Genomic DNA, 55,932 nt, shown 5'->3' on the forward strand with positions numbered 1-55,932 from the left:
TTGCACGGGTCGTATTTGCACTGCTGAAAGGGCAGAGTGAATACCAAGCGAAAACGGGTTGAGGGCTTCCCCTCAACCATAGAATCTCCCACAGTTGATCGCATTCCAATGTGGGAGCGGGCTTGCCCGCGAAGGCATCAGCGGCATCAACACATATCTATCAGGATTTCGATGCTTTCTCGTACAACGGCATCACCTTCGGAATCGCCGCCTGCAAGGCAGCAATCCGACTGGCCGACGCCGGGTGAGTGCTCAAGAACTCTGGCGGCGCGCCATTCGAGGCTTTGCTCATTTTGTTCCACAGGGTAATCGCCGCGTTCGGGTTGTACCCCGCGCGGGCAGCCAATTCGAGGCCGATCAAGTCTGCCTCGTTTTCATTGCCACGACTGTTGGGCAAGGTCATGCCATATTTCGCCACGGTGTCCGCCAGAGCCAGGCCGCCCTCGCCCAGGCCGAACAACGCACCAGCACCCTGCTTGGCCATTTCGATACCGTAAGCCTTGGACATCGCTTCACGGCCGTGCTCACGCAAGGCGTGAGCGATTTCATGGCCGATGATGGCGGCGATTTCGTCGTCGGTGAGATGCAGGGTGTCGATCAGCCCGGTGTAGAAAAAGATCTTGCCGCCAGGCCCGCAGGAGGCATTCAGCTCGTCGCTCTTGATCAGGTTCACTTCCCATTGCCACTGGGCCGAATCCGGACGGAACACCGGCGCCTGGGCAATCAGGCGACTGGAGATCGCCTGGACGCGCTTGGCATTGTTACTGGTTTTGTCCAGCACGCCTTTGCTGCTCGCCTCCCCGACGGTCTTTTGATAAGACTGGGCGTACATCTGGTTGACCTCAGAGGTCGACAACATGCTGAACATGTATTGCTTGCGCTCAACGCCCACAGCCCCACCGCTAGTGGTGTTGACCGACTGACAACCGGCGAGCAGCAGACCTGCGCTCAGTGCACACAAAACCAATGTCTTATTCATCAAGAAGCTCCCTGGAAACATGCCGCGTATCCTAGGTGGGGATTTGTATCGGCGCCAGATACAACGGACGTGTAGCACGTACATTTCAGACAAAGCCCTTATCACCGTAGGAAAAATCTCACATAACAGTGCCCACCACGGCCGCTCACGGCCAGCAGTGATTCATTTGCGACATCCAGCACTCCAAAACAGCCAATTCGTCATGCGTCGTTCATGACCTTCCAGCTTCCTGCCGATACAGCACCGCAGACGTCCTCTTGCGTGCGGAGCACCCATGAAATTCAAGTCGATCCAGTTTTCCGTTGCCGCCCTGGCCGGCGCCATTGTGCTCAGCGTCGTTGCAGCCCTGGTGCTGTATGCGCTGTTTTCCGGCGCCCGGACCCAAGACATGGTCCAGCAACGGACCCAGGCGCAGTTCGAACAAGTCATCGAACAACGCCTGACCTCGCTGGCGCAAACCCAGGTCAGCCAGATCCAGCGCGAACTCGAAGCACCGCTGCTGATCGCCGGTGGCCTGGTGCGGGTGAACGCGTTGATCGGTACCCCGGGCGCCGATGGTCAGCCACAGTTGAGCCTGAGCCGTGAGCAACTGATCAACTTGATCAAGGAAAACGTGGCCCGCAACCCGAAAATTCTCGGCACCTACATCGGCTGGGAAAAAAACGCACTCGACCACAACGATGCGGCCTACATAGACACTCCAATAGTCGGCATCGACGCCAGCAACGGGCGCTTCCTGCCGTGGTGGTTCCGCAACGAAGACGGCAGCCTGGGCCTGGACAAACTGGTGGACGTCGACGACCAGAAAACCCTGTCCACCGGCGTGCGCGCCAGCGAGTACTACCTGTGCTCCAAAGAAACCAAAAAATCCTGCGTGATCGATCCGGCGCCCTACAAGGTCGGCGACAAGATCGTCATGCTCGCCTCCTTCATTGAACCGATCATGCTCAACGGCGCGTTCCAGGGCATCGTCGGCGCCGACCTGTCGGTGAACTTCATCCAGGAAATGCTCCTGGGGGCGAATCAAAAACTGTACAGCGGCGCCGGTGAAATGGTCCTGATCGGCAGTAACGGCCGGATCGTCGCCTACACCAAAGACCCGAGCAAATTCGGCGAAAAGGTCAGCGACATTCTCGACAGCAAGCAGATTGCCAACATGGCCAACCTCAAGCGCGGCGAAGTCACTTACACCGTCGACAAGGCCCAGGGCCGGATCGAGTTGTACCTGCCCTTCGGCATCGGTCAGACCGACGCCCGCTGGACCTTGATGATGCAGCTGCCACTGAATGCGGTGATGGCGGACCTGCAAAAGCTTCAGGGTGATCTGGACGCACAGCGCAAATCCGACACCTTTGGCATGGCCATGGTCGGCCTGTTGATCGCAAGTATCGGTTTGCTGGTGATCTGGCTGGTGGGCCATGGCATTGCTCGCCCGCTCAAGCAAATGGTGGCGATGCTCGACGACATTGCTCAGGGCGAAGGCGACCTGACCCGTCGCCTGACCAGTGACCGCGCCGACGAATTGGGCTCGATCGCCAAAGGCTTCAACACTTTCCTCGCCAAGTTGCAGGCGATGATCACGCAAGTGGTGACGTCGGTGCAGAGCGTCAGTGATTCCTCGGAACACACCGCCGACATCGCCATCCGCACCAACATTGGTGTGCACAAACAAATGGCAGAAATCGATCAGGTCGCGACCGCCGTGCATGAAATGACCGCCACCGCCCAGGATGTCGCGCGCAATGCGACCCAGGCCGCGCAAGCCGCCAGCCATGCGGATCAGGCAGCGGCGCAAGGCATGCAAATCGTCCGGGATACGTCGAATTCAATTGGCGTTTTGGCGGTGGAAATCGGCAAGGCCGTCGGCGTGGTGCAGACCCTGGCCAAGGACAGCGAAAACATCAACGCGATCCTGACGGCCATTCGCGGCATCGCCGAGCAGACCAACCTGCTGGCCTTGAACGCGGCCATCGAAGCCGCCCGTGCCGGTGAGCAGGGTCGTGGGTTTGCAGTGGTGGCCGATGAGGTGCGCAACCTGGCGCAGAAAACCCAGAAGGCCACTGAAGAAATCCAGACCATGATCCAGCACCTGCAACAAGGCACCCGCGATGTGGTGCGGGTCATGGAAGACAGCCAGAACCGCACCGACGAAAGTGTGCAGCATGCGGCGAAAGCGGCCGAGGCGCTGGAAACCATTACTCAGGCGGTGTCGGTGATCAACGACATGAACACCCAGATCGCCAGCGCCGCCGAGGAACAGAGCGCGGTGGCGGACGACATCAACCGTAACGTGATCAACATCGGGCAAGTGGCCAATGAAGTGGCCGGCGGAGCGGATGAATCGAGCGCGGCCAGTGCGGATTTGACCAGGTTGGCGGAACAGCAGCGGCGGTTGATCAATCAGTTCAAGGTTTAGGGTTCAATGATCGTTCCCACGCTCTGCGTGGGAATGCAGCCATGGACGCTCCGCGTCCACTGTGACGCAGAGCGTCACGGGATTCATTCCCACGCGGAGCGTGGGAACGATCATTACGCACTCAACCCGGGGTCAAACACTCCGGCCCATTGAGCTTCGGATCGTTCACCAGGTTCGCCAGCACCCGCTCACGCAACGCCGCAGGTTCGCTGGCCAGCAACGCCTGCAAGGCATGCAACGGCGTTTCGGGGTTGAGCCAGGCTTCCTGCCCCGCCGCATCGAGAATCAGCGGTCGACGCTGACTCGCGGCCGGTTGGGTGATCACCGCCGTACTCAACCACACCTGTTCCTGCACCGGATACGCCTCCCAGATCGCCGCGAAGAACAGCGCCGAGCCCTCCCCCGGGGTCAGCCAGTACGGACGTTTGCGGGTGGTGCCGCGCCATTCATAGAAACCATTGGCCGGTAGCAGGCAACGACGCAAGCGCAAGGCTTCGCGAAACATCGGCTGTTCGGCAACGGTTTCGGCACGGGCATGGGCCGGGGTGCGGGACAGGTCGGTCAGCCACGGCGGCGTCAGTCCCCAGCGGGCTCGGGCCAACTCACGTTGCCCGTCTGCGCCAGCACGCAGCATCAACACCGAATCGTTGGGGGAGATATTCCACTGGGCCTGCTGATCGGCGGGGAATCCGGGCAGGGCCGCGAAGGCGGGGTTCCAGCGAAACAGGGCATAACGTCCACACATGGGGCAATACGACTCTTGATCAAACGAACGTCAGCCTAACAGACCAGCGTGCCGGGAAAACTCTCCGGCTCATCGCCGGACAGCGGCAGCGCGGCATTGTACGCGGTGATCAGCTCCCGGGCGTATTCGGCCTGATCGTTATCGACCGATAAGCCCAGCAGGCCGAACATCGGCAACTCCCCGGTGCCGCCGATCAAATCCCGGCCCACCAGATGCGCCTCGATACCCTCGCTGGCGAGCATGCCTTGAAGCAGTTCGCCTTCCATCAGGTTTTCCGGTTCGTAGATGCGCTGCATAGACCCTCACTCATTTTCGCTGTGAACTTCGAGCAACCATTCATGACCGTCAGTCTGCAAGACAAAAGTAATGGGACGGCAACACACAGGACAATCTTCGATATAGGTCTGATCGCCACCGGACAAATCCAGAACCGCCTCGGATTCTTCACCGCAATATGGGCATTCATAGCGCTCTGTTTCCAGCATCGCGGTCTCCCAAGTGACTTGTGCGTATAATCGCCGGTCTATTTGCAGGGCTATTTTCGTCTGGCTAACTTTTCAGACCGTGCCCCGTTGGTTTTCGATCAAAACCTTTACTTACCCTAGCCGTTTCTAACAAGAGAGCATGATGGGCGAATTCGATGCCATCCGACCTTACGACGACAGCGAAGTCCCGGCAGTGCTGAACCGGCTGCTCGGCGACAAGGCGTTTCTAGATATCCTCATCCACTTCCGCTTCCCGCGCTATGCCGGTGCCTTCGGCTGGATGCTCAAACCTCTTATAGCGCATCGGCTGCGCCGTGAGTTCGCCGACGTCAACTCGGTGGCCACCTTGCAGGACAAAGTCGAGTTTTACGTCGACCACACCATCGAGCGCGCCACGGACGGGGTGACCTACACCGGCGTGGAGCAATTCAAATCCGGCAGCGCCTACCTGTTCATCGCCAACCACCGTGACATCGTGATGGACCCGGCCTTCGTCAACTACGCCGTGTACCACGCCGGCCTGCCTACCCCGCGCATTGCCATTGGCGACAACCTGCTGCAAAAGCCGTTTGTCAGCGATTTGATGCGCCTGAACAAGAGCTTCATCGTGCACCGTTCGATCACCGGTCGCCGGGAAAAAATGGCGGCGTATCAGCTGTTGTCGGCGTACATCAACCACTCGATCCGCAACGACTGCGCCTCGATCTGGATCGCCCAGGCTGAAGGCCGGGCCAAGGACGGCGACGACCGCACCGAGTCGGCGATCCTCAAGATGTTCCACATGAGCCGCAAGGACGAGCCGTTCGGCGAAGTCATCCGCTCGCTGAACCTCACCCCGGTGTCGATCAGCTACGAATACGACCCGTGCGACCAGGCCAAGGCGCGCGAGCTGTACATCCGCGCCACCACCGGCAGCTACACCAAGGTGGCGGGCGAGGATGACGTGAGCATCGCCAAAGGCATCACCGGTTACAAAGGCCGGGTCCACGTGAACTTCGCCGCGCCGATCACCGAATTGTTCGAAGATACCAAGCAATTGGCGATCGAAATGGACAAGCAAATCCTCAGCGGTTATCGGTTGTTCCCGGTGCATTACCTGGCGTATGCGCAGTGGAAAGACGCTGACCCGCAACTACAGGTGCCGAAAGCGGCCGAGGTGTTTGCGGCGGACGAACTGGCCAAGGCTCAGGAAGAATGGCAGCGCCGGCTGGATGCCTGCCCTGAGGAGCATCGCCCGTTCCTGGTGCTGCAATATGCGACGCCGGTGCGCAATCAGTATCGGGTCAAGGCCGGGTTGCCGCTGTAAGGCAATGGCTGGAAATGACAACGGCGCCCTGTGGCGAGGGGGCTTGCCCCCGTTGGGCTGCGAAGCGGCCCCATTTCAGGTTCATGTACGGGGATGGGAGTGCTGCGCACTCCAACGGGGGCAAGCCCCCTCGCCACAGCAAGCTCCCTCGCCACAGGGTCTTGTGTCAGAACTTCAGACGCGAGTACTGATCCACGACACCAGCAACGCCATCCCAAGGCAGGCGAAACCGAAGCGGTAGAAGAAACGGTTCATGCGCAGGGTCGCCCAATCCAGTGTTGGCTCTTCGTTGGGACGACTTTGGCGCTGCGCCTCGATACTGGCCAGGGCGCGCTGTTCGCGGCGACGGGTGGCGTGCAGCAACCAGCTGCCCGGGAAGGCGAACAGCAAGGCCAGCAAATTGATCAATTTGGCGGGATGAGCAGTAAGAAGCGAAATCAATTGCAGCGACATCACAAACCTCAGGCAAACCGGTGTAGCAGACGCCGGACCGACGACCACGGCGCGGATTCTACCGAAACTGCCCCAACCTGCCCCGGCTTTCCGACAAATAACGAAACCATTTAGCCGATTACTGTCCTGTGTCATGGCACCGTCACCTGAATCCGCCAGTCTGTCGCCCCTCGAAACCGACACGGACTCCGTCATGCTCCACGCCGAAAACCAGGACCGCCTCTACCTCATTGCCCAAAGCGACGAACAACAAACCTTAGTCGGCAGCCTCGCCTTCAACGTTCAGGACCGGCATTGGCTGGTGTATTGCGCGCTGGGAGGGCATCAACATGCGGATTTGCCGGAAACGGATTTGCTGACGGGGGTGAGTGTTCTGGATTTTTATTCGGAGGTGGCTTGAGCGTCCTACAAACGCGGTGATTGAAACGGAAGATTCCGACAGGTTTTGAAGGTTGTCGCTCGGAAATGGGGTGGATAGGCTTTGGGGGTCGCTGCACATCAGCGACCGGGCGTCGCAGTCCGTTCAGTTCAGCTCATTTGGTGCATAATCGCCGGCCCAAACCGGAGCGCTTCGGTGCTAGTCGTTTGGTTTAATGGTGGCTGTGCGCGGGATACCTTCGGGTATGCCGGGTTTCCGAATGGCTCGGTCTGCGACCCCGCGTACAGCTGCCTCCTTCAATCGCGTCGCAGCGATCGTGGCAGCTAAACCTTTCATTCGGAGCGTCACCATGTTCAAAGCCACACCCAATCCTCCAGAAACCGACAACGTTTCCCCCTACGAATCCCTCGATTCAAAAAAACTCCACGATGCCGCTAACCGCGCCCTCGATCACTACCTCAACCCATCCGCCCTCAAATCACCCGTGGCCCGCAAGCCGAGCACGATGTACATGGTTGCGCCGGATATCAAAGACGAAGACCTGTTGGCCCACACCTGCGAATCGTTGGCCCAGGCCAGTGTGATGGCGAGTGATATTGCAGGCTATCTGGAAGGGCCGCACCGGCACACGGTGATGGCAATTCAACAGATCGTCATGCTGGCCGAGCTGGCGGTGAACCGGATGCTGGATAACGTTGCCATACCAAAACCTGCGCCACAGAGTTAATCCCCCTGTAGGAGCGAGGCTTGCCCGCGAAGACGGCCTGATATTCAACATTGATGTCGCCTGACACGCCGCCATCGCGAGCAGGCTCGCTCCCACAATTGAATCGTGTATATCTGCAAGGAATTGGTCGGCTGTCAGGCCGCCTTCGCGGGCAAGCCTCGCTCCTACAAAAAGCCAGCGGCGTACACCCGCCCCTCACCACTCAACAGGCCGAGCGTTAGCTCGCCTGCAGCTTTTGATCTGGCTTTTGATCTTGATCTGCCCGCCCCTTCGGGAGGCCTCGTTCCGGTGTTCATCTGGGGATTGGCGCGCAGCGCCGTTCGACGCAGTCGAACCCATCGCATGTAGGTCGTAGCGAAGCAGACCGTAGGGCGATGCCCCCAGATGGATACCGGAGCGAAGGAACGCCGAGCCTCAGCGAGGGGCCGGACGCTTGGGGCGAGACCTTTTGGGTACTTTTGGGGCGTTTGCCAAAAGTGCCTCGCCGTAAGGGCGAAACCATTAGCCGCCGTTACCGCAGCAACGGATATGTACACACCCCAACCAAAACATGGTCGGCCCAAAGGCCGCCATCGCAACCAAGACCGCAAAGGACACAAAGGACACAAAGGACACAAAAAAACCCGGCGCCATCACTGACACCGGGTTCTTTAAACAAGCCGCAAATCGTTACTCGGCAAGCACCTGACCAATCGTCGGATCCTTGAACAAGCGGGTCAACGCATCACTCAACACATCACTGACCAGCTTGGTATTGGTTTCCTGATTCGGCGCCATGCCAAAACGCTGATCCAGCGACGCACCGTAGCGACCGCTGTAACGACGGTTGGCATTCTGCACATCCGAACGGAACGTCGCGCCAATCGTTGCTTCAGTCACATACAGGCCTTCCTTGGGCGACTGATACTTCAGCTCGGCCAGGGTTACGGTCAATTGCGGTGCATTCAGCGCATTGGCAGTCGGGGTAAAGCCCAGCAAGCGCACGGCCGCTTCAGCCTGAGCCTGCAACTTCGGCAGAATCTGCGCGCCCTGCACGGTGATTGCACTGGTCTCCGGATACAGGCCACCACGAGTTCCCAAGGTTGGCGATGGACGACCATCCACCACACGCACCACCACCGGCTGACCACGGCCGACCGGCGCCAGCTGAGCCGTCAGCTTGGGTTCCGGGTTCAGTTGTTGCGGGCTGTGGGCGCAGCCGACGAGGGTCAAACTGGTCACAGTGATCAAACCGAACAACAGGCGTTGCAACATGCTCTTCTCTCCAGAATCAGGCACAAACAGGCCCGCAGTATAGCGGTGCGCCACTGCGGCGAACTAGCTTCGCACAACGATTACTGAAATCTCTGACAAACACGGCGCAGCGCGGTTCCTGTCACACATCTGTCACCGACCTTACACATGCACGTCATGGCTCACTGGCAACCTTCACAGCAGTCACCCCACAAGGTACTTTGCCATGCGTTTTCTCATCTCAATGTTCGCGCCACGTCCACTGCATCGCTGTTTTGCCCTGCTCGACCGCGATGGCCGCTGCCAGGCATTCAAACAGTGCAGCCTGCAGCCCATGGGCGATGGCTGGGTCGAAATCGAAGAAATCCGCCTCAACTGGCTGCACCATCCCCTGCCCGCCAGCGCCCGTGTCAGCCAGCGCCAGCCACGTGCGCGGGCACAACAACTGTTGACCACCTGACCGGACGCCTAATAAAAGTCATTAAACACGACCATTTCCCTGCGTTTCTTAGATACAATCTCCCCCCGATTATAAGGACGTCTCCTGATCGGGCCTCGCAGCATCGTCAATGCCTCGGTATTGACACCCCCGCACCGCCCACAGAGAGCCGCCCACACAGATCGAGTGAAGCTGGCGCGCTTGCTGTTCCCTAAGCAAAAACACCACTTTTCGCGAATCTGCAGAGCTGTCATTACGCTCGGTTACTGAGCTGTTTGCCCGTTTTGCTTGTCATGTATCCCATGGCGGCAATCCATCCGGGCACGGTGCCAGGCTGGGACAGCCCTTTTTTGAGGTTCACGTCTTCAAAAGAGCGTGAAAAAAACGGGTTTTCACAACTTCACAAGAGTGTGGCGAGCAAATGAATAGTTTTGCGTCTGAACATGCACCATTAGCGTCTACAACAGCCCAACGACACAGGACCGAGTATTCCTCGAACACCGGAGCCTGAAGCCTGTCCGCTACGGATTTGGTTGCACAAACGGATGTCTCGACCATAAGTCGAATTGCCAGCTGCGTGCCGAAATGAGTTCATGTGACTCTTGAAGCCAGGCCGCATGCATCCGTCGAAGTTGCAAAAAATTGCGAAGATTCGGACATGGCGATCCTGGCCATGGGTACCTGGGGCATCACTGACATCGCCCCGTCACTCCTGGCAGCTATGCCGACAATTTGGTGCTGCAGATTTTGGAGACGCGTTAAATGGCGCATAACGAAGCAGTCGACGTAGTACTGGTTGGGGCCGGCATCATGAGTGCCACCCTTGCTGTACTGCTCAAAGAGCTCGACCCCGCGATCAAGCTGGAAGTCGTCGAGCTGATGGATTCCGGTGCTGCGGAGAGTTCCAATCCGTGGAACAACGCCGGTACCGGTCACGCCGGGCTGTGTGAGCTGAACTACACGCCACAGGCCGCCGACGGCACCGTCGACATCAAGAAAGCCGTGCACATCAACACCCAGTTCGAGGTGTCGAAGCAGTTCTGGTCCTACCTGACCAAGAAAGGCACGTTCGGCTCGTGCAAGTCGTTCATCAGCCCGGTGCCGCACCTGAGCTTCGTGCAGGGCGACGACGGCGTCTCCTTCCTCAAGGAACGTTTCAAGACGCTGAGCAAACACCACGCCTTCTCGGACATGGAATACACCGAAGACAAGACCAAAATGGCCGAGTGGATGCCGTTGATGATGCCGGGCCGCGCGCCTGACGAAGTCCTCGCCGCCACCCGCGTGATGAACGGTACCGACGTCAACTTCGGCGCCCTGACCAATCAATTGCTCACGCACCTGACCAGCGCACCCGATGCCCAGGTCAAGTACTGCAAGCGCGTCACCGGCCTGAAGCGTAACAACGGCGGCTGGACCGTCAGCATCAAGGACGTCAATACCGGCAACAGCCGTGAAGTCGACGCCAAGTTCGTGTTCCTCGGCGCTGGCGGTGCGGCACTGCCGCTGTTGCAAGCCTCGGGCATCGAAGAAAGCAAAGGCTTCGGCGGCTTCCCGATCAGCGGCCAATGGCTGCGTTGCGACAACCCGGAAGTGGTCAAGCACCACCAGGCCAAGGTCTACAGCCAGGCCGCCGTCGGTTCGCCACCGATGTCCGTGCCGCACCTGGACACCCGAGTGGTCGATGGCAAGAAGTCCCTGCTGTTCGGGCCTTACGCCGGTTTCACCACCAAGTTCCTCAAGCATGGCTCGTTCATGGACCTGCCGATGTCAGTCCGCGCCGGCAACATCGGCCCGATGCTGGCCGTGGCCAAAAACAACATGGACCTGACCAAGTACCTGGTCAGCGAAGTGATGCAGTCGATGGAACAGCGCCTGGAATCCCTGCGTCGTTTCTACCCTGAAGCGAAAGCCGAAGACTGGCGCCTGGAAGTGGCCGGTCAACGGGTGCAGATCATCAAGAAAGACCCGAAGAAAGGCGGCGTTCTGCAGTTCGGTACCGAACTGGTCGCAGCCAAGGACGGTTCGCTTGCGGCCCTGCTCGGCGCGTCACCAGGCGCTTCGGTGACTGTTTCGATCATGCTTGAGCTGATCGAAAAATGCTTCCCGAACAAAGCGTCCGGTGAATGGGCTACCAAGCTGGCGGAAATCTTCCCGGCTCGGGAAAAAGTCCTGGAAACCGACGCTGCGCTGTATCGCAAGATCAATGCGCACAACAACGTCGCGCTGGAACTGGTTGAAGCCAGTAACGAGACCGAAAGCTACGCTTGATTCGGCCGCATAAAAAACGCCCCGTCCTCATTGAAGGCGGGGCGTTTTTTTATGTGCGATGAAACAAGCTTTGTGGCGAGGGAGCTTGCTCCCGCTTGAGTGCGCAGCGCTCACAAAATCTGCGCCGTTCGCAGAATTTTGGGGCCGCTCCGCAGCCCAGCGGGAGCAAGCTCCCTCGCCACAAATGCCGGTGTGTTGACGTTAACCGCGAGCCTTGTCGATCAACTCGATGTACTCGGCCGCGTTACGCTGATCCTTGATCAGGGCGACGAAGTCATTGCCGTGCTCATCCTTGCCATTCAGGTCATAGCCGGCTTCAACAAAGAACGTCAGAAAACGCTCGAAGTCATCGATGCGCAGGCCACGGTAGGCCTTGATCAGTTTGTGCAGCGACGGTGAAGTGGCGTCGACCGGCTCAAAATCGAGGAACAGCTTGATCTGTGCATCGCCGATCTCGTCACCAATCACTTGCTTCTTATCTTTACGCATTGCCGACTCCAGCTCGCAGACATTTCACGGGGCGGGCAGTTTACCCCTGCCCGGGCGTAAGGCTCAACGCGGACGAACGCTGCCAGTGTGCAGATCGGCCCAGATATGGCCGTTGGCGTAACTGAGGAACTGGCAATACACCGTGTCATTGCGCAACAAATCGATCACCACCCGGTATTGGGCGAGCGGGTAATAGAGGGTCAAGGTTTTGCTTTTTTCGTCATAGATAGGCTTTTTCAGGCTTTTGCTTTCGCCATCGAAGTTGACCAGCACCTGGCTGATGGTCGCGCCCTTGTTCAAGGATTTGCCCTTGAGGCGGATCAGCAATGGCGATGTGACCGGGATCGGCTGTTGGTTGGACTGGCGCTGGCTGCCGATCACCACCGAATACTCGGTGACCTGCAACAGTTGCTGCTGCTCGGGCTCGGCGTCGCGCAGGGTCAGGTCGTCCGGAGGCAAAAACTGTGCGTGCATCGGCGACGGGGCTGCGGCCAGGGGCAGGCTGAGGGTCAGCAACAGGGCGGCGCAGCTGCGGATCAAAAGGCTCATGACAGGCTCCGGGGGCGGGGCCGAGCACTCTAGCATGAGGATCTACCCGGCGAATAACCGATCCAGGTCAATACTCTGGAAGACAAGGCTGGGCATACTGAAAGAGCTTTCAGCCCCATTTCGACAGTGCACCCTCTGTTGTGGAGTACCCATGTCATTCTCCATGCCCCCGTTATTCGCCGCCTGGCGTCAGACTTGGCGCGCAGGTTATAGCCTCAGACATTTGCGCGGCGATATCAGCGCCGGGGTGACGGTCGGGATTATCGCCATCCCTCTGGCAATGGCCCTGGCGATTGCGGTGGGGGTAGCGCCCCAGCAAGGTCTGTATACGGTGCTGATCGCCGCGCCCCTGATCGCCCTGACGGGAGGCTCGCGCTTCAATGTCAGCGGGCCGACAGCCGCATTCGTGGTGATCCTGCTGCCGATCACCCAACAATATGGTCTGGGTGGCCTGCTGCTTTGCACCATGCTTGCCGGGGTAATCCTGATTGCCTTGGGGCTGATTCGGGCCGGACGGCTGATTCAGTACATCCCTTACCCAGTGACCTTGGGCTTTACCGCGGGGATCGGCATTGTCATCGCTACCCTTCAATTAAAGGATTTGCTGGGCCTGAGTACCACCGGGCATGCCGAACATTACATCGAGCAACTAGGTGCGCTGCTCCAGGCGTTACCCAGCGCCCGCCTGGGGGACGGGATCATCGGTGTTATGTGCCTGGCAGTCCTGATCGTCTGGCCGCGCTTTGTGCCGAGGATTCCGGGGCATCTGGTGGCGCTGGCCGTCGGCGCATTGCTAGGGGTGGCACTGGAAAGCGGCGGGTTACCGGTTGCGACGCTGGGGGAGCGCTTCAGCTATATCGTCGATGGCGTCAGCCATCCCGGCATACCGCCGTTTCTGCCGAGCTTCGACTGGCCGTGGAATCTGCCGGGGCCCTACGGCCAGCCGCTGCACCTGTCTTACGACCTGATCCGCCAATTAATGGCGCCAGCCTTTGCCATCGCCATGCTCGGCGCCATCGAATCATTGTTGTGCGCGGTGGTGGCCGACGGCATGACGGGCAGCAAACACGACCCTAACGCCGAACTTCTGGGTCAAGGCCTGGGCAATCTGGTCGCACCGCTGTTCGGCGGCATTACCGCCACCGCGGCAATCGCCCGCAGCGCCACCAACGTGCGCAGCGGAGCGTTTTCGCCATTGGCGGCGATTATCCACAGTGCGGTGGTGTTGCTGGCGATACTCGCCCTCGCGCCCCTGTTCAGCTACTTGCCGATGGCGGCGCTGGCGGCATTGCTGGTGATGGTGGCGTGGAACATGAGCGAAGCCCGGCACGTCGTACACACCTTGCGCATCGCACCGCGCAGCGATGTGCTGGTCTTGCTGACCTGCCTGAGCCTGACAGTGCTGTTCGACATGGTGCTGGCCGTCGCCGTTGGCCTGCTGCTGGCCGCCGGGTTGTTCATCAAACGCATGAGCGACCTCACGGACACCGCCGAACTGCCTCGCGAGTTCCATCAAGCCTTACAGGATATGCCGGAGCATGTTCGTTGCTATGCGATACGCGGACCGCTGTTTTTCGGTGCTGCGGAAAAAGCCCTGGGTGTACTGCGCAAATTCAGCCCGGAGGTCAAAGTGGTGATTGTCGAGATGAGTGCCGTGCCCATGCTGGACATGACGGCGTTGGCGGCCTTCGACAATATCCTCAGGGATTACCGCACCGACGGCATCGGCCTGATTCTGGTCGGAACCGCTCCACGGGTACGCCTGAAACTCAGGCGCGCGGGCATCCATCGGGAACAGCGACAGTTGGCCTACGTGAATAATCTGGAACAGGCTCGACGCAAAAGCGAACGCTGGCTCGCCGGACAGGGCTGAGCGCGCAGTTCAAGCAAGCTACGCACGCATCCCGATGTGAGGCCTTGCATTCAACTCAACGTGCCTGGCGGCCAATCGCCCCCAGACAGTCATCCTGTTTACATGCCTTTAACGGCAAAAATCCCGTTGGCGTTACGCCAGTAGCCTTTGTAGTCCATGCCGTAACCGAAGATGTAACGGTCGATGCACGGCAGGCCGACGAAATCGGCTTTCAGGTCCGGGCGAGCCTTGCGGTCGTGGTCCTTGTCGATCAGCACGGCGGTGTGCACTTTGCGGGCGCCAGCGTGTTTGCAGAAGTCGATGATCGCGCCCAGGGTGTGACCTTCATCGAGGATGTCGTCGATGATCAGCACGTCACGGTCAATGAACGAGACTTCCGGCTTGGCTTTCCAGAACAGGTCGCCGCCGCTGGTTTCGTTGCGATAACGGGTAGCGTGCAGGTAAGACGCTTCCAGCGGGAAGCTCAGATGGGTCAGCAGCTTGCCGGAAAAAATCAGCCCGCCGTTCATCACACAGAACACCACCGGATTGCTTTCAGCCAGCTGTTCGTTGATTTGCGCACCGACGCGGGCGATGGCCGCCTCGACTTCAGCTTCGGTGTACAGGCAGTCAGACTCTCGCATGATTTGACGGATATGCTCGAGATCAGCGGACATGGCGCTCTCCAAGGGGGTTTGAGGGGGGGTGGCGGATTCGGAAAAGCGGGCAAAGGTACGCATCAAGCGAGGCCAGATCAAGCGTTTGTGGACTAACGTTCTGTATGTCTATAGGACAACACCCTCGGATAGATTAATCTAGGCCGGTTTTTTTGCCCGCCGCCGGAGCCTTTCCCCATGCCCATCCTTGAGATCCGCCATCCGCTGATCCGTCATAAACTTGGCCTTATGCGCCGCGCCGACATTAGCACGAAGAATTTCCGTGAGCTCGCTCAGGAAGTCGGTGCCCTGCTGACCTATGAAGCCACCAAAGACCTGCCGCTGGAAAGCTATGACATCGAAGGCTGGTGCGGCACGGTGTCGGTCGAGAAAATCGCCGGCAAGAAGATTACCGTGGTGCCGATCCTGCGTGCCGGTATTGGCATGCTCGAAGGCGTGCTCAGCCTGATCCCGGGCGCCAAAGTCAGCGCCGTGGGCGTGGCCCGCAACGAGGAAACCCTCGAAGCCCACACCTACCTTGAGAAACTGGTACCGGAAATCGACGAGCGTCTGGCGATGATCATCGACCCGATGCTCGCCACTGGTGGCTCGATGGTCGCCACTATCGACCTGCTGAAAAAGGCCGGTTGCAAGGACATCCGCGCGATGGTCCTGGTGGCTGCCCCTGAAGGCATCGCCGCTGTAGGCAAAGCTCACCCGGACGTGATGATCTACACCGCCTCCATTGACGAAAAACTCAACGAACACGGTTACATCATCCCAGGCTTGGGCGATGCCGGTGACAAGATCTTCGGTACCAAGCAGAAGGACGCTTGAGCATGCAGCAAGAGTTCAACGATCCGCTCTGGCGCACGGTGCTGTCGGGTGCACAGATGCTGTTCGTGGCCTTTGGCGCGCTGGTGTTGATGCCGTTGATCACCGGCCTCGACCCGAACGTGGCGCTGTTCACCGCAGGCCTGGGGACGATTCTGTTCCAGATCGTCACCGGGCGTCAGGTGCCGGTGTTCCTGGCATCGAGCTTTGCCTTCATCACGCCGATCATTCTCGCCAAGGGCCAGTTTGGCCTGGCGGCGACCATGGGCGGGGTGATGGCGGCCGGTTTCGTCTACACCTTCCTCGGCCTTGCCGTGAAGATCAAAGGCACCGGGTTCATAGACCGTTTGCTGCCACCGGTGGTGATTGGCCCGGTAATCATCTCCATCGGCCTGGCCATGGCGCCGATCGCCGCCAACATGGCGATGGGCAAGGCTGGCGATGGCACTGAACTGATTCCTTACCAGACAGCGATGTTGATCTCGATGCCGGCGCTGCTGACCACCCTGATCGTCGCGGTGTTCGGCAAAGGCATTTTCCGCCTGGTGCCGATCATCTCCGGCGTATTGGTGGGTTTTGCCATGGCGTTCTATTTCGGCGTGGTCGACACCGCGAAGATTGCTGCTGCACCGTGGTTTGCGATTCCACAGTTCACGGCGCCGGAATTCAACTGGCAGGCGATTCTGTTCATCGTTCCGGTAGCCCTGGCCCCGGCCATTGAGCACATCGGCGGCGTGATTGCCGTGGGTAGCGTGACGGGGCGCGATTATTTGAAGAAGCCCGGCCTGCACCGCACATTGCTCGGCGATGGCATTGCCACCACCGCGGCCGGTCTGTTCGGCGGCCCGCCCAACACCACCTATGCCGAAGTGACGGGCGCGGTGATGCTGACCAAAAACTACAACCCGAAAATCATGACCTGGGCGGCAATCTTTGCGATCAGCCTGGCGTTCATCGGCAAGTTCGGCGCCCTGCTGCAAAGCATCCCGGTGCCGGTGATGGGCGGGATTCTCTGCCTGTTGTTCGGTTCGATTGCTGCGGTGGGGATGAACACCATGATTCGCCACAAAATCGACCTGGGCGAAGCACGCAATCTGGTGATTGTTTCGGTGACGCTGGTGTTCGGGATTGGCGGCGTACTGGTCGGCACCGGTACCGGCCCGGACGATTTCGGCCTCAAAGGTATCGCGCTGTGCGCGGTGGTGGCGATTGCGCTGAACCTGTTGCTGCCGGGCCATGACAGCTGGAAGCACAAGAAGGTGGAAGAGCCGTTGTTGTAACAGGCGACTCAATCCCCTGTGGCGAGGGAGCTTGCTCCCGCTTGAGTGCGCAGCACTCACAAAATCTTCATCGACTACGAGAATTTTGGGGCCGCTTCGCGACCCAGCGGGAGCAAGCTCCCTCGCCACAACAAGCCCGCCTTCACCTCAGAGGGTTTTCTTACAGTACCAACGGTGCCCGTTCACACAATGCGTTCAACGCCCGCACCCACTGCGGATCATCATTGAGACACGGCACCAGCACCAACTCCTCCCCTCCCGCTTCGCGGAACTGCTCCTTCCCGCGATCACCGATCTCTTCCAGTGTTTCGATGCAATCGGCAACGAACGCCGGGCACATCACCAGAACTTTCTTCGCACCACTTTTGGCCAACTCATCGAGGCGCGCTTCGGTGTAGGGTTCGATCCACTTGGCTCGCCCCAGACGCGACTGGAACGACACCGACCACTTGTCGTCCGGCAGGTCCAGGCGCCGGGCAAACTCGGAAGCGGTGCGCAGGCATTGGGCGCGGTAGCAGGTGGCTAATACTTCCGGCGAAGCCTTCTGACAGCAATTATCGCTTTTAAAGCAATGATGACCGGTGGGGTCGATCTTGGTCAGGTGCCGTTCCGGCAAACCATGAAAGCTCAGCAGCAGATGATCGTAATCCTGCTGCAAATATGGCGTAGCGCTGGCCACCAGGGCCTCGAGGTATTCCGGCTGATCGTAGAACGGCTGGAGAATCGAGAACTGCACGTCGAGTTTCTTCTCCCGCACCACTCGCTTGGCTTCTTCGATCACCGTGGTCACGGTGCTGTCGGCGAATTGCGGATAGAGCGGCGCCAGGGTGATTTTTTTGTGCCCCTGTGCCGCCATACGAACCAGCATCGACTCAATGGATGGCTCGCCGTAGCGCATCGCCAGCTCTACAGGCCCGTGAGTCCACTGCGCGGTCATGGCCCGTTGCAGACGACGGCTGAGCACCACCAGTGGCGAGCCGTCCGCCCACCAGATCGACGCATAAGCGTGAGCCGATTGCTCCGGGCGCTTGATCAGAATCAACGACACCAGCAAACGCCGCACCGGCCACGGCAGGTCGATCACATACGGGTCCATCAGAAATTGATTGAGGTAGCTGCGCACATCCGCCACCGAGGTGGAAGCGGGTGAACCCAGGTTGACCAGAAGCAACGCGTGATCGGTCATGCAACGTCCTATTTCTCAAGGCGGCTGGACACATCGTCCAACGCCGCGCGCAAATCAGTGAACTGGAAAGTGAAGCCCGCTTCCAGCAAGCGAGCCGGCATGGCCTTCTGGCCACCCAGCAGCAACAATGACAACTCGCCCAGGCCCACCTTCAACACGAGGGTTGGCATCGGCATGAACGCCGGACGATGCAACACGCTACCCAACGTTTGGGCGAATTCGCGATTGCGTACCGGCTTGGGCGCGCAGGCATTATATGGACCGCTGGCCTCATTGCGGTGCAGAAGAAAATCAATCAGGGCGATTTGATCCTTGATATGAATCCACGACATCCACTGCCGACCACTGCCCAGAGGCCCGCCCAGCCCCAGTTTGAACGGCAACAACAGCCGCGACAAAAAGCCGCCCTCGGCGGACAGCACCAACCCGGTACGAATGAGGATCACGCGAATGCCCAAGGCTTCGGCGCGTTGCGCGGTTTCCTCCCAGGCGACGCACAACTGGCTGGCGAAATCATCAATGACCGGTGGAGATTCTTCAGTCAACTCCCGCTCACCGCCGTCGCCGTACCAACCGATCGCGGAGCCAGAAATCAATACCTGCGGTTTCTGCTCGCGGCTTTCGAGCCAGGTCAGCAGGGTTTCGGTCAGAGTGATCCGGCTGCTCCACAACAACGCCTTGCGTTTGTGCGTCCAGAGCCGATCGGCAATCGGTGCGCCCGCGAGATTGATAATTGCATCCACCGGTTCTTGACCCAAGTCCTCAAGCCGTGCGATTCCACGTACCTGAGTGCCACAGACTTTGGCGACTTTTGCAGGCGTGCGACTCCAGACCGTCAGGCGATGTCCCTGGCTCAACCAGTGTCGGCAGAGTTGACGTCCTATCAAACCAGTACCGCCGGTCAGCAATATGTGCATGACATCTTCCTCGCGTGGCGTTTTACCCTGATCACTAGTCTATTTTTATAAGCAGGGATCTTTGGTATTGGGCAGGCTCTGTGCTTAACAATAGGCCAAGCTGTCAGAACGAGGACGCTAAAAGTTATACCAAAAAACAATATTGTACAGGTTTGAACCACGGCGTAGTCTGTACAGAAAGGTAAACGAGGCCCCTATGACTGTACCTATCGCAATCATCGGCACCGGCATCGCCGGACTCTCAGCCGCCCAGGCCCTGACGGAGGCCGGGCATGTCGTTCAACTTTTCGATAAAAGCCGCGGCAGTGGCGGACGCATGTCGAGCAAGCGCAGCGATGCGGGTGCTCTGGACATGGGCGCGCAATATTTCACTGCCCGCGACCGTCGCTTCGTCACCGAAGTCCAGCGCTGGCAAGCCAACGGCTGGGTCGCCGTATGGACGCCGCAGCTCTATACCTTTCACGGCGGCCAGCTCAGACCTTCGCCGGATGAACAGACACGCTGGGTCGGCACACCACGCATGAGCGCGATCACGCGCGGCCTGCTCGGTGATCTGGAAGTGCATTTCGCTTGCCGCATCACCGAGGTCTATCGCGGTGAAGAACATTGGCATCTGCAAGACGCCGAGGGCTTCACCCATGGCCCGTTCAGTCATGTTGTGATCGCCACGCCAGCCCCTCAGGCAACCGCGCTGCTGGCGGCCGCACCGAAACTCGCCGGAGCCGCCGCCGGGGTAAAAATGGAACCCACCTGGGCCGTCGCACTGGCGTTCGACACGCCACTGGAAACCGCCATCGAAGGTTGCTTCGTGCAGGACAGTCCGCTGGACTGGCTGGCGCGCAACCGCAGCAAACCAGGACGTGACACCACCCTCGATACTTGGGTGCTGCATGCCACCAGTGCCTGGAGCCGGCAGCATATCGACCTGCCCAAGGAAGCCGTGATCGAGCAATTGCACGGTGCTTTCGCCGAACTGCTGCACGATGCCATGCCTGCTCCGACCTTCAGCCTCGCTCACCGCTGGCTGTACGCCCGGCCGGCCAGCAGCCATGAATGGGGTGCCCTGGCTGATGCTGATCTGGGCCTGTATGTGTGCGGCGACTGGTGCCTGTCTGGGCGTGTCGAAGGTGCCTGGCTCAGTGGTCAGGAAGCAGCCCGCCGGCTGCATGAACACCTGCAGTGAATTGAATCGCTGCTGTCGACATGGGCAGCAGCACCGCAAAAAACCTATACAAAAACTTTGACTTGTACACCTTTGAATCTATGATGAAGTCATGTTGTACAGATCTAATAATCTGTACAGGTCTGGATTCGAGGCGCCCCGATGCCCCCTACAGCCATGAAACCCAAAATCGCCATCAGCGCTTGCCTGATGGGGGCCGAGGTGCGTTACAACGGTGGGCACAAGGCGTCACCTCTGTGCAGCCGCATCCTCTCTGACTATTTCGATTTCGTCCCGGTGTGCCCGGAAGTCGCCATTGGCCTGGGTATCCCTCGCGAGCCGATCCGCCTGGTCGGCAACCCCGAGCACCCGGAGGCTGTCGGCACCGTCCACCCTGAGATCAACGTCACCCGACCTCTGGCCGAGCACGGTCAAAAAATGGCGCTGGAGCTGGATGACATCTGCGGCTATATCTTCATGCAGAAATCCCCTTCGTGCGGGCTGGAACGGGTCAAGGTCTACCACGCCAACGGCGCGCCAGTGGACGGCGGTAGCCGTGGTATCTACGCCCAAGCCTTCTGTGCATTGCATCCTGATTTACCGGTGGAAGAAGACGGCCGCCTCAACGACCCGGTGCTGCGGGAAAACTTCCTCACCCGCGTGTTCGCCTACCGCGCCTGGCAGCAATTGCTTCAAACAGGCCTGACCCGGCGCGGCCTCATTGACTTTCACTCGCGCTACAAATACCTGCTGATGGCCCACAACCCGGTGCAATACAAAACCCTGGGCAACTTGTTGGGCAACATGGGGCAAACCGATCCGCAAGTGCTCGGCCCACGCTATTTCAGCGAGCTGATGGCGGCCCTGAAAAAGTGCGCCACACGCCGCACCCACACCAACGTGCTGCAGCACCTCAGCGGTTATCTCAAGCAGGCCATCAGCACTGAAGATAAACAGGAAGTGCAGCACGTCATCGGCCAGTACCGCAGGGGCATCGTGCCGCTGGTGGTGCCATTGATGTTGCTCAAACACTACTTTCGCCAATACCCGGATCCGTACATTGCGCAACAGGTTTACCTGCAACCGCACCCGGAAAACCTCAGCCTGCGAAACGCGATTTAATGAAAAATCCACCGGATTCCAGCGCCAGCGAAGACCTCGGCACTGACTTCAAGAAGGCCTTGGACGCTGGTTGGCTGCCCATTCGTGAAGTGTCCCGGCAGACCGGAGTCAATGCTGTCACCTTGCGCGCCTGGGAACGGCGCTATGGGCTGATTGTGCCCCAGCGTACGCCCAAGGGGCACCGGCTGTTCTGTGCCGAACACGTGCAACGGATCCTGACGATCCTTACCTGGCTCAATCGCGGCGTGGCTGTCAGCCAGGTCAAACAATTGCTCGACACGCCACAGGAGCTTACCGACCCCATCGGGAACGATTGGCTGGTGCTGCGCCAGTCATTGCTGCAAGCGGTCACTCAGCTGGCCGAACGCACCCTCGATGACACGGTAAATCAAGCGATGGCGCTGTATCCGCCACGCACCTTGTGTGAACTATTGCTGATGCCGTTGCTGGCGGAACTGGAGCAACGCTGGCAAGGCCAGTTCGGCGCTCAGATGGAGCGGGTGTTTGTTTTTTCCTGGTTGCGCAGCAAATTCGGCGCGAGGATCTACCATAACAACCGTCAGTTGCGCACCGCGCCGCTGTTGCTGATCAATTACTCGGACCTGCCACTGGAGCCTTATCTGTGGCTCACCGCCTGGCTGATCAGCAGCGTCGATTGTCCGGTAGAAGTCTTCGACTGGCCGCTCCCCGCTGGCGAACTTGCGCTGGCGGTCGATCACCTGCAAGCCCGCGGCGTACTGCTGTATTCCAGCAAAGCCATGAATCTTTCACAGCTGACGAAACTTTTGAATGGCGTCAGCTGCCCAAAAATGATTGCCGGGGCAACGGTGTGCATCCACCACACCGAGTTATCCGCAAGAACCGCCGCCATTGCTGACTTGTCCCTGGCCGAAGACCCATTATCGGCTCATCAGGGCCTGATTCAGCGCGGGCTCATTTAATGGCGTATTTCAATGATCGTGCGGATACCACCATGCAATTGATCTGGCTGCGCAGCGACTTGCGTCTACACGACAACACCGCCCTCTCGGCCGCTGCAGCCCGCGGCCCGAGTGTGGCGGTGTATTTGCTGAGTCCGCAGCAATGGCTGGCGCATGACGACGCGCCGTGCAAAGTGGATTTCTGGCTGCGCAACCTGAGCGAATTACGTCATGCGCTGGGCGCCCTGAACATCCCGCTGCTGATTCGCAAGGCGTCCCGTTGGGATGATGCACCGAAGGTCTTGCTCGAGTTGTGCCAGCAATTGAAGATCGGCGCAGTGCACGTCAACGAAGAGTACGGCATTCATGAAACCCGTCGTGATGCCGCGGTGGCCCAAATCCTGAAAGCCCAAGGCATCGACTTTTACCGCTACCTCGATCAACTGCTGTTCAAGCCTGGCACCGTGCTGACCAGAACCGGCACCTATTTCCAGGTCTTCAGCCAGTTCCGCAAGGTCTGCTACGAACGCTTGCATGCATCATTGCCGAGATTGGTTACCGCCCCCGCCATCCAGGCGCCGCTGGGTATCGCCATTGACGAACCGCCCTCTCGTGTCGAGGGCTTCGACACGCCCAGCGACAGTTTGCGTGCTCTCTGGCCGGCCGGCGAAACTGAAGCCCGACGCCGCCTCGAGACTTTTATCGACACACAGATCGACTATTACCACAGCGAGCGTGATTTCCCGGCAAAACCCGGCACCAGCCAGCTCTCGGCCTATCTCACCGCCGGGGTCATCTCCCCTCGCCAGTGTCTGCACGCCGCGTTGCAAAGCAACCAGGGGGAATTCGAAAGCGGCAAGGTCGGTGCCGTCACCTGGATCAACGAGTTGCTGTGGCGAGAATTCTACAAACACATTCTGGTGGGCTACCCACGGGTTTCCCGGCACCGCGCCTTTCGCCCGGAAACCGAAGCCCTCGCCTGGCGTGACGCCCCGAAAGACCTCAAGGCCTGGCAACAAGGCCGTACCGGCTTGCCGATCATCGATGCCGCCATGCGCCAATTGCTGGAAACCGGCTGGATGCACAACCGTTTGCGCATGGTCGTGGCAATGTTCCTGACCAAAAACCTGCTGATCGACTGGCGTGAAGGCGAGCGTTTCTTCATGCGGCATCTGATTGACGGCGATCTGGCGGCGAACAACGGTGGCTGGCAGTGGAGTTCGTCCACCGGCACCGATTCGGCACCCTACTTTCGCATTTTCAACCCCCTGAGCCAGTCGGAAAAATTCGACACCGAAGGGGTTTTCATCAAACATTGGTTGCCGCAGATCAACGAAATGAATAAAAAAGACCTGCACAATCCCGCGAGACTCGACGGATTATTCGGTGTGACGGATTATCCATCGCCGATTGTCAACCTGAGCACTTCCCGCGAACGGGCCTTGGCCGCGTTCAAGAACCTGCCGTCGCGACAGGGTTTATCGCCACCGGAATCACCTTGATAGCGCAGTTTTACGTATGAACATGGGATTGAATCAGGAAGATAAAGGAGATTGAGATGAGTCGTACACCTCCAAGGCGATACTGGTTGACCGGCGCCAGCAACGGTATTGGTGCCGCGTTGGCCGAAGAAATACTGAAAAGCGGTGCCCACCTGGCCGTCAGCTCCCGCTCATTGGCGCCATTGAAAGCCTTATCTCAGCGTTATCCCGGGCAAGTGTTGGTGGTTGCCGGTGATTTGACCAACAGCCAACGGGTGCGCGAAATCGGCGAGCAGATTGCCAATGAATGGGGCTCTCTGGACACCATGATTCTCAACGCGGGCACCTGCGAATACGTCGACACCAATCAATTCGACTCATCAGTCATCGAGCACATCGTGCGCACCAACCTGCTTGCCAGCAGCTATTGCATCGAAGCCGCCCGCCCCCTGCTGCGAGCGGGCACTGCGCCGCATCTGGTGGCCCTGGCCAGCTCGGTGACCTACCTGCCTCTGCCACGCGCCGAAGCCTATAGCGATTCAAAGCCCGGATTGCGTCACCTTTTCGAATCCTTGCGCATGGACGTGGCGCCGGAAAACATCGAAATGACCGTAGTCAGCCCAGGACTTATCGATATCCCCCTGAGCAACGAGGTCTCACAACACCTCGATTGGTCGGCGGACAAAGCTGCGCGGTACCTCTTCGACCTGCTCAAGCATCGGCCACTGGAGCTCCCTTTACCGGAACTGCTCATGCCTGTCCTTTGGCCCCTACCGCAAAATCCCGGCCAGAAGGGACTGGAAATCGGCAAACGCCTGGAGCGAAGCAATCCGCCAATCGAAGATCTGCCGTGAAGCCCGAGCGTCTGTCAGGCCTTTCACACAGCGCGGTCCCACTGGCTTACACTGCGCGCCATGAAAACTATTCCCCATACGCAAATCGCCGAACCGGCGGTCACCTGCTCGACCTGCGCGGCCTGCTGCTGCCAGCTTGAAGTCATGTTGATCACCGACACCGGCGTGCCCGAGCGTTTTATCGATACCGATGATTGGGGCGGGGAAGTCATGCTGCGACTGGATGATGGCTGGTGCGCCGCGCTGGATCGCGACAGCATGATGTGCACCATCTACGAAAAACGTCCGCTGATTTGCCGGGAATTCGAAATGGGCGCACCGGAATGCATCACCGAACGCCAGGGGATTGCGACGGCGTATCGGTGAGCGAATACAGCAGGCCATGAAGATCCAATGTGGGAGCGGGCTTGCTCGCGAAAGCGGATTGTCAGTCAACATCAATGTTGAATGTTAAATCGCATTCGCGAGCAAGCCCGCTCCCACATTAAAAGTGCAGTAATGCTTACAACGGCATCGTGTAATGCAGCGAGTAACTCTCTACGCCATCGTTCGGGCTGCTGATCCCGGCATTGGAATAGTGCGTGGCGCGAATCCCGACTTCATGTCCGCCGGTAAAGCGCAGACCAAACCCGAAACGATCTTCGAACTGAAAGGCCCCGCCAAGTTTGTTGTCTTCGACTTCAGTGTTGGCAAACACCGCGATACCGATACCCGCTTCAACGTAGGGTTTGATGGTCTCACCGGCAAACTCATACACCAGTACCGGCGAGAACGACACACTGTGATTGCTCGACGTTTCATCGCCCTCCCAGTAGGTGTAAGCGCCGCTCCAATAACCGGTCAAGCGACCGATATCACTCTGCAGCCAACTCTTGTCCCAGTCGAATTGCATGCCCAGTCGGTAAGTCATGGTCGAATCGCTGGTCTGGCCGACCCCGAACTCCACCCCTGCTGCCTGCGCGGTAAAACTGTGCCCCATCAATGCGGTCGCAATCGCGGCCAAGCAGAATAGTCGCTTCATTAGAAACATCCTTTTCCGAACAATTTCGTATGGTTTTTATGCTGTCCAACAGACAAAGCTATAGAAGTTGAAGCTTGATCAGAAGTTCAGCTCAATTATTCGTTTCTTTATATTTTTTATCTACAAGTCGAAGCTTTGCACAACACCCGTCGAATGCCACAAAACCGGCAAGATATTTCTGAAATGTTCCGGATCCGCACTCGACCAGAACCGGGTAGCGCGAGCAGGTCCCTCGGCCAGCAACTCACGCTCGGCCAACAATCGTTGAAGCTGCCGTGCCACAGCGGCACCGGTATCGATCAGGCTGATGTTCTGGGGGATCATCTGCTTAAGCAGCGGCTTTAGAAAGGGATAATGCGTGCAGCCAAGAATGATCGTGTCTGCCCCGGCAGCCAGCAGCGGATCGACATACCCCTGCAGCAACTGACGCAATGCCTCGCTGTGCAAATCGCCATTTTCAATCAGCTCCACCAGTCCGGGGCATGGCTGGGTGATGACTCGCACATCGGCGGCGAAACGGTCGAGCAAGGCGGCGAACTTCGCACTCTGTAAAGTGCCGGTGGTGGCGAGTACGCCAACTACACCACTGCGCGTCGCCGCAGCCGCCGGTTTGACCGCGGGCTCCATACCGACGATGGGCCACTCGGGGAAATCGCGCCGCAAGTCCGCAACGCCTGCGACGGTCGCGGTGTTGCAAGCGAGCACCAGTGCCTTGGCGCCCTGCTGCTGAAAGAACTGCGCCATGACACTGCAACGCTGACTGATGAATGCCGGTGATTTCTCACCGTAGGGAATATTCCCGCAATCGCCGAGGTACAAAAGAGACTCGTTGGGCAGCAACTGCTGGATCTCGGCCAGCACAGAAAGTCCACCGACGCCGGAATCGAATACAGCAATCGGCGCTTCACGCATGGCTTGACCCGCAGACGCTGCAGCCTGGATCACGCTTGACCCGCAATTCACGGAAGCGCGTGCCCAAGGCATCGATCAATAACAGGCGCCCCACCAGCGGTTCGCCGAACCCCACCAGCAACTTCAGCGCTTCGAGGGCTTGCAGGCTACCGACCAGGCCCACCAGCGGACCGAGTACGCCGGCCTCGCTGCAAGTCAGCTCGGCTTCGCTGCCGTGCCCGTATAAACAGTGGTAGCAAGGGCTTTCCGGACGACGGGAGTCGAAGACCGACAATTGCCCTTCCAGCCGAATCGCCGCACCGCTGACCAGCGGTTTGCGCGCAGCCACACACGCGGCGTTGACCGCTTCGCGGGTGGAAAAATTATCGGAACAGTCCAGCACCAGATCCACCGCTGCAACGGCCGCCGCCAGGGAGTCTTCATCCAGGGCGGTGCGATGGGCAATAAGCTTAAGCTCGGGATTGATCGCGGTCAGGCGCCGGGTCGCTGAATCGACCTTGCTCAGGCCGACGCTGTCGGTGTCGTGAACGATCTGACGTTGCAGATTGGTCAGATCGACCGTGTCGAAGTCCGCCAGATGCAACTCACCGACACCGGCCGCCGCCAGGTACAGCGCCACCGGCGAGCCAAGACCGCCGAGACCAACAATCAGCACACGGCTTTCCTTGAGTCGTAGCTGGCCGTCGATGTCGACGTGTTGCAGCAGAATCTGCCGGCTATAGCGCAATAATTCCTGATCATTCAGCACGGCAAGCGCCCCAGACTGATGCGTTCGTGACCGCCCAGATCGGTGCGGCTGTGGACCTCTGCAAAGCCGCGGGTCAGCAGCAAATCGCGCACGGCCTCGGCTTGATCGTAACCGTGTTCGAGCATCAACCAGCCACCTGCCTCAAGATGATCCGGTGCCTGATCGACGATCAGACGTAAATCGTCGAGCCCATCGACGCCGGCCACCAGGGCACTGGCCGGTTCGAAGCGCACGTCGCCCTCCGCCAGATGCGGATCGGTCGAAGCAATGTAGGGCGGATTGCTGATGATCAATTGAAAGCGCTGGCCTTCCAAAGCGCTGAACCAATGGCTACTCAGCACTGTGGCGTTGTTCAGGTGCAGCCGCTGGCGATTGCGCTCGGCCAGGGCCACGGCTTCCAGCACGCGATCCACGGCGGTGACTTTCCAGGCCGGACGCTCGCTGGCCAGCGCCAGGGCAATGGCGCCGCTGCCGGTGCCCAAATCGAGCACCAAGGCCTGTGTGGCCGGCAACAGTTCCAGCGCGGTTTCTACCAGCAATTCGGTGTCGGGACGCGGAATCAGCGTGTGAGGCGCGACTTCCAGGTCGAGTTTCCAGAAGCCCTGCTGCCCCAGAATGTAAGCCACCGGCTCACCGCTACGGCGGCGCTGCAGGTACTCGGCAAACTTCAGGGCTGCTTCGCTCGGGACGATACGCTCAGGCCAGGTGTGCAGAAAGCTGCGGGATTTACCCAAGGCAGCCGCCAGCAGCAATTCGGCATCCAGACGCGCGGTGGGCGAGTCGGGCAAATCAGCGGCGCGCAACAAACTGGCAATGATCGTCATTTACTCACCTATCGCTGCCAATTGGTCGGCCTGGTACTCGGCCAACAGCGGTTCGATCACCGCATCCACGCCACCGGCGAGAATTTCGTCGAGCGAATACAGCGTCAGGTTGACCCGGTGGTCGGTGACCCGGCCCTGGGCAAAGTTATAGGTGCGAATACGCTCGGAACGATCGCCGGAACCTACCAGCAATTTACGCTCGCTAGCGATGGCGTTCGCGGCGGCGCTGGTCTGCTGATCGTTAAGCTTGGCCGACAGCCAGGACATCGCCCGGGCGCGGTTCTTGTGCTGGGAACGTTCTTCCTGGCACTCGACGACAATGCCGGACGGCAAGTGCGTGATACGGATTGCCGAATCGGTCTTGTTGACGTGCTGACCACCGGCACCGGAGGAGCGATAGGTGTCGACCCGCAGGTCTGCCGGGTTGATCTCGATCGCTTCCTGCTCGTCCGGCTCGGGCAACACGGCCACGGTGCAGGCCGAGGTGTGGATGCGCCCCTGGGATTCAGTGGCCGGAACCCGCTGTACGCGATGCGCGCCGGATTCGAATTTCAGCTTGCCGTAAACGTTCTCGCCTTCGACCCGGGCAATGACTTCTTTATAGCCGCCGTGTTCGCCTTCATTCTCCGAGAGAATCTCTACTCGCCAGCCACGCCGTTCGGCGTAACGCGAATACATGCGGAACAGGTCGCCGGAGAAAATCGCTGCTTCGTCACCGCCGGTGCCGGCACGGATTTCGAGGAATACGTTGCGCCCGTCGTTCGGGTCTTTGGGCAGCAGCATGCGTTGCAGTTGGGCTTCGATTTCGATCAGTTGCTCTTTGGCTTCGCGGACTTCTTCCACGGCCATTTCGCGCATGTCCGGATCGCTGTCCTTGAGCAGCGCCTGAGCCCCTTCGAGGTCACCCTGCACTTTAAGCAGCTGTTTATAGGTGCCAACGATCGGCTCGACTTCCGCGTATTCCTTGGAATAGGTACGGAACTTGTTTTGATCGGAAATGACCTCGCCGTCGCCAAGCAGGGCGGTCAATTCCTCGAAACGGTCCTGGAGGATGTCCAGCTTATTGAGCAGTGACGCTTTCATTGCGGTTTCTTATCCGAAAAGCTATCCGATGAGCCCTCACCGAGGGCAAAGAGTTCCTGGGCCATGGCCAGCGCATCGAGGCGGCCTTCGGCAGAGAGCTTTTTCAACTGCACGCTCGGTGCGTGCAAGAGTTTATTGGTCAGGCCGCGGGCCAGTTGCACCAGCACGTCTTCGGCGCTGCTGCCATTGGCGAGCATGCGCTGGGCTTTGTGCAATTCTTCGTCACGCAGACGCTCGCTTTGTTGACGATAGGCCTTGAGCACATCCACCGCCGCCAGTTCGCGCAGGCGAACCATGAAATCTTCGGCACCGACCGACACCATCTCTTCGGCGGCTTGGGCTGCGCCCTGACGGCTCTTGAGGTTTTCGGCAACCACTTCGTGGAGATCGTCGACGCTGTACAGGTAAACGTCGTCCAACTCGCCGACTTCCGGTTCGATATCCCGAGGGACGGCGATATCCACCATGAAAATCGGCTTGTGCTTGCGCAATTTCAAGGCACTTTCCACCGCCCCTTTACCGAGAATCGGCAACTGGCTGGCGGTGGAACTGATGACGATGTCGCTGCGCACCAGTTCTGCCGGGATGTCCGAGAGCAGCACTGCGTGGGCGCCGAACTGCTCGGCCAGGATGCTCGCGCGCTCCAGGGTGCGGTTGGCGACCACGATTCGCTTGACCCCCAGCTCATGCAGATGGCGGGCGACCAGGGTGATAGTCTCGCCGGCGCCGATCAGCAAAGCCTGGCTGCGTTGCAAATCACTGAAAATCTGTTTCGCCAGGCTGACCGCGGCAAACGCCACGGACACCGGGTTTTCGCCGATGGCGGTGTCGGTCCGCACCTGTTTGGCCGCATTGAATGTGGCCTGGAACAGCCGCCCGAGCAGCGGACCGATGGTGCCGGCCTCGCGAGCGACAGCGTAGGCCGATTTCATTTGTCCGAGAATCTGCGGTTCACCCAACACCAGCGAATCGAGCCCGGAGGCAACCCGCATCATGTGACGAACTGCCGCATCATCTTCATGCACATAAGCGCACGCACGCAGCTCATCGAGGCTCAAATGATGATAATCGGCCAGCCAGCGCAATATGATGTCAGCCGAAAGGTGATCCTGTTCTATATACAGTTCACTGCGATTGCAGGTGGAGAGGATCGCAGCTTCGCGGCTGTCGGTGAGTCGGCAGAGCTGCTGCAAGGCCTCAACCAGCTGCTCAGGGGTAAAGGCCACGCGCTCGCGGACGTCTACTGAAGCAGTCTTGTGGTTAATACCGAGTGCAAGGAAGGCCATTCAAGGTCGCTGATGGTGACGTGAAGCCGACAATTGTCCTACTTCGACAGAGCCAGAACAACCACTCGATATCTATCGCGCCCGCAAGAGCTGCCGAAGGCTGCGATCCGTTCTCGTTTACAAGGGCGCCGGGCCTGCGGGGATTGCCCGCGCGGGTAAATTGGCCGGGCGGTTATGTTTGACCCAAGGCTTGTGTCATGATGATCCGACCGCAGGTTAGTCGTCCTTTTCCTATATGAATAGATCTTCCGCGTTGCTCCTCGCTTTAGTCTTCCTCAGCGGCTGCCAGGCCTTGGCGCCCGTTTCATCGGACGGTACGCCGCCGGTCGAAGACAGCACTCCGCCCCCTGAAAAGCCCAAGGTTTACAGCTCGTTCAGCGAAGAAACCATCTTCAGCCTGTTGAGCGCCGAACTCGCTGGCCAGCGCAATCGTTACGACATTGCCCTAGACAACTACGTGACCCAGGCCATCAATACCCAGGATCCGGGCATCTCCGAGCGGGCATTTCGCATTGCCGAGTATCTGGGTGCCGATCAGGCTGCCCTCGACACCGCACTGGTCTGGGCCAAAAACGCCCCGGACGATCTCGAGGCGCAACGGGCGGCTGCCGTGCAACTCGCCCGCGCCGGGCGTTACGACGACTCCATGGTCTATATGGAGAAAGTCCTGCAAGGCAAAGGCGACACGCATTTCGATTTTCTCGCCCTGTCCGCAGCCGATACCGACCAAGAAACTCGCAACGGTCTGATGAAAGGTTTTGACCGCTTGCTGCAGCGCCATCCGCACAACAACCAGCTGATTTTTGGCAAGGCCTTGTTGCTGCAACAGGACGGCGATGCCAAGGGCGCCCTGACCCTGCTCGAAGACAATCCGCCTGACGAGGGCGAAATAGCGCCGATCCTGCTGCGCGCGCGCCTGCTGCAAGGGCTCAACCGTGGCGATGAAGCCTTGCCGCTGCTGCAAAAAAGCATCAAGAAGTACCCGGACGACAAACGCCTGCGCCTGACTTACGCGCGCATGCTGGTTGAACAGGACCGCATGGACGACGCCAAGGTCGAGTTCTCGAGCCTGGTGCAGCAATACCCCGAAGACGACGAATTGCGTTATTCCCTGGCACTGGTCTGCCTGGAAGCCAAAGCCTGGGACGAAGCCAAAGGCTACCTGGAAGATTTGATCGCCCGGGAAAGCCATGTCGACTCGGCACACTTGAACCTGGGGCGCATTGCCGAAGAGCGTAACGACCCGCAGGGCGCATTGATTGAATACGCCCAGGTCGGGCCGGGCAACGATTACCTGCCGGCGCAATTGCGTCAGGCCGATATTCTGATGAACAACGGCAAGACCGCCGAAGCCCAAAGCCGTCTGGCAGCGGAGCGCGGCGAGCAACCTGATTACGCGATCCAGTTGTATCTGATCGAAGCCGAAACCTTGTCCGCCAACAAACAGGGCGACAAGGCCTGGAAAGTCTTGCAGCAAGCCCTGCAGCAATACCCGGACGACCTGAATCTGCTGTATACCCGGGCCATGCTGGCAGAAAAACGCAATGACCTGGCGCAGATGGAAAAAGATCTGCGACTGATCATCAAGCGCGATCCGAACAACGCGATGGCGTTGAACGCCCTCGGCTACACCCTGTCCGACCGCACCACACGCTACGCCGAAGCCAAGGCCTTGATCGAACAGGCGCACCAGATCAACCCTGAAGACCCGGCCGTCCTGGACAGCCTCGGATGGGTCAATTTCCGCCTGGGCAACCTCGATGAAGCCGAGCGCTATTTGCGCCAGGCGCTGGAGCGCTTCCCCGATCAGGAAGTTGCCGCGCACCTGGGCGAAGTCCTGTGGGCCAACGGCAAACAACGCGAAGCCAAGCAAATCTGGAGCAAGTTCCTCAAGGAACAACCCGACAGCCCTACCCTGCGCGGCACCATCAAACGCCTGACCGGATCAGAGACTCTTTAAAATTATGTTTTTGCGCCACCTCATTATTTTCAGCTTCATTGCCCTGCTCGCCGGTTGCGCGGGCTTCGTTGCCCGCGAATCGGTCCAGGGTCAAGGCAACAAGGCCCAATGGCGCGAGCACAAACAGCAACTGACCGGCCTCGACGGCTGGCAGATCAACGGCAAAATCGGCATCCGCGCGCCAAAAGATTCGGGCAGCGGCACGTTGTTCTGGCTGCAACGCCAGGATTACTACGACATCCGCCTTTCCGGTCCGCTGGGTAGGGGCGCGGCCCGTTTGACCGGTCGTCCGGGTAAAGTCTCGCTGGAAGTGGCCAATCAGGGCCGCTATGACGCGCAGACCCCGGAAGCCCTGGTTGAAGAACAACTGGGCTGGAAATTGCCGGTATCCCATCTGGCATGGTGGGTTCGCGGGCTCCCGGCCCCGGACAGCAAAAGTCGCCTGACCCTCGACGTCGACAGCCGTCTGGCCAATCTCGAACAGGATGGCTGGCAGGTCGAGTACCTCAGTTATGCCGAGCAAAACGGCTACTGGCTGCCCGAGCGGATCAAACTGCATGGCACCGACCTTGATGTCACGTTGGTGATCAAGGAATGGCAACCACGCAAACTGGGGCAGTGAACATGACTGCGCCACGCCTGACATTGCCCTCGCCCGCCAAGCTCAACTTGATGCTGCACATCCTCGGTCGTCGCGAAGACGGTTACCACGAGTTGCAGACGATTTTTCAGTTCCTCGATTACGGCGATGAAATCACCTTCGCCGTTCGCGACGATGGCGTGATTCGGTTGCACACCGAATTCGCCGACGTCCCTCACGACAGCAACCTGATAGTCAAAGCCGCAAAAAAACTTCAGGCGCAATCCGGTTGTTCGCTGGGTGTCGACATCTGGATCGAAAAAATCCTGCCCATGGGCGGTGGAATCGGTGGCGGCAGTTCGAATGCGGCAACCACGTTGCTGGGCCTCAATCATCTTTGGCAACTGGGTTGGGATGAGGATCGACTGGCCGCGCTGGGCCTTACGCTTGGCGCCGACGTCCCGGTTTTCGTGCGTGGGCACGCGGCTTTCGCCGAGGGTGTGGGGGAAAAACTCACCCCTGTAGAGCCCGAAGAACCGTGGTATCTCGTACTGGTGCCGCAAGTATCTGTAAGTACAGCAGAAATTTTTTCAGATCCACTGTTGACACGTAACACTCCTCCCATTAAAGTGCGCCCCGTTCCCAAGGGAAACAGTCGAAATGACTGCTTGCCGGTGGTAGCAAGGCGTTATCCAGATGTACGTAACGCATTGAATTTGTTAGGTAAATTTACCGAAGCAAAACTCACCGGAACTGGAAGTTGTGTGTTTGGGGGCTTCCCAAGCAAAGCTGAAGCTGATAAAGTCTCGGCCCTTCTGACAGAGACCCTTACAGGGTTTGTAGCAAAAGGAAGCAACGTTTCGATGTTGCATCGCAAGCTGCAAAGTCTGCTCTAAAAGGAATCGGGTACTGGGTACTCGTTGCAACAGATACAGGGGCGTCGCCAAGCGGTAAGGCAGCAGGTTTTGATCCTGCCATGCGTTGGTTCGAATCCAGCCGCCCCTGCCATTTTTCTATACTCATCCAGGTTACCCTCAGCCTTCAGGTACTGCGCGTGTCCAAGATGATGGTCTTTACGGGGAACGCTAACCCCGATCTGGCTCGGCGTGTTGTACGTCAGCTGCATATCCCTCTCGGTGACATCTCTGTCGGTAAGTTCTCCGACGGCGAAATTACTGCCGAGATCAATGAAAACGTTCGCGGTAAAGACGTTTTCATTATTCAGCCGACTTGCGCTCCGACCAACGATAACCTGATGGAACTGGTAGTGATGGCTGATGCCTTCCGCCGCTCCTCGGCTACTCGTATCACTGCTGTTATTCCTTACTTTGGTTATGCCCGTCAGGATCGCCGTCCGCGTTCCGCACGTGTGGCTATCAGCGCGAAAGTCGTTGCTGACATGCTTACCGTAGTCGGCATCGACCGTGTTCTCACGGTTGATTTGCATGCTGACCAGATTCAGGGCTTCTTCGATATTCCGGTAGATAACATCTACGGCTCCCCGGTATTGGTGGATGACATTGAAGATCAGCGCTTCGAAAACCTGATGATCGTGTCCCCGGACATTGGTGGCGTCGTGCGTGCACGGGCTGTTGCCAAATCCCTGGGCGTGGATCTCGGGATCATCGACAAACGCCGTGAGAAAGCCAATCACTCTGAAGTGATGCATATCATCGGTGATGTCGAAGGGCGTACCTGTATTCTGGTCGATGACATGGTCGATACCGCCGGCACTCTGTGCCACGCGGCCAAGGCCTTGAAAGAGCATGGCGCTGCCAAGGTTTTCGCCTACTGCACGCACCCTGTGCTGTCGGGTCGGGCGATCGAAAACATTGAAAATTCCGTGCTGGACGAGCTGGTGGTAACAAATACCATCCCGCTGTCCGCTGCAGCACAAGCCTGTGCGCGTATCCGTCAACTGGATATCGCGCCGGTAGTTGCCGAGGCGGTCCGCCGCATCAGCAATGAAGAATCGATCAGCGCGATGTTCCGTTAAGGGCCCTGCCCTTTTCATTACATCTCGTTGACGAAAAGCGCCCCGCCCCGGCATTCCTGTCGGGGCGGGGCTTTTTTGCCCATATCGCCTTTAGCGCTGGTCGCAAACGCTGGGGCGAATGTGGTTATTTTGGAGATACAACATGAACGATTTTACTCTGAATGCTGAAGTGCGTTCCGACCTGGGGAAAGGTGCGAGCCGCCGCCTGCGTCGTCTCGCAAGCCTGGTTCCAGCTGTAGTTTACGGTGGCGAAAAAGCCCCTGAATCCATCAGCATGCTGGCTAAAGAAGTTGCCAAACTGCTCGAAAACGAAGCGGCTTACAGCCACATCATCGAGCTGAACGTTGGCGGCACCAAGCAAAACGTAATCATCAAAGCCCTGCAGCGTCACCCGGCCAAAGGCCACGTGCTGCACGCCGACTTCGTACGCGTTGTAGCTGGCCAGAAACTGACCGCTATCGTGCCTGTACACTTCGTTGGCGAAGCTGCTCCGATCAAGAAAGGCGGCGAAATTTCGCACGTTGTTTCTGAAATCGAAGTTTCGTGCCTGCCGAAAGACCTGCCTGAATTCATCGAAGTTGACCTGGCTGATGCCGAAGTCGGCGCGATCATTCACCTGTCTGACCTCAAAGCCCCTAAAGGTGTTGAGTTTGTTGCTCTGGCTCACGGTAACGACCTGGCTGTTGCCAACGTTCACGCTCCACGTGTTGCTCCAGAAGCTACTGAAGGCGCAGCAGAGTAATTTCACTCTGTTCGCCGGAGTGACCGGAACATCGCGGACTAGAGCGTAGCGAGAAAGCGGGCGAGAACGCGGAGTTTACATAATGGTAAATGAGCACTTGTCGTCCACTTTCGCCGCACACACTGATCGCGGCGATGTTATCCATCACTTCAAGGAAGGGCCCCTATCGTGACTGCCATCAAACTGATCGTTGGCCTGGGAAATCCAGGCGCTGAATACGAACAGACCCGGCATAACGCAGGGGCCCTTTTTGTTGAGCGCATCGCACAAGCACAGGGCGTCAACCTTGTGGCCGATCGCAAATATTTCGGCCTGACCGGGCGCTATTCGCATCAGGGTCAGGATGTTCGTCTGCTGATTCCCACCACCTACATGAACCGCAGCGGCCAGGCCGTCGCGGCACTTGCCGGCTTCTTCCGCATCAAGCCTGAAGAAATCCTGGTGGCGCATGACGAACTCGATCTGCCTCCGGGCGTTGCCAAGCTCAAACAGGGCGGCGGCCATGGCGGTCACAACGGGTTGCGCGACATCATCGCGCAACTGGGCAATCAGAATACCTTTCACCGCTTGCGGCTTGGCATTGGCCACCCGGGCGTTGCCAGTATGGTTTCAAATTTCGTCCTGGGTCGTGCGCCACGCGCCGAACAGGAAAAACTCGATGCCAGCATCGACTTTGCCCTCGGCGTGCTGCCGGATATCCTCGCCGGGGAATGGAACCGCGCGATGAAAAACCTGCACAGCCAGAAGGCCTGACTCTAACTCCTCGGGGAAACACCATGGGATTCAATTGCGGCATCGTCGGCCTGCCTAACGTCGGCAAGTCCACCCTGTTCAACGCCCTGACCAAATCCGGGATCGCGGCCGAGAACTTCCCCTTCTGCACGATCGAGCCGAACACCGGCATCGTGCCGATGCCGGATCCGCGTCTGGAAGCCCTGGCAGCCATCGTCAATCCAAAGCGCATCCTGCCGACCACCATGGAATTCGTCGACATCGCCGGCCTGGTTGCCGGCGCCTCGAAAGGTGAAGGCCTGGGCAACAAGTTCCTCGCCAACATCCGCGAGACCGATGCCATCGCTCACGTGGTCCGCTGCTTCGAAGACGAGAACGTGATTCACGTCTCCAACAGCGTCGACCCGAAACGCGACATCGAGATCATCGACCTGGAACTGATCTTCGCCGACCTCGACAGTTGCGAGAAGCAACTGCAGAAAGTCGCCCGTAACGCCAAAGGTGGTGACAAGGACGCCGTAGTCCAGAAAGGCCTGCTGGAGCAGTTGATCGCTCACTTCACCCTCGGCAAGCCAGCGCGCACGCTGATGAAGAACATGGGCGCCGACGACAAAGCGGTGATTCGTGGCTTCCATCTGCTGACCACCAAGCCGGTCATGTACATCGCCAACGTTGCTGAAGACGGTTTCGAGAACAACCCGCTGCTGGACATCGTCAAAGCCATCGCCGAAGAAGAAGGCGCCATGGTGGTTCCGGTCTGCAACAAGATCGAAGCCGAAATCGCCGAACTGGAAGACGGTGAAGAGAAAGACATGTTCCTCGAAGCCCTGGGCCTCGAAGAGCCTGGCCTGAACCGCGTAATCCGCGCTGGCTACGAAATGCTGCACCTGCAGACCTACTTTACCGCCGGTGTCGAAGAAGTCCGCGCCTGGACCGTCCGCGTCGGTGCCACCGCACCACAAGCCGCTGGCGTGATCCACACCGACTTCGAAAAAGGCTTCATCCGCGCCGAAGTCATCGCCTACGACGACTTCATTCAGTACAAGGGCGAAGCCGGCACCAAAGAAGCCGGTAAATGGCGTCTGGAAGGCAAGGACTACATCGTTAAAGACGGCGACGTGATGCACTTCCGTTTTAACGTGTAACGGTGACCGTGGATTTACACGGACCTCGATAGACTGAAAATCCCCGTAATCACTCGCTGATACGGGGATTTTTGCGTCTTGGGCTCACGGGTTGTTGATCAGGAAGCTACCGGGTTGGATCATCTGCTCACCCCCAATTGGTCTGGAAGCGGCGACATACTGAAAACTGCCCCGTTGAAACTCGACATCGGGTACAGACCCTTCCTCGCAAGCAGTGAGTTTCACCGCAGATCGCCCCCCTGCGACACGCGTTCTCACACAGGCGCTCTGCTAGACTGAAAAAACGGCTTATCCGTGATCAGGGGAACCGTCATGCTGGAGACATTCGAGCGCTATCCACTCATGTTTGGCCCAACGCCGATCGAGAAACTGAATCGTCTATCGGCCTGTCTCGGTGGCAATATCGAACTCTATGCCAAACGTGAGGACTGCAACTCTGGACTTGCGTTTGGCGGCAACAAGATCCGAAAGCTGGAATACATCATTCCCGATGCAATCGCTTCGCAGGCAGACACGTTAGTGTCCATCGGTGGTGTCCAGTCGAACCACACGCGCCAGGTCGCAGCTGTCGCGGCCAAACTCGGTATGAAGTGCCGTCTCGTTCAAGAAAGCTGGGTTCCATTCCCGGATGCAGTCTACGACCGGGTTGGGAATATTCTGATGAGCCGCGTGCTGGGAGCGGAGATTGAATTCGTCGACGAAGGTTTCGATATCGGTATCCGCGAGAGCTGGGAGCGGGCGCTGGAGGACGTCAAGGCCAAAGGAGGCAAACCCTATGCTATTCCCGCCGGTGCGTCCATGCACAAATATGGAGGTCTCGGCTATGTCGGCTTCGCCGAAGAAGTACGCGAGCAAGAAGCCAGGATGGGGATCAAATTTGATTACATCATAGTCTGCACGGTGACTGGCTCCACCCATGCGGGCATGCTGGTGGGGTTCGCCAAGGATGGTCGTGCTCGCAATGTGATTGGTATTGACGCCTCTGCCACGCCTGAGCAAACCAGGGCACAAGTATTGGCAATCGCTCAGCATACGGCGCAGCTTGTTGGGCTTGGCCAGGAAATCACCGCTGACGATGTTGTCCTTAAAGAAGACTACGCCTATCCGGCCTACGGCATTCCATCAGAAGAAACCAACGCAGCCATCCGATTGTGCGCTCGCATGGAAGGCATGATGACGGACCCGGTCTACGAGGGAAAATCCATGCAAGGCCTCATTGATCTCGTCCGCCAGGGTTTTTTCCCGACGGGGTCGAAGGTACTTTATGCACATCTTGGCGGGGTACCAGCGATTAACGCGTATAGCTATATCTATCGAAACGGCTGACTTTGCCGGTCCGCCTCAGACTTTTCGGGTTCTTGGCAAGAAGATCGCCAACACCCCAAACAACGGCAAGAACGAACACAGGAAGTACACGTACTCGATGCCGTGGACATCCGCCAGATGCCCAAGCAATGCCGCGCCAATCCCGCCGAAACCGAACATCAGTCCGAAGAACACCCCGGCAATCATTCCGACGTTCCCTGGCACCAGCTCCTGGGCATACACCACAATGGCCGAGAACGCCGAGGCGAGGATGAATCCGATCACCACGCTCAGGATGCTGGTCCAGAACAGGTCCACATGGGGCAGCAGCAGCGTGAACGGTGCGACGCCAAGGATCGAGAACCAAATTACCGCCTTGCGCCCGATCTTGTCGCCGATCGGCCCGCCGAAGAAGGTCCCAGCCGCTACTGCACCGAGAAACAGGAACAGATGCAGCTGCGAGCTGGCCACCGACAGGTCGAATTTTTCAATCAGGTAGAACGTGAAGTAACTGGTCAGGCTGGCCATGTAGAAGTACTTGGAAAACACCAGAAGCCCGAGCACTACCAGTGCGCTGATCACCCGTCGTTTCGACAGGCCGTGAGTCGCTGCCTGACCTTGTTTGAGCTTGAACAGATTCAGATGGTTGGCGTACCAGCGACTGATCCGATACAGCACGAACAGCGCAAACAGCGCGAACAATCCGAACCAGGCCACATGACCCTGACCGTAGGGAATGATGATCGCCGCCGCCAGCAACGGCCCGAAAGCCGAGCCCGCATTACCGCCCACCTGAAACGTCGACTGCGCCAAGCCGAAACGCCCACCCGAAGCCAATCGCGCCACCCGAGAAGCTTCCGGGTGAAAGGTCGATGAACCGACACCGATCAACCCCGCCGCCAGCAGAATCATCGGAAAACTTCCGACCACAGACATCATCAGAATGCCGATCAATGTGCAGACGGTACCGGCCGGCAACAGCCAGGGTTTGGGATGACGATCAGTGTGGTAACCGACCCATGGTTGCAACAGCGAGGCCGTCAGTTGAAAAGTCAGGGTGATCAGGCCGATCTGGGTGAAGGTCAGGCCATAGCTGGCCTTGAGCATCGGATAGATCGACGGCAATACCGCCTGAATCAGGTCGTTGATCAAATGCGCCAGCGCCACCGCGCCGATGATGCGCATGACCAGCGGACTGTTTTGTGAAGTGGCGGGCGCCGACGTCGCGGCGGACTGAACGTTGCTGATGGCCATGAGAGTTTCCGTACTGCGGATGGGTGCGCACTGGCAGGTCGGTCAATGTGCCATTTTTCGGTGCGGTTGCGCCATCCCCTTAGCCTGCTAACGACTTCAAAAAAAGAAGGTGATAGCGCAAAGCCATGGTCTGAATCTTGCCTTGTTTGTCTGCTTCAACGCGGCCCCTTACAAAGGGAACCGAGAATGGGAAGTTTCGCTACAGAGTCGGCCGACAGAGCGGACCAAGGTGAACTTTCGAGGCCTTTTAGAAGGGCACAAGTCGCGGTCGCAATGACCTCGATGCACGCCAATGGGGCGTGGTGTCCAGAGGAGTCATGGGGCATGCAGGCTTTTTTATCACCGGGGATCGGGCTGCTGGGGCGATTCGGCTTCGCGCGCAAATTTCAGCTGCTGTTTCTGCTGTTTATCCTGCCACTCGCGGGCAGCCTGTGGATGATCGGCCAGGACCATCGTGACAAGTTGAGCCTGATCTCTGGCGAACGCGCCGGGGTTCGGCAATTGCTCGCCCTCGATGCGCTCGACAACCTGCTCGCCGCCCAGCGTGACCGCGCAGCTCGTTGGCGCGCCACCGAAACCAATCGCCAACCGACACCCGCAACCATCGCGGCGATGGCAGCGTTCGACGCGGTTCAGCCGGCCGTCGCTCAAGCCATTACGGACTTGGGCAATACCCTGAAAACCGAAGGCGCCGAGGGCCAAACCCTCACCCGCTATCAGGCTCTGCAAACCGCCCTCACCGGCCTGGACTCGAAAAGCCTGAGCAACGTCGGTTGGTGGCCAGACGGTTACGATCGCTTCACCCATGCCTTGAGTGCTCTGCAAGCCTTGCGCGAACAAATCGCCATGGACACTCGCCTGACCCTCGCACCGTGGCTCGAAACCTGGCTGCTGACGCAGATTTCCACTCAACACGCACCGGATCTGATCGAACGGGTCGGGCGTCTCGCCGCGGTCGGGCAAGCCTCAGTGGTATCCGGGCAGTTCACCCTGCAAAGCCGCCTGCAACTGCGGGACTTGCGCAGTCGCATCGGCGATGCGCGGGAGCAGCTTGCTAAAACGGCTGGCCTGCTGGAAACACGCCTGCCCAACGCCCTGCAAACCTGGGCCGGGCAATACCACGACAGCCTCAAGCACCTGGACGCCGGTTTGAAAGTGCTGGACGAGGGCGTCTTCGGCGGCAGCATCAACCTCAAGCCGGAAGACTTTGAACGCAGCCTCGACGCCCTCCTTGGCGACCTCGCCAAGTTGCGCCAGCAATCGTTGGTTTCCCTGGATCAACGACTGGATTATTACCACGGCTCGGCCATTCGCCAGTTCATTCTGGTGGCGACAATTTTTGGTTGCCTGCTGCTGGCCGCGCTGTACCTGTTTATCTGTTTACAGGCCTCGATCCGTCGCAGCGCCAGTGGCATCACACTCCTGGCCGAAGCACTGCGTGACGGCAACCTGAGCTTGCAAGTACCGGTGCAGGGCCGCGACGAACTGGCGGCGATCAGCACCGCTTTGAATGTTGCTGTGGTGCAACTGCGCAACAGTCTGTTGGGGGTCGATCACGAAACCCTGCAACTGAGCAACGCGGTGCGCGCGCTCAACGATCACTCCAGCGGCGCGCTAGGCGAAGTCGAGGCTCAGCAGTTGCAGATCAGTCAGATCGCCGCTGCGGCCACGCAATTGGCGGCGACCTCGCAAGGGGTCGCCCAGAGTTGCGAACAGGCCTCAGGCAGCGCTCAGCACACCCAGCGCATCGCCGCCGACAGCAGCCGAGACAGCCAACGCACGACAGCGAGTATTCAGCAGCTCAATCAGCGTTTGAACGACACCGCGGCGGCATTGGGTCGGGTCAGCGAGCAAGGACAGCAAATTCAGTTGGTGGTCGATACCATTCGCGGCGTCGCCGAGCAGACCAACCTGCTGGCCCTCAACGCCGCCATCGAGGCCGCACGGGCCGGCGAGCAAGGTCGTGGTTTTGCCGTAGTGGCCGATGAAGTGCGCAGCCTGTCGCAACGCACCCAGTCCTCCACTGCGCAAATCGCCGGTACCGTCGACAGTTTGCGCAGCACCGTCAATGAAGCGGTAAGCCTGATGGAAGCCGCTTGCGGCCAGGCACAATCGGACGCGCAAGCCGTCACGGGCCTCGGCGAGCGCCTGGGGGAAATCGCCAGCGCGGTGCAGAGCGTCACCGACACCCTGGCGCAGATCGCCACCGCTGTCGAAGAGCAAGCGAGCACCGCCGATGAAGTCAGCGGCAACATCCAGCAAGTCGATCAGGCGGCGGTACGCTTGCTTGAAGGCGCACGGGCGGTGAACCTGGCTGCGGACACCTTGAGTCAGGGCAGCAAGGCCTTGAGTGCGAATACCGGCAGATTTCAGCTCGGTTGACGCCATCCGCTGGCCCTATTTTTCGGGCCTGCGGGATAAGCGGTTGAAAGTGTGGAGAAATATTTTAAATTTACGCTTGACGCATCTTCGTTCCAGGTGAATAATGCGCGCCACTTGGCTACATAGCTCAGTTGGTTAGAGCATAGCATTCATAATGCTGGGGTCCGGGGTTCAAGTCCCTGTGTAGCCACCAAGTACTAAAAACGGCTTACCGAAAGGTAGGCCGTTTTTTTATGCCTCGAGAAAAGTGGCATTGTTTCAGGACAGCGGACCTGATTTGCGTCGCGTCTCCCAGGCCGATAAAGTCCCCGGACATTTTATCCCATGGACGGAGTGCCCCGCGTGTTCTCAGCCTTCCACTTGAGTCGCTATCGCCTGTCAGCTTTTTCGCTGATCGCCACCGCTTTAACCCTCGCCGCGTGTAATACCCTGCCCTCTTCGCCGCCAGTCTCTACTCTGCCGGTCGCGCCAGAAATCGCCTCCGGTTATCGCACCGACCTGCAGACCCGGCATGCCTCGAAACACATGGCCGCAGCGGCCAACCCGCTGGCAGCCGAAGCCGGGCGGGAGATGCTGCGTCAGGGCGGCTCGGCGATTGATGCGGCCATTGCCATGCAAGCGGTGTTGACGCTGGTCGAACCGCAATCATCGGGTATCGGCGGTGGCGCGTTGATTGTGCTGTGGGATGGCAAGGCTGTACGCACCTATGACGGGCGCGAAACCGCTCCGGCCGGCGCCACCGAGAAACTGTTCCTGCAAACCGACGGCAAACCGATGCCATTCACCCAGGCACAGATCGGCGGGCGCTCGGTGGGGACGCCGGGTGTATTGCGGGCGCTAGAGCTGGCCCATCAGAAACACGGTCGCCTACCGTGGACGAAGTTGTTCCAGCCCGCCATAGAACTGGCGGAACAAGGCTTCGCCATTTCGCCACGACTGCATCAGTTGATCGCGGCAGACGCGTTCATACAGCGCTCACCGGACATGGCCGCCTACTTTTTGAATGCCGATGGCAGCCCGAAAGCGATCGGTACACAGCTGAAAAACCCGGCACTGGCCGCAGTGTTCAAGCGCATCGCCAAGGAAGGTCCCGATGCCCTGTACAAAGGGCCAATCGCAAAAGAGATCATCGCCAAGGTTCAGGGCCACGCCAACCCCGGCAGCCTGTCGCTAAACGATCTTCAAGGCTACAAGGCCAAGGAACGCGCACCGTTATGCACCGACTACAAACGCTGGCAGGTTTGCGGCATGCCGCCACCGTCGTCGGGCGGGATCGCCGTGGCGCAAATTCTTGGCACCTTGCAGGCATTGGAATCCCGCGACCCGCGTTTTGCCCTGGCACCACTCAAGCCGCTCAAGACCAGCAAACCGGCAGGCATCGAACCCGCCCCAGAAGCTGTGCACCTGATCGCCGACGCCGAGCGCCTGGCTTACGCCGACCGAGCGCAGTATGTCGCCGACACCGACTTCGTACCTGTGCCGGTAAAAGGTCTTATCGACCCAACTTATCTGACCAGCCGCGCCTCCTTGATCGGCGATCGCAGCATGGGGCCGGCCAAACCCGGTACCCCGCCGGGCATTCGGGTTGCCTATGCGCCGGACCGCTCGCCACTGCGCATCTCCACCTCGCAAGTGGTGGCGGTCGATGACCAAGGCGGCGCTGTGTCCATGACCACCACCGTGGAGGCAGCATTTGGCTCGCACCTGATGGTCCAGGGTTTCCTGCTCAACAACCAGATGACCGACTTCTCGTTCATCCCCGAAGAAAACGGGCAAAAAGTCGCCAACCGTGTTGAACCGGGTAAACGCCCGCGCTCGTCCATGGCACCAACGCTGATCTTCGACCGTCAGAACGGCGAGTTCCTGGCCACCGTCGGCTCCCCCGGCGGCTCGCAGATCATCGAATACGTGGTCAAATCCACCATCGGCCTGCTCGACTGGAACCTCGACCCGCAAGCGGCCATCAGCCTGCCCAATTTCGGCAGCCGTAACGGCCCGACCGAACTGGAACAGGGTCAGTTCAGCACAGAGCTGATTCAGGCACTGAAGGACAAAGGGCACAACGTGAACGAGATCGACATGACCAGCGGGACTCAGGCGATTGTTCGGGTCAAGGATGCGCAGGGCAAAGCCGCGTTGGCCGGCGGGGCCGATCCGCGACGCGAGGGGGAAGCGTTGGGGGATTGAGTCGTACGCAGAAATAAGAAAAGGCTTACCGGGAGGTAGGCCTTTTTTTATTGGTGATGTCCCGTCCTGAATAAGTCTCTCGCGTAGCCTTTTCCTACCCTCAAATTGCTCTCCCTTGGATAGAGTGTGGAAACCACTCTTATCTCGTCTGTTCATCCACCTCATCAGATCAGCTATCGGGAGTGCCTGATTACAGGAGGCGAATTTACTCCCCACATGTCGGCTACTTCGCCACAAACTTGCACAAGTCCCACCACGGGACTAGGATCACGCCATGAGAATTATCGCCATCAGTCACCTGAAAAATTTTTGGGAGAGATACCCGGACTCAGAACAACCTTTCCTGGCCTGGATTGACGAAGCAAGGAAAGCGGACTGGAGGACGCCTGCTGACATCAAGGCGCATTTTGCCACCGCCAGCATTCTCAAAAGCCGCAGAGTCGTGTTTAACATCAAGGGCAATGACTTTCGGCTAGTCGTCGCGGTGGCCTACCGTTTCGGCGCCGTATACATAAAATTTGTCGGCACCCACAAGCAATACGATGGGATCGACGCTGATACCATCGAAATGGAATACCCCATGAACATTCATCCGATTCACACCGACGCGGACTATCGTGCAGCCCTCAAAAGCGTATCTGCACTATTCAACAATGAGCCTGAGCCGGGCACTCCCGAAGGCGATTACTTCGAGATCATGATTACCCTCATCGAGGCCTATGAATCGAAGCAGTTTCCTGTCGATCTGCCCACCCCGATCGACGCTATCAAATTTCGCATGGAGCAGTCCGGTCTGTCCGCGGCTGATCTGGCACCTGCCATTGGCCGGACAAACCGGGTTTATGAAGTGCTCAACGGTAAGCGTGCGTTGACGCTTCCGATGATCTGGAAGCTTCATGATCTATTTGGGATACCAGCCGAAAGCCTAATCAAGCCAGTGAAGCAGGCCTGATCTTTTTTAGGGCTACCGACACTTGGATTCAGGGCATCAAGTCGATAACTGATTGGCAAACTGCCCAACCGCGTTCACCACTTTCTGCGCCCCGTCCTGGATTTCGACGATCACTGTGCCCGCCTCCGCTGCCAGCGCCAGCCCCTGTTCGGCCTGGAGTTTGCCATCGGTCATCAGGGCCACGGCGTTGCGCGCCATGTCCTGGTTCTGGCGCACAACGCCGACAATTTCGTCGGTCGCCTGGCTGGTTCGCGAGGCCAGTTGCCGGACTTCATCAGCCACCACGGCAAAACCTCGACCCTGCTCACCGGCGCGAGCGGCTTCGATGGCCGCGTTGAGCGCCAGCAGGTTGGTCTGTTCGGCGATGCCACTGATGGTTTTGACGATGGTGCCGATCACCAGTGATTGCTCGTTCAGCGCCTCGATGCCTTCGCCAGCAGTTTGCATATGTTTGGCCAAGTCACGCATGACGTCCACCGCTTGAGTCACTACGGTGGTACCGCGCTGGGCGCTGCTGTCGGTTTGCAACGAGGTGCTGTAGGCGATGTTGGCCGCTTCGGCGACGGCCTGCTCCTGATTGACCTGATCGGTTATCACCGTAGCGAACTTGACCACTTTGTAGAGCTTGTTGTTGGCGTCGACAACTGGGTTGTAGGAAGCCTCCAGCCAGACCACGCGACCGTGGCTATCGATACGCTTGAAACGATCGGCCACAAATTCGCCGGCGTTCAAGCGGCGCCAGAAGTTCTGATACTCGGGGCTGTTGTATTCCTCTGGCTCACAGAAGGTGCGGTGATGTTTGCCCTGGACCTGCGCCAGACTGTAACCCATGCCGTTGAGAAACCGCTCGTTGGCCGTCAGCACGTTGCCATTGAGGTCGAACTCGATGACCGCCGTAGAGCGCACTAGCGCGCCGATCAGGTTCTCATGTTCACGAGACGCCTCGATGGTGCGGGTCAGGTCGCTGGAGTAAATCGAGAAGTGTTTGATACGGCCATCCGCGGAGCGCACCGGCTGCACGATCGACCGCAACCAGGCTTCGGCACCATTGCCCCGCAATAAACGAACCGTGCCGGCAAAATGCTCGCCACGGGTCAGCGCAGTCTTGAAGCGACGGTGGAATTCGTCCGACTTCACATGAACCGGGACGATGTCTTCGATGTGTCGGCCGATCAGTTCGTTGCCCTTGTAGAGCATTTCACCCATGAAGTTCTGGTTGACCGATTGAATCCTGCCATCGGAATCAAGGGTCAGGACCAGCATCTCGCTGTCCAGGCTCTCCTTGACTTGCTGAAGGCTGGAGAGTTCTTCGCGAAGAGCCGACAGCTCCTGCTTCAAGCGTTTGTTGAACATGGGAAGCACCGATGGACAAGGATAAAAAGCTGCATACAGCCTAGCCATCGGCTTTGGGGATATTTTCTGAAGAGTGTTTCAGGGTTGTCCTACAAAAATAGTGGCAACACGAACACCTTTATACCGCGCCGGCTACCGAACAGCGCCCAATTCGCGGTATTCGCGCGCCAAAGTACGCCGCACTGCTGATGCCCACCGCCCCCATCACTGCGCAGAAAATCACACAAATCCACGGACTCCACGGCATCAGACCGATCAACAACAGCGGTGTGACGCTGGCCCAGGCGGCGTAGGCAATGTTGTAGGTAAAGGAAATCCCCGAGACGCGAATCCGCGCCGGAAACAGGCTGACCATCACCGACGGCACTGCGCCGACGACCCCGCAAGAGAGGCCTGCCACTGCATAGGCCAGACCGAGCCACTGGCCTTCAATGATCAGGCAGGTGTAGAGCACGCCAATACCCAGAGGCAGCAGCAGGCTATACAGCATCACCGTGCGCCAAGCGCCGATGCGATCGACAAGCAGCCCCGCGAGAACACAGCCGATGTTCAGAAACACGATGCCCAAGGCACTCAGGGCGAAGGTATGACTGGCGGTCATGCCGAAGGTTTTTTGCATCATGGTCGGGGTAATGACCACGAACACCACCACGGCCGAGGTCAGCACGCAGGTGAGGATCATCGCCGGCAGCATCGCCAGGCGGTGCTCCCGCAGGACCGTGCGCAGCGGCAGTTCTACAGTAGCCTCGCGCTGGGCCTGCATCGCCATGAATACCGGGGTTTCGCTGAGCCAGCGACGCAGCCACACACCGATGACGCCAAACACACCGCCCAGCAGAAACGGGTAGCGCCAGGCGTAATCAAGGATTTCCGTCGGGGTGAACGTCTGAGCCAGAAATGTCGCCGTCAGGGCTCCGATCAAGTAGCCGAAAGTCAGCCCCGCCTGTAGGAAACCGAGGGCATAGCCGCGATGCCCGACCGGTGCATGCTCGGCCACGAACACCCAGGCGCTCGGCACTTCACCGCCCACCGCTGCGCCTTGCAGGACCCTCAGGGCCAACAGCAACAGCGGTGCGAAATAGCCGATCTGGGCGTAGGTCGGCATGATCCCGATCAGCAGACATGGCAACGCCATCATCAAGATGCTCAGGCTGAAAACCTTCTTACGCCCCAGTCGATCGGCGAAATGCGCCATCAGGATTCCACCCAACGGACGCGCCAGGTAGCCGGTAACGAAAATCCCGAAGCTTTGCAGCAGGCGCAGCCATTCGGGCATTTCGGGTGGGAAGAACAATTGGCTGAGGGTCAGCGCGAAAAATACGAAAATGATGAAGTCGTAGATTTCCAGCGCACCGCCAAGGGCTGCTAGCCCCAATGTTTTGTAGTCCGAGCGGGTGAAGGGCGTCGGGCGCGCGTCGGTGTTGGCAGTCATGGCAAAAAACTCTGGCAGGCAAAAAACCAAGGCGCCCATGGTCTACGCAAATGCGCTTGTGGACAACCCATCAGACCCTGGTCCCAAACACCCAAAACAACGTCAGCACTGGCCCACTCTTCCATCCCTCACTGCCAGCGCCCCGACGAAAGATGCTTTCGCGGATGAAGGATGCTCTCAGACTGGCGATCTTTTCATGTGGGTACTGGACCGTTCGACACAAGTAGTTTCAGTATGTACTCGCCCCGCCTCCGAGGGCTCACGCTGAAAAGGATCTGAGCATGTTAAAACTCGCAGGACTCACCCTGGCCGCACTCACCCTGAGTACCGCCGTCCACGCCGATGTCGATCTGAATCTGGGCAGTACCGAACGGGTCACCCGGCTGTTCTCCTACCCCAACAACTGCAACGTCATCTGCTATCGCAACTGGACGCTGGAGCAGACCGTCGAGCATTACCTGACCCAAAGCGTACAGCGCGATGGCTACAAAACCGCAAAAGTTCTGGTAAAGACCGACAACAATCAGCTCTACGCCAATATCAGCGGTGTACCCAAAGGCTATGACAAACCACTGACCGCATTGCTCCAGGCTGGGGATTTGGCTTACAACGGCGCCAGCAAACTGAGTGCCGATGGCAAATGGACCTATAACTGGTACTTGTTCCTTCCGCTGGGAATGGCGCTGGAAAACCGCAAAAGCGTCGAACTGCTGCACTTCCCGCCGGATTATTCCCTGACCCAGGCCCAGGATTACCTGGAGTCCAAGACCACCGACCGTTGGGCCACGCTGCTGACGAACAACGGCATTCCCGCCGACCAGACACCGGGCTATCAGACCATCATCGACATCGCGCCGATTGCCGCGCCGTCCAGCGCCGGCAAGGACCTTGAAGGCGTCTATGACTACTTCAAGGATTACCAGACCACCATGGTCAAGGAAGTCAGCCAGAACGCCAGCGGCGCAGCATTGCCAATGGTCGCCTTCGGCGCACCGGTACGTAACTGGATCAAGCAACAATATGGGCCGACCGTAGACGTGCTGGGCCTGGCAACCATCAGCCCGAGCGAGGGTGTGAAAGTACCCGTACTGGGTTCCAACCACCCGAGCTACATCTGGTACGCCGCCGATCCCGAGGCCTATAGCGGCAGCGATGCCCAGGCCAAGGCCGATGCTGCGGGGCTGAAAGTCATGGGGCAGGATTTAAGCGCCGCGTGCTGGCAGGCCGGGATGGGCAGCAAACCGGGCACTGACCCTACCGTTCAGCTGAAAAGCTGTACTCAGACCTGGCAAGTGACCCAGAAAGAAAAAACCTGCGAACTGTTCTACACCTCGATCCGCAACCTGACGCCTGAACAGGCCGTGGCCAAGTGCTCGACAGCGCAGGTCAAATCTCAGTTGAAACAGTTGAAGAGTCCAGCCCTTGTGACCTCCTCCGCCCCTGCTCCACACTTGTAAAACGATAAAGCTCTTTCTCGCGTGAGCCATGGCTGACGCGGAAAAGAGCCTTTTTCGCCTGTCATATTTGACAGTAGACTGATTGTTTCATTTGCGAGAATCTTGGGGCATACCATGTGCTGCAGGGCTGACAGGATGTCAGTAGACGGCGGTCGTAGCACTCGCCTGACAAGGATTGTTATGAGAGCTCATGCAGAACAGGCAATACCCCCACCGCCATCGAATGGCATCTATCCGTTTGTAGAATTGCCCCTTCGTCTTGGGTTCCCCTCCAAAGACGACTTTGAAATCATCTACAACGCTCAGGGATTGGCAGTGGCTGTCGTGGCACTGCGCGAGTTCTCGCGCATCAGCCGAATCTGCCGGGTTTCCGGACATTTGCTGCCCTATCGCTGCCGACACACTCGGCAACTGGCGCCAGGAATCCACCTCTACGATCCGCGCTTCTGCGGCCTGCTGAGCCACTCCTGCGATCCCAACGTCTTTCTCGACATGAGCGAGCTGTGGTTATGGGCACTCAAGGACATCAAAAAAGGTGATCGACTGACGATGGATTTCGCCGCGACAGAAGACAAACTGCAGCGGCAGTTCGCTTGCCGCTGCGGTTGTCCCTGCTGCCGTGGCTGGATCATCGGCTATGACGAGTCGCCGAACGCCAATGGAGAACAGTTTTTTCAACACTGGCGTCGACGAAGTTCCAGCTGAAAGGCTCCTACAACGTTTCGACCGGACGCAAACGGTACTGCGGTGGCAACTGTTCGAAACCGCTGATGGTGGCATTCAGGCTTTTCCAGCGTCCATCCTTGATGCCATAGATGCAACCATGGACCGACAGGCTCTGACCGCGGTGCCAGGCGTTTTGCACAATGCTGGTATGACCGACGTTGGCCACCTGCTGGATCACGTTGAGCTCGCAAAGGCGGTCGACCCGCTCTTCTTCGGTGGACAACTTGGCCAGTTCGTCGCGCTTTTCATAATAGAGATCGCGAATCGAGCGCAACCAACCGTCGATCAGGCCCAACTGACGGTCCTGCATCGAGGCGCGTACACCGCCGCAGCCATAGTGGCCAGTGACCAGGATGTGTTTGACTTTGAGTACGTCGACCGCGTACTGAATCACCGACAGGCAGTTGAGGTCGGTGTGCAATACAACGTTGGCCACGTTGCGGTGCACGAACAGATCGCCCGGCAGCATGCCAACGATTTCATTGGCCGGCACGCGGGCATCGGAGCAACCGATCCACAGGTATTCCGGGGTTTGTTGACGGGCCAGTTTGGCGAAGAAATCAGGATCTTCCTGGGTGATCGCGTCGGCCCAGCGCTCATTGTTATCAATCAGATCTTGTAATTCGTTCATGCAATGAAGCCTCAAGAATGATGCGTAGCTTTGACAGACAACCGCCTGTCGGGGTCACGCGCGCGATGCAGATACCCCCCTGATGCCCTGATGCCTATAACGGCGAGCCGACGTTCCCTGCCGGTGGAATTCTCGCAAGCCCAGTGGGTCAACTGTAGTAAGGCCTACAGTATGAGGGAATGCCATGACTGATTCACGACGTCCGTTCGATAAGGCGCAACCCGAGCCCATCGATGACAACGAAGACCGCATGGGTTCAGTGCATGAGCTGAATTTCGACGAGGAAGAACCAGGCACCAGAATCGGCGACCTGATCCCCGAACGCGAGCGTGCGCAGAAAATCCCCGACGAACGTGTCCGTGAAGCTGGCATGACCGGCGGCTCGACCGATGACCATGAATCCACCGACGATGACATGAGCCCGGAAACCTTGATCCGTGAAGACGGCGCACGGGACGCCCACGAAGAGGGTGAAGGCGGCCAGGCGGATTGGGATTTGAGCATTGTCGATGAGGACGACATCGGCGGGGGCAATGGGTTGGACGAAGCAGAGATGGCGCAGCGCGATCCAATGGATGGCAAGCGTTGATCTACAGATTTGACCAGATTCCAACGCAGGAGCTGCCGAAGGCTGCGATCTTTTGATCTTTTATTGCCGCGACATGGAAAGATCAAAAGATCGCAGCCTTCGGCAGGTCCTACAGATGTGTCAGTCAACCAAGGTGCAGGCCATGACGACCGCATCTTCACGCCCGCCAACAGCGGGGTAGTAATCGCGCCGACGTCCGATTTCGTTGAATCCATACCGCTCATACAACCGAAACGCCGCCCGGTTGCTGTCGCGCACCTCCAGAAAACATTCCCGCGCCTCTGCCTTGTAGGCAATCGACATCAAGTGCTCCAGCAGCGTCAAACCCAGGCCTCGGCCCTGATTTTCAGGTTTGACGGTGATGTTCAGCAAATGCGCCTCGTCGAGAATGATCTGCACCACGCCATGACCGACCTGCTGCTGCCCTTCGAACATCAGCCAAATCTGGTACTTGCCCAGGCCATCGAGAAAAATCCCGCGGGTCCAGGGGTGGCTGTAAGCCGCGTATTCAATTTTCAGTACAGTGTCCAGGTCCGCCTCGGTCATCGGGCGGAACGATACAGCGTCACTCATTCGATTCTTTCCAGCGCGCCATCAGCCGACGCATGGCTTGCCAGACATCAGCCTTACGCTGTGGCTCTTCCATTAATAATTCCAGACCCGGCAGGGCCCAGACCGACCCCAGGCCTTCGACCTGAAGTTCACGGTTGAAGGACTCGGCGTTGGCCTCACCGGCAAAACGCACCGCCGGCAAGCCGATCAGCCACAAGCAGACGCATGGAGCGTCTTCCAGACGGGCTGACAGAAAGCCTTGTACGAAATCCCGAGCCGCTTCCGGCCCCTGATCCATGGTGCCGCGAGCCAGCAGCGGCCAGCGCACCGGCTCGCCGACGATCTGCGGGCTGTCCGGCAGGCCGGCGGCGCGCAGCATATCCTTGAGCAACAGATAGGCCGGATCGCGGGTCTGGAAGCTTTCGCCTGTGGGTAACTCCACCAGCAACAGGCAACGACCTGCGCGCAGCAATTGAAGGGCGAAACGCGGTGGCGGCACGACCGGCGCCTTGACCGCGACCGGGGCCTCCTCTTCTTCGACCTTGGCGTTCGTACGGGTGCTGGCCAACGATGGCCGTGGCACTTCGATTTTCACCCGCTCGGCCGGTTTGACCACGGGCTCCATCGGTGCCTCGGCCACAGGAGCCGGCGCAACCGGAGTGATGACCAATGGCTCGGACATCTCCAGCAGTTCGGGGCGCGAGGGCGCAGCAAAGGGCAATTCGGTGCGCGGCAGCCAGTTGACCACCTGCATGGCGGTCAAATAAGCGCGGCGACGGGACTCGATAAGCAAAGGTCGGCCACTTGTGGATAACTAAAGTGCGGTGATTCTACCGCCCTTCGCTCAAGATCGCCCACGCTTGATCGATAGAAAGCCAACTGTCCGTCCCGAGAGTGAATCGCAACGGGCGTGATGCAGTACAATCGCGACTTTTAATCGCCAACCAGCCGGCCATTCCGATGATCGAACCCAAGCGCGTCTTGCGCGCCCTCGCTGAACACTGGGCACTTCTGGAGCCACTGTGCGAGCACTTCGACCAAGGCACCCTGAGCCTCAACGAATTGCGTTCACAGTTGGCCGCCCAGCAACTCGACAGTACGCCGCAGGACATCACCAGCCTGCTGGACGTGTGGATCCGCCTCGACATTCTGGTTCCCGTGGCGAAAAGCCCGAACCGTTTCGAGCTCAACGCGCAGATCCACGATTTCCTCGCTTACCTGCGCCGTGAGCACCGTCTGGGCCTGTGCCTGGAAATCGAAGCCTATTTGCGCCATCTCGAGCGCCTGGCCGGTTACATTCAGGACGCCTTCGACATTCGCGACGGCAATGATCTGGCGCGCCAGTTGCGCCTGCTCGACATGCGCGTGCGCGATGTGCTGAAAAAACTCGACAACGACGAACAGGCGTTGGTGGCCGTCGCCGAACGGGCGAAAACCAGCGATCGGCAGATCCCGCTGCGTCAGCGCTACGCTGAAGTGCTGGCGACATGGGACGAATACGTCGAGCCGATGATTGAACTGGTGAACGCCGACGGCGCCTTCGAACAAGGCGTGCGCAAGGTCGAAACGGTCCTGCTGAAGATGCTCTCCGAACAGCAGCGCCTCGGCCATCTGGTTGACGACGACATGCTGCTGCGCACTCACGCACGCATCCTCGAAATGCAGACCAGCGCCCAACTGACGCTGCGTCATGCCCGTGAACTGCTGCTGCCGCTGCGTGAAGAAGCCCGCCGGCACAACGCCGTGACCCGTGGCGCGGCGCTGGCCTTGTCGGCCATTCGTCGTAAAGGCATCGATGCGGTACCGCAAGCCGCGATGCCGATGTTCACCCGGCCGCAAAGCACCTTCCTCGGGAGCGCCAGTCAAGTCGAAGCCTACGTGTACGCCTTGGCCCGTTTCGAACCAAAACCGGCGCGTTTCCCCAAGGCGCACAAGACCCAGAAAGGCGAAGCCCCGCGCGCGCCACGCACGGTTCGCGAAATGCTCGAGCGCTGCGAAGACGCCCTGCCGATGCCGGACCTGATGACCTGGCTGCTGGAGCAGGAGCCGGACGGCGCTACCGACGAATTGCTGTACTGGTTCTCGCGCCTGTCGCGGGAAAAGCGCTTCAAACGCGAGCGTCTGGAACGCCGCGATTACCACACTCACGAGCATCAGGTCAGCCTGCGCTCCTTCGCCCTGCTCTCGGCCGGCGACACCGCCGCCGAGGATTCTGCGAGCATCCCACATGCATCTTGATCTATCCGAACTGTCCCAGCTGGCGCCGATCTTTCGCGAGCTGTTCAAGGGCTACCACGTCAGCCGCCGCGACCCGGAGCTGTACGCGCAACTGTCGAACTTCCAGGACCAGTACCGTACGTTGTTCAAGGCGCTGGGCTTTGAACTGGTCTGCGACACCCGTGGTTTCTATTACTTCGTTCCGGACCTGGCTGCGGCGGCAGTAAACAAGACCGCACAACGTCTGGCGCTGTTCACCTTCATCCTCGTCGAGCATCTGGCCGACCAGGGCCGCGACCCGATCTCCGTGCTCGACGGCGGCAGTCTCGGTCGTGATGAACTGCCATCGCTTCTGGAAAAGTACCGCGACCTGTTCATCCAGGCCGAGGTCCAGACTCAGGACGAACTGGAAGAAAAGATCATGCGCCGCATGACCCAGCTCGGTTTCGCCAGCGAAGAGCCCGGCATCTATCGTTTCCTGCCGCCGATGCACCGTTTCCTCGACGTTTGCCTCTCGGTTCAGCAGGACCGCGATCTGGCGGCCAGCCTGCACAGCGTGTTGCCATTGCCGGTCCCGGTGCTTATCGATGACGACAGCGACGAGAAGCTGCTGCAAACAGACGACCCGCTGGATCTGAGTGACTTCGCTGAAGAAAGCGAAGAAGACGCCATGGCCCGCGCCATTGCCGAAGAACAGGAGACCGACGCATGAGCAAGGAACGCTACGGCATTCGCCGCTTTGCCCTTTTGAACACCGCCGGTTACAGCCTCGGCCTGTTCCCGCTGGAAGAGCCGTTGTCGGTTTACGGGGCGAACAACCTCGGTAAATCCGCATCGATCAACGCATTGCAGTTCCCGATTCTGGCGCGCATGTCGGACATGAGTTTCGGCAAGTACAGCCTGGAACAATCCCGACGCTTCTACTTCGCCTCGGACACCAGTTACATCCTGGTGGAAGTCTCCCTGCCCCACGGCCCGCACGTAATCGGCGTGGTCGGACGCGGCCCGGGCGGCGGTTTCGGTCACCAGTTCTTTGCCTACGCCGGCAAACTCGATCTGGCCCATTACCAGAAAGACGACACCTGCCTGCGGCAAAAAGAGCTGTTCACCAACCTTGAGCGCGAAGGCCTG

At 58.9% G+C, this 55,932-nt stretch carries 55 protein-coding genes, 2 tRNA genes and 3 pseudogenes (1 of these 60 only partly in view); 36 read left to right on the forward strand and 24 right to left on the reverse strand.

Going from position 1 to position 55,932, the window contains the following annotated elements:
• Positions 1-160: 160 nt before the first annotated feature.
• Complete coding sequence (locus ACZ9IM_RS28975) at positions 161-979, reverse strand: M48 family metallopeptidase (RefSeq protein ID WP_476225723.1); 819 nt, start codon at positions 977-979, stop codon at positions 161-163.
• Between the two features lie 1,363 nt (positions 980-2,342).
• On the opposite strand from ACZ9IM_RS28975, the pseudogene ACZ9IM_RS28980 reads away from it, so the two are divergent.
• Positions 2,343-2,540 (forward strand): annotated as a pseudogene (locus ACZ9IM_RS28980) (HAMP domain-containing protein); the annotation flags it as partial.
• A 111-nt stretch (positions 2,541-2,651) separates the two neighbouring features.
• Positions 2,652-3,395, forward strand: coding sequence for a methyl-accepting chemotaxis protein (locus tag ACZ9IM_RS28985; RefSeq protein WP_476225738.1), 744 nt, complete (start codon positions 2,652-2,654; stop codon positions 3,393-3,395).
• A gap of 121 nt (positions 3,396-3,516) precedes the next feature.
• Here ACZ9IM_RS28985 and ACZ9IM_RS28990 read toward each other — a convergent pair whose 3' ends face one another.
• Genes ACZ9IM_RS28990 through ACZ9IM_RS29000 form a run of 3 tightly spaced genes read right to left on the reverse strand, consistent with a single transcriptional unit; the run spans position 3,517 to position 4,625 of the window.
• Complete coding sequence (locus ACZ9IM_RS28990; protein ID WP_476225724.1) at positions 3,517-4,140, reverse strand: SOS response-associated peptidase; 624 nt, start codon at positions 4,138-4,140, stop codon at positions 3,517-3,519.
• A gap of 35 nt (positions 4,141-4,175) precedes the next feature.
• Positions 4,176-4,436: a putative signal transducing protein gene (locus ACZ9IM_RS28995; protein ID WP_427627152.1), complete on the reverse strand. Its 261-nt coding sequence runs from the start codon at positions 4,434-4,436 to the stop codon at positions 4,176-4,178.
• A gap of 6 nt (positions 4,437-4,442) precedes the next feature.
• A complete protein-coding gene (locus ACZ9IM_RS29000) occupies positions 4,443-4,625 on the reverse strand; it encodes a CPXCG motif-containing cysteine-rich protein (protein WP_007905243.1) in 183 nt (60 codons plus the stop codon).
• Positions 4,626-4,767: 142 nt separating this feature from the next.
• Here ACZ9IM_RS29000 and ACZ9IM_RS29005 point away from each other — a divergent pair, with 142 nt between their 5' ends.
• Positions 4,768-5,931 carry a 1-acyl-sn-glycerol-3-phosphate acyltransferase gene (locus ACZ9IM_RS29005; protein ID WP_476225725.1) on the forward strand — a complete coding sequence of 388 codons (1,164 nt, stop codon included), beginning with the start codon at positions 4,768-4,770 and terminating at the stop codon, positions 5,929-5,931.
• Positions 5,932-6,105: 174 nt separating this feature from the next.
• On the opposite strand, the gene ACZ9IM_RS29010 is transcribed toward ACZ9IM_RS29005, so the two are convergent.
• Positions 6,106-6,384 carry a hypothetical protein gene (locus ACZ9IM_RS29010; protein WP_427627148.1) on the reverse strand — a complete coding sequence of 93 codons (279 nt, stop codon included), beginning with the start codon at positions 6,382-6,384 and terminating at the stop codon, positions 6,106-6,108.
• Positions 6,385-6,577: 193 nt separating this feature from the next.
• On the opposite strand from ACZ9IM_RS29010, the gene ACZ9IM_RS29015 reads away from it, so the two are divergent.
• Positions 6,578-6,784, forward strand: a complete 207-nt coding sequence (locus ACZ9IM_RS29015) for a hypothetical protein (RefSeq protein WP_427627146.1) — start codon at positions 6,578-6,580, stop codon at positions 6,782-6,784.
• 328 nt (positions 6,785-7,112) lie between these two features.
• Entirely contained in the window at positions 7,113-7,490 is a 378-nt protein-coding gene (locus ACZ9IM_RS29020; RefSeq protein WP_476225726.1) for a DUF6124 family protein, read from the forward strand.
• A 669-nt stretch (positions 7,491-8,159) separates the two neighbouring features.
• Here ACZ9IM_RS29020 and ACZ9IM_RS29025 read toward each other — a convergent pair.
• A complete protein-coding gene (locus ACZ9IM_RS29025; RefSeq protein ID WP_007905851.1) occupies positions 8,160-8,744 on the reverse strand; it encodes a YajG family lipoprotein in 585 nt (194 codons plus the stop codon).
• 205 nt (positions 8,745-8,949) lie between these two features.
• Here ACZ9IM_RS29025 and ACZ9IM_RS29030 point away from each other — a divergent pair, with 205 nt between their 5' ends.
• Positions 8,950-9,183: a hypothetical protein gene (locus ACZ9IM_RS29030; protein ID WP_008012002.1), complete on the forward strand. Its 234-nt coding sequence runs from the start codon at positions 8,950-8,952 to the stop codon at positions 9,181-9,183.
• A gap of 741 nt (positions 9,184-9,924) precedes the next feature.
• On the forward strand, positions 9,925-11,433 hold the full coding sequence (mqo, locus tag ACZ9IM_RS29035) for a malate dehydrogenase (quinone) (protein ID WP_476225727.1): 1,509 nt from the start codon (positions 9,925-9,927) through the stop codon (positions 11,431-11,433).
• 201 nt (positions 11,434-11,634) lie between these two features.
• Here the strand turns inward: mqo and ACZ9IM_RS29040 are convergent, their stop codons facing one another.
• Positions 11,635-11,922, reverse strand: a complete 288-nt coding sequence (locus tag ACZ9IM_RS29040; RefSeq protein ID WP_429432144.1) for a PA4642 family protein — start codon at positions 11,920-11,922, stop codon at positions 11,635-11,637.
• A gap of 63 nt (positions 11,923-11,985) precedes the next feature.
• Positions 11,986-12,471 carry a hypothetical protein gene (locus ACZ9IM_RS29045; RefSeq protein WP_476225728.1) on the reverse strand — a complete coding sequence of 162 codons (486 nt, stop codon included), beginning with the start codon at positions 12,469-12,471 and terminating at the stop codon, positions 11,986-11,988.
• Positions 12,472-12,622: 151 nt separating this feature from the next.
• Between ACZ9IM_RS29045 and dauA the strand changes: the two genes are divergently transcribed.
• Positions 12,623-14,344 (forward strand): C4-dicarboxylic acid transporter DauA, encoded by a 1,722-nt coding sequence (gene dauA, locus ACZ9IM_RS29050; RefSeq protein WP_476225729.1) that lies wholly within the window; start codon positions 12,623-12,625, stop codon positions 14,342-14,344.
• Between the two features lie 98 nt (positions 14,345-14,442).
• Here dauA and ACZ9IM_RS29055 read toward each other — a convergent pair whose 3' ends face one another.
• Positions 14,443-15,000 carry a hypoxanthine-guanine phosphoribosyltransferase gene (locus ACZ9IM_RS29055; protein ID WP_476225730.1) on the reverse strand — a complete coding sequence of 186 codons (558 nt, stop codon included), beginning with the start codon at positions 14,998-15,000 and terminating at the stop codon, positions 14,443-14,445.
• Between the two features lie 177 nt (positions 15,001-15,177).
• Between ACZ9IM_RS29055 and upp the strand changes: the two genes are divergently transcribed.
• Together upp and ACZ9IM_RS29065 are read left to right on the forward strand one after the other, a co-directional pair.
• A complete protein-coding gene (upp, locus tag ACZ9IM_RS29060; protein ID WP_007905839.1) occupies positions 15,178-15,816 on the forward strand; it encodes a uracil phosphoribosyltransferase in 639 nt (212 codons plus the stop codon).
• 2 nt (positions 15,817-15,818) lie between these two features.
• On the forward strand, positions 15,819-17,093 hold the full coding sequence (locus tag ACZ9IM_RS29065; protein WP_427627133.1) for a uracil-xanthine permease family protein: 1,275 nt from the start codon (positions 15,819-15,821) through the stop codon (positions 17,091-17,093).
• A gap of 160 nt (positions 17,094-17,253) precedes the next feature.
• On the opposite strand, the gene hemH is transcribed toward ACZ9IM_RS29065, so the two are convergent.
• Positions 17,254-18,279 (reverse strand): ferrochelatase, encoded by a 1,026-nt coding sequence (gene hemH, locus ACZ9IM_RS29070; RefSeq protein WP_476225731.1) that lies wholly within the window; start codon positions 18,277-18,279, stop codon positions 17,254-17,256.
• Between the two features lie 8 nt (positions 18,280-18,287).
• Complete coding sequence (locus tag ACZ9IM_RS29075; protein WP_476225732.1) at positions 18,288-19,196, reverse strand: TIGR01777 family oxidoreductase; 909 nt, start codon at positions 19,194-19,196, stop codon at positions 18,288-18,290.
• Positions 19,197-19,392: 196 nt separating this feature from the next.
• Between ACZ9IM_RS29075 and ACZ9IM_RS29080 the strand changes: the two genes are divergently transcribed.
• From ACZ9IM_RS29080 to ACZ9IM_RS29105, 6 genes are all read left to right on the forward strand, one after another.
• Positions 19,393-20,379 (forward strand): NAD(P)/FAD-dependent oxidoreductase, encoded by a 987-nt coding sequence (locus ACZ9IM_RS29080; RefSeq protein ID WP_007905831.1) that lies wholly within the window; start codon positions 19,393-19,395, stop codon positions 20,377-20,379.
• Positions 20,380-20,520: 141 nt separating this feature from the next.
• A complete protein-coding gene (locus ACZ9IM_RS29085; RefSeq protein ID WP_476225733.1) occupies positions 20,521-21,480 on the forward strand; it encodes a YbgA family protein in 960 nt (319 codons plus the stop codon).
• Positions 21,480-22,421 carry a MerR family transcriptional regulator gene (locus ACZ9IM_RS29090; RefSeq protein WP_427627125.1) on the forward strand — a complete coding sequence of 314 codons (942 nt, stop codon included), beginning with the start codon at positions 21,480-21,482 and terminating at the stop codon, positions 22,419-22,421. Before ACZ9IM_RS29085 ends, ACZ9IM_RS29090 begins: the two co-directional genes overlap by 1 nt.
• 32 nt (positions 22,422-22,453) lie before the next feature.
• Positions 22,454-23,902: a deoxyribodipyrimidine photo-lyase gene (gene phrB, locus ACZ9IM_RS29095; RefSeq protein WP_476225734.1), complete on the forward strand. Its 1,449-nt coding sequence runs from the start codon at positions 22,454-22,456 to the stop codon at positions 23,900-23,902.
• Between the two features lie 56 nt (positions 23,903-23,958).
• Positions 23,959-24,735, forward strand: coding sequence for an SDR family NAD(P)-dependent oxidoreductase (locus ACZ9IM_RS29100; protein ID WP_476225735.1), 777 nt, complete (start codon positions 23,959-23,961; stop codon positions 24,733-24,735).
• Between the two features lie 60 nt (positions 24,736-24,795).
• A complete protein-coding gene (locus ACZ9IM_RS29105; protein ID WP_063342543.1) occupies positions 24,796-25,101 on the forward strand; it encodes a YkgJ family cysteine cluster protein in 306 nt (101 codons plus the stop codon).
• A gap of 136 nt (positions 25,102-25,237) precedes the next feature.
• Here the strand turns inward: ACZ9IM_RS29105 and ACZ9IM_RS29110 are convergent, their stop codons facing one another.
• From ACZ9IM_RS29110 to hemA, 6 genes are all read right to left on the reverse strand, one after another.
• Entirely contained in the window at positions 25,238-25,756 is a 519-nt protein-coding gene (locus ACZ9IM_RS29110; RefSeq protein ID WP_427627119.1) for an acyloxyacyl hydrolase, read from the reverse strand.
• A gap of 120 nt (positions 25,757-25,876) precedes the next feature.
• Positions 25,877-26,668, reverse strand: coding sequence for a glutamate racemase (gene murI / locus ACZ9IM_RS29115; protein WP_427627117.1), 792 nt, complete (start codon positions 26,666-26,668; stop codon positions 25,877-25,879).
• Entirely contained in the window at positions 26,661-27,416 is a 756-nt protein-coding gene (locus tag ACZ9IM_RS29120; protein WP_427627115.1) for a molybdopterin-synthase adenylyltransferase MoeB, read from the reverse strand. Before ACZ9IM_RS29120 ends, murI begins: the two co-directional genes overlap by 8 nt.
• Positions 27,410-28,240 carry a peptide chain release factor N(5)-glutamine methyltransferase gene (prmC, locus tag ACZ9IM_RS29125; RefSeq protein ID WP_427627113.1) on the reverse strand — a complete coding sequence of 277 codons (831 nt, stop codon included), beginning with the start codon at positions 28,238-28,240 and terminating at the stop codon, positions 27,410-27,412. Before prmC ends, ACZ9IM_RS29120 begins: the two co-directional genes overlap by 7 nt.
• Complete coding sequence (prfA, locus tag ACZ9IM_RS29130; RefSeq protein WP_095051167.1) at positions 28,241-29,323, reverse strand: peptide chain release factor 1; 1,083 nt, start codon at positions 29,321-29,323, stop codon at positions 28,241-28,243. It abuts the gene before it with no gap.
• Positions 29,320-30,609 carry a glutamyl-tRNA reductase gene (gene hemA, locus ACZ9IM_RS29135; RefSeq protein WP_476225736.1) on the reverse strand — a complete coding sequence of 430 codons (1,290 nt, stop codon included), beginning with the start codon at positions 30,607-30,609 and terminating at the stop codon, positions 29,320-29,322. The genes prfA and hemA overlap by 4 nt, the downstream gene beginning before the upstream one ends.
• A gap of 235 nt (positions 30,610-30,844) precedes the next feature.
• Between hemA and ACZ9IM_RS29140 the strand changes: the two genes are divergently transcribed.
• From ACZ9IM_RS29140 to ACZ9IM_RS29180, 9 genes are all read left to right on the forward strand, one after another.
• Positions 30,845-32,569, forward strand: a complete 1,725-nt coding sequence (locus tag ACZ9IM_RS29140; protein WP_427627108.1) for a tetratricopeptide repeat protein — start codon at positions 30,845-30,847, stop codon at positions 32,567-32,569.
• A gap of 4 nt (positions 32,570-32,573) precedes the next feature.
• The gene (lolB, locus tag ACZ9IM_RS29145) at positions 32,574-33,191 is read left to right on the forward strand and encodes a lipoprotein insertase outer membrane protein LolB (protein WP_048397742.1); all 618 of its coding nucleotides are present in this window, start codon (positions 32,574-32,576) and stop codon (positions 33,189-33,191) included.
• A 2-nt stretch (positions 33,192-33,193) separates the two neighbouring features.
• On the forward strand, positions 33,194-34,045 hold the full coding sequence (ispE, locus tag ACZ9IM_RS29150; protein WP_123501319.1) for a 4-(cytidine 5'-diphospho)-2-C-methyl-D-erythritol kinase: 852 nt from the start codon (positions 33,194-33,196) through the stop codon (positions 34,043-34,045).
• A 37-nt stretch (positions 34,046-34,082) separates the two neighbouring features.
• A tRNA-Gln gene (locus ACZ9IM_RS29155) sits at positions 34,083-34,157 on the forward strand.
• A 46-nt stretch (positions 34,158-34,203) separates the two neighbouring features.
• On the forward strand, positions 34,204-35,145 hold the full coding sequence (locus ACZ9IM_RS29160) for a ribose-phosphate pyrophosphokinase (protein WP_003171603.1): 942 nt from the start codon (positions 34,204-34,206) through the stop codon (positions 35,143-35,145).
• Positions 35,146-35,287: 142 nt separating this feature from the next.
• The gene (locus ACZ9IM_RS29165; RefSeq protein ID WP_429429614.1) at positions 35,288-35,887 is read left to right on the forward strand and encodes a 50S ribosomal protein L25/general stress protein Ctc; all 600 of its coding nucleotides are present in this window, start codon (positions 35,288-35,290) and stop codon (positions 35,885-35,887) included.
• Positions 35,888-36,055: 168 nt separating this feature from the next.
• Positions 36,056-36,640 carry an aminoacyl-tRNA hydrolase gene (gene pth / locus ACZ9IM_RS29170; RefSeq protein ID WP_008074178.1) on the forward strand — a complete coding sequence of 195 codons (585 nt, stop codon included), beginning with the start codon at positions 36,056-36,058 and terminating at the stop codon, positions 36,638-36,640.
• A gap of 23 nt (positions 36,641-36,663) precedes the next feature.
• A complete protein-coding gene (gene ychF, locus ACZ9IM_RS29175; protein ID WP_008011955.1) occupies positions 36,664-37,764 on the forward strand; it encodes a redox-regulated ATPase YchF in 1,101 nt (366 codons plus the stop codon).
• Between the two features lie 312 nt (positions 37,765-38,076).
• Positions 38,077-39,090, forward strand: coding sequence for a 1-aminocyclopropane-1-carboxylate deaminase (locus tag ACZ9IM_RS29180; protein ID WP_476225737.1), 1,014 nt, complete (start codon positions 38,077-38,079; stop codon positions 39,088-39,090).
• 15 nt (positions 39,091-39,105) lie between these two features.
• On the opposite strand, the gene ACZ9IM_RS29185 is transcribed toward ACZ9IM_RS29180, so the two are convergent.
• Positions 39,106-40,323, reverse strand: coding sequence for an MFS transporter (locus ACZ9IM_RS29185; protein WP_427627470.1), 1,218 nt, complete (start codon positions 40,321-40,323; stop codon positions 39,106-39,108).
• A gap of 324 nt (positions 40,324-40,647) precedes the next feature.
• Between ACZ9IM_RS29185 and ACZ9IM_RS29190 the strand changes: the two genes are divergently transcribed.
• The 5 genes and pseudogenes from ACZ9IM_RS29190 (at position 40,648) to ACZ9IM_RS29210 (ending at position 45,844) form a co-directional block, all read left to right on the forward strand.
• The gene (locus ACZ9IM_RS29190; protein ID WP_427627468.1) at positions 40,648-42,705 is read left to right on the forward strand and encodes a methyl-accepting chemotaxis protein; all 2,058 of its coding nucleotides are present in this window, start codon (positions 40,648-40,650) and stop codon (positions 42,703-42,705) included.
• Between the two features lie 116 nt (positions 42,706-42,821).
• Positions 42,822-42,898: transfer RNA gene (locus tag ACZ9IM_RS29195), tRNA-Met, on the forward strand.
• 149 nt (positions 42,899-43,047) lie between these two features.
• Positions 43,048-44,892: a gamma-glutamyltransferase gene (gene ggt / locus ACZ9IM_RS29200; RefSeq protein WP_427627466.1), complete on the forward strand. Its 1,845-nt coding sequence runs from the start codon at positions 43,048-43,050 to the stop codon at positions 44,890-44,892.
• Positions 44,893-45,166: 274 nt separating this feature from the next.
• Positions 45,167-45,466: pseudogene (locus ACZ9IM_RS29205) on the forward strand (type II toxin-antitoxin system HigB family toxin); the annotation flags it as partial.
• Between the two features lie 6 nt (positions 45,467-45,472).
• Positions 45,473-45,844, forward strand: a complete 372-nt coding sequence (locus ACZ9IM_RS29210; RefSeq protein ID WP_427627498.1) for a helix-turn-helix domain-containing protein — start codon at positions 45,473-45,475, stop codon at positions 45,842-45,844.
• A 36-nt stretch (positions 45,845-45,880) separates the two neighbouring features.
• Here ACZ9IM_RS29210 and ACZ9IM_RS29215 read toward each other — a convergent pair whose 3' ends face one another.
• The 3 genes and pseudogenes from ACZ9IM_RS29215 to ACZ9IM_RS29225 all read right to left on the reverse strand — a co-directional run bounded on the left by ACZ9IM_RS29215 (position 45,881) and on the right by ACZ9IM_RS29225 (position 48,629).
• Complete coding sequence (locus ACZ9IM_RS29215) at positions 45,881-46,312, reverse strand: methyl-accepting chemotaxis protein (protein WP_225602937.1); 432 nt, start codon at positions 46,310-46,312, stop codon at positions 45,881-45,883.
• A gap of 108 nt (positions 46,313-46,420) precedes the next feature.
• A pseudogene (locus ACZ9IM_RS29220) lies at positions 46,421-47,245 on the reverse strand (PAS domain-containing protein); the annotation flags it as partial.
• Positions 47,246-47,315: 70 nt separating this feature from the next.
• Positions 47,316-48,629 (reverse strand): MFS transporter, encoded by a 1,314-nt coding sequence (locus ACZ9IM_RS29225; RefSeq protein WP_427627464.1) that lies wholly within the window; start codon positions 48,627-48,629, stop codon positions 47,316-47,318.
• 281 nt (positions 48,630-48,910) lie between these two features.
• On the opposite strand from ACZ9IM_RS29225, the gene ACZ9IM_RS29230 reads away from it, so the two are divergent.
• Entirely contained in the window at positions 48,911-50,086 is a 1,176-nt protein-coding gene (locus tag ACZ9IM_RS29230) for a hypothetical protein (protein ID WP_427627463.1), read from the forward strand.
• Positions 50,087-50,266: 180 nt separating this feature from the next.
• On the forward strand, positions 50,267-50,791 hold the full coding sequence (locus tag ACZ9IM_RS29235) for an SET domain-containing protein (protein ID WP_427627461.1): 525 nt from the start codon (positions 50,267-50,269) through the stop codon (positions 50,789-50,791).
• A 7-nt stretch (positions 50,792-50,798) separates the two neighbouring features.
• Here ACZ9IM_RS29235 and can read toward each other — a convergent pair whose 3' ends face one another.
• Entirely contained in the window at positions 50,799-51,443 is a 645-nt protein-coding gene (can, locus tag ACZ9IM_RS29240) for a carbonate dehydratase (RefSeq protein WP_007896890.1), read from the reverse strand.
• A 184-nt stretch (positions 51,444-51,627) separates the two neighbouring features.
• On the opposite strand from can, the gene ACZ9IM_RS29245 reads away from it, so the two are divergent.
• Positions 51,628-52,032, forward strand: a complete 405-nt coding sequence (locus ACZ9IM_RS29245) for a serine kinase/phosphatase (RefSeq protein WP_427627459.1) — start codon at positions 51,628-51,630, stop codon at positions 52,030-52,032.
• Between the two features lie 120 nt (positions 52,033-52,152).
• Here the strand turns inward: ACZ9IM_RS29245 and rimI are convergent, their stop codons facing one another.
• Both rimI and ACZ9IM_RS29255 read right to left on the reverse strand, forming a co-directional pair.
• Positions 52,153-52,605, reverse strand: a complete 453-nt coding sequence (gene rimI / locus ACZ9IM_RS29250) for a ribosomal protein S18-alanine N-acetyltransferase (protein ID WP_007896888.1) — start codon at positions 52,603-52,605, stop codon at positions 52,153-52,155.
• Positions 52,598-53,338, reverse strand: coding sequence for an energy transducer TonB (locus ACZ9IM_RS29255; RefSeq protein ID WP_427627496.1), 741 nt, complete (start codon positions 53,336-53,338; stop codon positions 52,598-52,600). Before ACZ9IM_RS29255 ends, rimI begins: the two co-directional genes overlap by 8 nt.
• A 206-nt stretch (positions 53,339-53,544) precedes the next feature.
• Here ACZ9IM_RS29255 and mksB point away from each other — a divergent pair, with 206 nt between their 5' ends.
• The 3 genes in view from mksB to mksF are tightly spaced (each overlapping or abutting the next) and all read left to right on the forward strand, a layout consistent with a single transcriptional unit that may run on beyond the window.
• Positions 53,545-54,822, forward strand: coding sequence for an Mks condensin complex protein MksB (mksB, locus tag ACZ9IM_RS29260; RefSeq protein WP_427627457.1), 1,278 nt, complete (start codon positions 53,545-53,547; stop codon positions 54,820-54,822).
• Positions 54,812-55,513, forward strand: a complete 702-nt coding sequence (mksE, locus tag ACZ9IM_RS29265; protein WP_427627455.1) for an Mks condensin complex protein MksE — start codon at positions 54,812-54,814, stop codon at positions 55,511-55,513. The genes mksB and mksE overlap by 11 nt, the downstream gene beginning before the upstream one ends.
• Positions 55,510-55,932, forward strand: partial view of an Mks condensin complex protein MksF gene (gene mksF / locus ACZ9IM_RS29270; RefSeq protein WP_427627453.1) — the start only. 2,418 nt of this gene lie beyond the right edge of the window; 423 of the gene's 2,841 nt are visible here — the first part of the coding sequence; it begins with the start codon at positions 55,510-55,512; the stop codon falls past the right edge of the window. Before mksE ends, mksF begins: the two co-directional genes overlap by 4 nt.

The organism is Pseudomonas sp. TE12508, from assembly GCF_056279485.1.

Excerpts from the sequence above, each read along its gene's own strand:
- ACZ9IM_RS28975 (WP_476225723.1), bottom strand. The coding sequence starts at position 979 with ATGAATAAGACATTGGTTTTGTGTGCACTGAGCGCAGGTCTGCTGCTC.
- ACZ9IM_RS28985 (WP_476225738.1), top strand. The coding sequence starts at position 2,652 with ATGGCAGAAATCGATCAGGTCGCGACCGCCGTGCATGAAATGACCGCC.
- ACZ9IM_RS28990 (WP_476225724.1), bottom strand. The coding sequence starts at position 4,140 with ATGTGTGGACGTTATGCCCTGTTTCGCTGGAACCCCGCCTTCGCGGCC.
- ACZ9IM_RS28995 (WP_427627152.1), bottom strand. The coding sequence starts at position 4,436 with ATGCAGCGCATCTACGAACCGGAAAACCTGATGGAAGGCGAACTGCTT.
- ACZ9IM_RS29000 (WP_007905243.1), bottom strand. The coding sequence starts at position 4,625 with ATGCTGGAAACAGAGCGCTATGAATGCCCATATTGCGGTGAAGAATCC.
- ACZ9IM_RS29005 (WP_476225725.1), top strand. The coding sequence starts at position 4,768 with ATGGGCGAATTCGATGCCATCCGACCTTACGACGACAGCGAAGTCCCG.
- ACZ9IM_RS29010 (WP_427627148.1), bottom strand. The coding sequence starts at position 6,384 with ATGTCGCTGCAATTGATTTCGCTTCTTACTGCTCATCCCGCCAAATTG.
- ACZ9IM_RS29015 (WP_427627146.1), top strand. The coding sequence starts at position 6,578 with ATGCTCCACGCCGAAAACCAGGACCGCCTCTACCTCATTGCCCAAAGC.
- ACZ9IM_RS29020 (WP_476225726.1), top strand. The coding sequence starts at position 7,113 with ATGTTCAAAGCCACACCCAATCCTCCAGAAACCGACAACGTTTCCCCC.
- ACZ9IM_RS29025 (WP_007905851.1), bottom strand. The coding sequence starts at position 8,744 with ATGTTGCAACGCCTGTTGTTCGGTTTGATCACTGTGACCAGTTTGACC.
- ACZ9IM_RS29030 (WP_008012002.1), top strand. The coding sequence starts at position 8,950 with ATGCGTTTTCTCATCTCAATGTTCGCGCCACGTCCACTGCATCGCTGT.
- mqo (WP_476225727.1), top strand. The coding sequence starts at position 9,925 with ATGGCGCATAACGAAGCAGTCGACGTAGTACTGGTTGGGGCCGGCATC.
- ACZ9IM_RS29040 (WP_429432144.1), bottom strand. The coding sequence starts at position 11,922 with ATGCGTAAAGATAAGAAGCAAGTGATTGGTGACGAGATCGGCGATGCA.
- ACZ9IM_RS29045 (WP_476225728.1), bottom strand. The coding sequence starts at position 12,471 with ATGAGCCTTTTGATCCGCAGCTGCGCCGCCCTGTTGCTGACCCTCAGC.
- dauA (WP_476225729.1), top strand. The coding sequence starts at position 12,623 with ATGTCATTCTCCATGCCCCCGTTATTCGCCGCCTGGCGTCAGACTTGG.
- ACZ9IM_RS29055 (WP_476225730.1), bottom strand. The coding sequence starts at position 15,000 with ATGTCCGCTGATCTCGAGCATATCCGTCAAATCATGCGAGAGTCTGAC.
- upp (WP_007905839.1), top strand. The coding sequence starts at position 15,178 with ATGCCCATCCTTGAGATCCGCCATCCGCTGATCCGTCATAAACTTGGC.
- ACZ9IM_RS29065 (WP_427627133.1), top strand. The coding sequence starts at position 15,819 with ATGCAGCAAGAGTTCAACGATCCGCTCTGGCGCACGGTGCTGTCGGGT.
- hemH (WP_476225731.1), bottom strand. The coding sequence starts at position 18,279 with ATGACCGATCACGCGTTGCTTCTGGTCAACCTGGGTTCACCCGCTTCC.
- ACZ9IM_RS29075 (WP_476225732.1), bottom strand. The coding sequence starts at position 19,196 with ATGCACATATTGCTGACCGGCGGTACTGGTTTGATAGGACGTCAACTC.
- ACZ9IM_RS29080 (WP_007905831.1), top strand. The coding sequence starts at position 19,393 with ATGACTGTACCTATCGCAATCATCGGCACCGGCATCGCCGGACTCTCA.
- ACZ9IM_RS29085 (WP_476225733.1), top strand. The coding sequence starts at position 20,521 with ATGCCCCCTACAGCCATGAAACCCAAAATCGCCATCAGCGCTTGCCTG.
- ACZ9IM_RS29090 (WP_427627125.1), top strand. The coding sequence starts at position 21,480 with ATGAAAAATCCACCGGATTCCAGCGCCAGCGAAGACCTCGGCACTGAC.
- phrB (WP_476225734.1), top strand. The coding sequence starts at position 22,454 with ATGCAATTGATCTGGCTGCGCAGCGACTTGCGTCTACACGACAACACC.
- ACZ9IM_RS29100 (WP_476225735.1), top strand. The coding sequence starts at position 23,959 with ATGAGTCGTACACCTCCAAGGCGATACTGGTTGACCGGCGCCAGCAAC.
- ACZ9IM_RS29105 (WP_063342543.1), top strand. The coding sequence starts at position 24,796 with ATGAAAACTATTCCCCATACGCAAATCGCCGAACCGGCGGTCACCTGC.
- ACZ9IM_RS29110 (WP_427627119.1), bottom strand. The coding sequence starts at position 25,756 with ATGAAGCGACTATTCTGCTTGGCCGCGATTGCGACCGCATTGATGGGG.
- murI (WP_427627117.1), bottom strand. The coding sequence starts at position 26,668 with ATGCGTGAAGCGCCGATTGCTGTATTCGATTCCGGCGTCGGTGGACTT.
- prmC (WP_427627113.1), bottom strand. The coding sequence starts at position 28,240 with ATGACGATCATTGCCAGTTTGTTGCGCGCCGCTGATTTGCCCGACTCG.
- prfA (WP_095051167.1), bottom strand. The coding sequence starts at position 29,323 with ATGAAAGCGTCACTGCTCAATAAGCTGGACATCCTCCAGGACCGTTTC.
- hemA (WP_476225736.1), bottom strand. The coding sequence starts at position 30,609 with ATGGCCTTCCTTGCACTCGGTATTAACCACAAGACTGCTTCAGTAGAC.
- ACZ9IM_RS29140 (WP_427627108.1), top strand. The coding sequence starts at position 30,845 with ATGAATAGATCTTCCGCGTTGCTCCTCGCTTTAGTCTTCCTCAGCGGC.
- lolB (WP_048397742.1), top strand. The coding sequence starts at position 32,574 with ATGTTTTTGCGCCACCTCATTATTTTCAGCTTCATTGCCCTGCTCGCC.
- ispE (WP_123501319.1), top strand. The coding sequence starts at position 33,194 with ATGACTGCGCCACGCCTGACATTGCCCTCGCCCGCCAAGCTCAACTTG.
- ACZ9IM_RS29165 (WP_429429614.1), top strand. The coding sequence starts at position 35,288 with ATGAACGATTTTACTCTGAATGCTGAAGTGCGTTCCGACCTGGGGAAA.
- ychF (WP_008011955.1), top strand. The coding sequence starts at position 36,664 with ATGGGATTCAATTGCGGCATCGTCGGCCTGCCTAACGTCGGCAAGTCC.
- ACZ9IM_RS29180 (WP_476225737.1), top strand. The coding sequence starts at position 38,077 with ATGCTGGAGACATTCGAGCGCTATCCACTCATGTTTGGCCCAACGCCG.
- ACZ9IM_RS29185 (WP_427627470.1), bottom strand. The coding sequence starts at position 40,323 with ATGGCCATCAGCAACGTTCAGTCCGCCGCGACGTCGGCGCCCGCCACT.
- ACZ9IM_RS29190 (WP_427627468.1), top strand. The coding sequence starts at position 40,648 with ATGCAGGCTTTTTTATCACCGGGGATCGGGCTGCTGGGGCGATTCGGC.
- ACZ9IM_RS29210 (WP_427627498.1), top strand. The coding sequence starts at position 45,473 with ATGAACATTCATCCGATTCACACCGACGCGGACTATCGTGCAGCCCTC.
- ACZ9IM_RS29215 (WP_225602937.1), bottom strand. The coding sequence starts at position 46,312 with ATGCGTGACTTGGCCAAACATATGCAAACTGCTGGCGAAGGCATCGAG.
- ACZ9IM_RS29225 (WP_427627464.1), bottom strand. The coding sequence starts at position 48,629 with ATGACTGCCAACACCGACGCGCGCCCGACGCCCTTCACCCGCTCGGAC.
- ACZ9IM_RS29230 (WP_427627463.1), top strand. The coding sequence starts at position 48,911 with ATGTTAAAACTCGCAGGACTCACCCTGGCCGCACTCACCCTGAGTACC.
- ACZ9IM_RS29235 (WP_427627461.1), top strand. The coding sequence starts at position 50,267 with ATGAGAGCTCATGCAGAACAGGCAATACCCCCACCGCCATCGAATGGC.
- can (WP_007896890.1), bottom strand. The coding sequence starts at position 51,443 with ATGAACGAATTACAAGATCTGATTGATAACAATGAGCGCTGGGCCGAC.
- ACZ9IM_RS29245 (WP_427627459.1), top strand. The coding sequence starts at position 51,628 with ATGACTGATTCACGACGTCCGTTCGATAAGGCGCAACCCGAGCCCATC.
- rimI (WP_007896888.1), bottom strand. The coding sequence starts at position 52,605 with ATGAGTGACGCTGTATCGTTCCGCCCGATGACCGAGGCGGACCTGGAC.
- ACZ9IM_RS29255 (WP_427627496.1), bottom strand. The coding sequence starts at position 53,338 with ATGCAGGTGGTCAACTGGCTGCCGCGCACCGAATTGCCCTTTGCTGCG.
- mksB (WP_427627457.1), top strand. The coding sequence starts at position 53,545 with ATGATCGAACCCAAGCGCGTCTTGCGCGCCCTCGCTGAACACTGGGCA.
- mksE (WP_427627455.1), top strand. The coding sequence starts at position 54,812 with ATGCATCTTGATCTATCCGAACTGTCCCAGCTGGCGCCGATCTTTCGC.